General features: G+C 69.9%; 54 protein-coding genes, 1 tRNA gene, 1 pseudogene and 1 riboswitch (2 of these 57 cut by a window edge). Of the genes and pseudogenes, 27 read left to right on the forward strand and 29 right to left on the reverse strand.

The annotated features are described in order from the left end of the window. On the forward strand, positions 1 to 1,996 hold the 3' portion of the coding sequence (locus ACZ7L4_RS41060; protein WP_472110177.1) for an aminotransferase class III-fold pyridoxal phosphate-dependent enzyme. 974 nt of this gene lie to the left of the window's left edge; the window shows 1,996 of its 2,970 coding nt (coding positions 975–2,970); the start codon falls outside the window, past its left edge; its stop codon occupies positions 1,994 to 1,996. 20 nt (positions 1,997 to 2,016) lie between these two features. Next, complete coding sequence (locus ACZ7L4_RS41065) at positions 2,017 to 2,211, forward strand: hypothetical protein (RefSeq protein ID WP_472110178.1); 195 nt, start codon at positions 2,017 to 2,019, stop codon at positions 2,209 to 2,211. Between the two features lie 46 nt (positions 2,212 to 2,257). Here ACZ7L4_RS41065 and ACZ7L4_RS41070 read toward each other — a convergent pair whose 3' ends face one another. Both ACZ7L4_RS41070 and ACZ7L4_RS41075 read right to left on the reverse strand, forming a co-directional pair. Then, a complete protein-coding gene (locus ACZ7L4_RS41070) occupies positions 2,258 to 3,736 on the reverse strand; it encodes a DHA2 family efflux MFS transporter permease subunit (protein ID WP_472110179.1) in 1,479 nt (492 codons plus the stop codon). Between the two features lie 244 nt (positions 3,737 to 3,980). After that, positions 3,981 to 4,763, reverse strand: a complete 783-nt coding sequence (locus tag ACZ7L4_RS41075; RefSeq protein ID WP_472110180.1) for a MerR family transcriptional regulator — start codon at positions 4,761 to 4,763, stop codon at positions 3,981 to 3,983. Positions 4,764 to 4,869: 106 nt separating this feature from the next. Here ACZ7L4_RS41075 and ACZ7L4_RS41080 point away from each other — a divergent pair, with 106 nt between their 5' ends. Next, positions 4,870 to 5,994, forward strand: a complete 1,125-nt coding sequence (locus tag ACZ7L4_RS41080) for a serine hydrolase domain-containing protein (RefSeq protein ID WP_472110181.1) — start codon at positions 4,870 to 4,872, stop codon at positions 5,992 to 5,994. A gap of 47 nt (positions 5,995 to 6,041) precedes the next feature. On the opposite strand, the gene ACZ7L4_RS41085 is transcribed toward ACZ7L4_RS41080, so the two are convergent. Continuing rightward, a complete protein-coding gene (locus ACZ7L4_RS41085) occupies positions 6,042 to 6,377 on the reverse strand; it encodes a CBU_0592 family membrane protein (protein ID WP_472110182.1) in 336 nt (111 codons plus the stop codon). A gap of 72 nt (positions 6,378 to 6,449) precedes the next feature. Here ACZ7L4_RS41085 and ACZ7L4_RS41090 point away from each other — a divergent pair, with 72 nt between their 5' ends. The 3 genes from ACZ7L4_RS41090 (at position 6,450) to ACZ7L4_RS41100 (ending at position 8,475) form a co-directional block, all read left to right on the forward strand. After that, positions 6,450 to 7,358, forward strand: a complete 909-nt coding sequence (locus ACZ7L4_RS41090) for a LysR family transcriptional regulator (protein ID WP_472110183.1) — start codon at positions 6,450 to 6,452, stop codon at positions 7,356 to 7,358. A 286-nt stretch (positions 7,359 to 7,644) separates the two neighbouring features. Continuing rightward, entirely contained in the window at positions 7,645 to 8,022 is a 378-nt protein-coding gene (locus ACZ7L4_RS41095) for an RNHCP domain-containing protein (RefSeq protein ID WP_472110184.1), read from the forward strand. A 15-nt stretch (positions 8,023 to 8,037) separates the two neighbouring features. Continuing rightward, entirely contained in the window at positions 8,038 to 8,475 is a 438-nt protein-coding gene (locus tag ACZ7L4_RS41100) for an RNHCP domain-containing protein (protein WP_472110185.1), read from the forward strand. An 85-nt stretch (positions 8,476 to 8,560) separates the two neighbouring features. On the opposite strand, the gene ACZ7L4_RS41105 is transcribed toward ACZ7L4_RS41100, so the two are convergent. The 3 genes from ACZ7L4_RS41105 to ACZ7L4_RS41115 all read right to left on the reverse strand — a co-directional run bounded on the left by ACZ7L4_RS41105 (position 8,561) and on the right by ACZ7L4_RS41115 (position 10,008). After that, complete coding sequence (locus tag ACZ7L4_RS41105) at positions 8,561 to 8,782, reverse strand: hypothetical protein (RefSeq protein ID WP_472110186.1); 222 nt, start codon at positions 8,780 to 8,782, stop codon at positions 8,561 to 8,563. 141 nt (positions 8,783 to 8,923) lie between these two features. Beyond that, a complete protein-coding gene (locus ACZ7L4_RS41110) occupies positions 8,924 to 9,172 on the reverse strand; it encodes a hypothetical protein (RefSeq protein ID WP_472110187.1) in 249 nt (82 codons plus the stop codon). Positions 9,173 to 9,249: 77 nt separating this feature from the next. Then, positions 9,250 to 10,008 carry an SDR family NAD(P)-dependent oxidoreductase gene (locus ACZ7L4_RS41115; protein ID WP_472110188.1) on the reverse strand — a complete coding sequence of 253 codons (759 nt, stop codon included), beginning with the start codon at positions 10,006 to 10,008 and terminating at the stop codon, positions 9,250 to 9,252. Between the two features lie 148 nt (positions 10,009 to 10,156). On the opposite strand from ACZ7L4_RS41115, the gene ACZ7L4_RS41120 reads away from it, so the two are divergent. Further along, a complete protein-coding gene (locus tag ACZ7L4_RS41120; protein ID WP_472110189.1) occupies positions 10,157 to 10,804 on the forward strand; it encodes a TetR/AcrR family transcriptional regulator in 648 nt (215 codons plus the stop codon). Positions 10,805 to 10,824: 20 nt separating this feature from the next. Here ACZ7L4_RS41120 and ACZ7L4_RS41125 read toward each other — a convergent pair. Then, positions 10,825 to 11,114, reverse strand: a pseudogene (locus ACZ7L4_RS41125) (alkanesulfonate monooxygenase); the annotation flags it as partial. 189 nt (positions 11,115 to 11,303) lie between these two features. Further along, the gene (locus ACZ7L4_RS41130) at positions 11,304 to 12,185 is read right to left on the reverse strand and encodes a bifunctional 5,10-methylenetetrahydrofolate dehydrogenase/5,10-methenyltetrahydrofolate cyclohydrolase (protein ID WP_472110190.1); all 882 of its coding nucleotides are present in this window, start codon (positions 12,183 to 12,185) and stop codon (positions 11,304 to 11,306) included. Between the two features lie 21 nt (positions 12,186 to 12,206). Continuing rightward, positions 12,207 to 12,292: riboswitch (ZMP/ZTP riboswitch) on the reverse strand. Between the two features lie 100 nt (positions 12,293 to 12,392). On the opposite strand from ACZ7L4_RS41130, the gene ACZ7L4_RS41135 reads away from it, so the two are divergent. Together ACZ7L4_RS41135 and ACZ7L4_RS41140 are read left to right on the forward strand one after the other, a co-directional pair. Next, entirely contained in the window at positions 12,393 to 13,412 is a 1,020-nt protein-coding gene (locus ACZ7L4_RS41135; protein ID WP_472110191.1) for a zinc-binding dehydrogenase, read from the forward strand. A 26-nt stretch (positions 13,413 to 13,438) separates the two neighbouring features. Further along, on the forward strand, positions 13,439 to 13,816 hold the full coding sequence (locus ACZ7L4_RS41140; protein WP_472110192.1) for a MerR family transcriptional regulator: 378 nt from the start codon (positions 13,439 to 13,441) through the stop codon (positions 13,814 to 13,816). Between the two features lie 551 nt (positions 13,817 to 14,367). Here ACZ7L4_RS41140 and ACZ7L4_RS41145 read toward each other — a convergent pair. The 3 genes from ACZ7L4_RS41145 to ACZ7L4_RS41155 form a co-directional block, all read right to left on the reverse strand. Then, the gene (locus ACZ7L4_RS41145; protein WP_472110193.1) at positions 14,368 to 15,066 is read right to left on the reverse strand and encodes a nitroreductase; all 699 of its coding nucleotides are present in this window, start codon (positions 15,064 to 15,066) and stop codon (positions 14,368 to 14,370) included. Positions 15,067 to 15,173: 107 nt separating this feature from the next. Further along, positions 15,174 to 15,911, reverse strand: a complete 738-nt coding sequence (locus ACZ7L4_RS41150; RefSeq protein WP_472110194.1) for an NADPH-dependent F420 reductase — start codon at positions 15,909 to 15,911, stop codon at positions 15,174 to 15,176. A gap of 155 nt (positions 15,912 to 16,066) precedes the next feature. Beyond that, positions 16,067 to 16,663: a TetR/AcrR family transcriptional regulator gene (locus ACZ7L4_RS41155; RefSeq protein WP_472110195.1), complete on the reverse strand. Its 597-nt coding sequence runs from the start codon at positions 16,661 to 16,663 to the stop codon at positions 16,067 to 16,069. 136 nt (positions 16,664 to 16,799) lie between these two features. Here ACZ7L4_RS41155 and ACZ7L4_RS41160 point away from each other — a divergent pair, with 136 nt between their 5' ends. Beyond that, positions 16,800 to 16,940 (forward strand): alpha/beta fold hydrolase, encoded by a 141-nt coding sequence (locus ACZ7L4_RS41160; RefSeq protein WP_472110196.1) that lies wholly within the window; start codon positions 16,800 to 16,802, stop codon positions 16,938 to 16,940. Positions 16,941 to 17,020: 80 nt separating this feature from the next. Here ACZ7L4_RS41160 and ACZ7L4_RS41165 read toward each other — a convergent pair whose 3' ends face one another. After that, the gene (locus ACZ7L4_RS41165; protein WP_450814753.1) at positions 17,021 to 17,398 is read right to left on the reverse strand and encodes a nuclear transport factor 2 family protein; all 378 of its coding nucleotides are present in this window, start codon (positions 17,396 to 17,398) and stop codon (positions 17,021 to 17,023) included. A 90-nt stretch (positions 17,399 to 17,488) separates the two neighbouring features. Between ACZ7L4_RS41165 and ACZ7L4_RS41170 the strand changes: the two genes are divergently transcribed. From ACZ7L4_RS41170 to ACZ7L4_RS41210, 9 genes are all read left to right on the forward strand, one after another. After that, positions 17,489 to 18,058 (forward strand): Chromate resistance protein ChrB, encoded by a 570-nt coding sequence (locus tag ACZ7L4_RS41170; RefSeq protein ID WP_472110197.1) that lies wholly within the window; start codon positions 17,489 to 17,491, stop codon positions 18,056 to 18,058. Positions 18,059 to 18,096: 38 nt separating this feature from the next. After that, on the forward strand, positions 18,097 to 19,248 hold the full coding sequence (locus ACZ7L4_RS41175; RefSeq protein WP_472110267.1) for an MFS transporter: 1,152 nt from the start codon (positions 18,097 to 18,099) through the stop codon (positions 19,246 to 19,248). 2,605 nt (positions 19,249 to 21,853) lie between these two features. Further along, positions 21,854 to 22,162: a pilin gene (locus ACZ7L4_RS41180; protein ID WP_472110198.1), complete on the forward strand. Its 309-nt coding sequence runs from the start codon at positions 21,854 to 21,856 to the stop codon at positions 22,160 to 22,162. A 74-nt stretch (positions 22,163 to 22,236) separates the two neighbouring features. Continuing rightward, positions 22,237 to 24,141 (forward strand): hypothetical protein, encoded by a 1,905-nt coding sequence (locus ACZ7L4_RS41185; RefSeq protein ID WP_472110199.1) that lies wholly within the window; start codon positions 22,237 to 22,239, stop codon positions 24,139 to 24,141. After that, entirely contained in the window at positions 24,138 to 25,247 is a 1,110-nt protein-coding gene (locus ACZ7L4_RS41190) for a PrgI family protein (protein ID WP_472110200.1), read from the forward strand. The genes ACZ7L4_RS41185 and ACZ7L4_RS41190 overlap by 4 nt, the downstream gene beginning before the upstream one ends. Continuing rightward, the gene (locus tag ACZ7L4_RS41195; RefSeq protein ID WP_472110201.1) at positions 25,244 to 27,133 is read left to right on the forward strand and encodes a VirB4 family type IV secretion system protein; all 1,890 of its coding nucleotides are present in this window, start codon (positions 25,244 to 25,246) and stop codon (positions 27,131 to 27,133) included. The genes ACZ7L4_RS41190 and ACZ7L4_RS41195 overlap by 4 nt, the downstream gene beginning before the upstream one ends. Before the next feature lie 64 nt (positions 27,134 to 27,197). Further along, entirely contained in the window at positions 27,198 to 29,669 is a 2,472-nt protein-coding gene (locus tag ACZ7L4_RS41200) for a type IV secretory system conjugative DNA transfer family protein (RefSeq protein WP_472110202.1), read from the forward strand. 29 nt (positions 29,670 to 29,698) lie between these two features. Next, the gene (locus tag ACZ7L4_RS41205; RefSeq protein ID WP_472110203.1) at positions 29,699 to 30,772 is read left to right on the forward strand and encodes a replication-relaxation family protein; all 1,074 of its coding nucleotides are present in this window, start codon (positions 29,699 to 29,701) and stop codon (positions 30,770 to 30,772) included. Then, entirely contained in the window at positions 30,772 to 31,752 is a 981-nt protein-coding gene (locus ACZ7L4_RS41210) for a C40 family peptidase (RefSeq protein ID WP_472110204.1), read from the forward strand. The genes ACZ7L4_RS41205 and ACZ7L4_RS41210 overlap by 1 nt, the downstream gene beginning before the upstream one ends. Before the next feature lie 33 nt (positions 31,753 to 31,785). Here ACZ7L4_RS41210 and ACZ7L4_RS41215 read toward each other — a convergent pair whose 3' ends face one another. From ACZ7L4_RS41215 to ACZ7L4_RS41240, 6 genes are all read right to left on the reverse strand, one after another. Further along, on the reverse strand, positions 31,786 to 32,424 hold the full coding sequence (locus ACZ7L4_RS41215) for a hypothetical protein (protein ID WP_472110205.1): 639 nt from the start codon (positions 32,422 to 32,424) through the stop codon (positions 31,786 to 31,788). Positions 32,425 to 32,494: 70 nt separating this feature from the next. Next, positions 32,495 to 32,959 (reverse strand): hypothetical protein, encoded by a 465-nt coding sequence (locus ACZ7L4_RS41220; RefSeq protein WP_472110206.1) that lies wholly within the window; start codon positions 32,957 to 32,959, stop codon positions 32,495 to 32,497. Between the two features lie 92 nt (positions 32,960 to 33,051). Next, entirely contained in the window at positions 33,052 to 34,167 is a 1,116-nt protein-coding gene (locus tag ACZ7L4_RS41225) for a DUF932 domain-containing protein (protein WP_472110207.1), read from the reverse strand. A 33-nt stretch (positions 34,168 to 34,200) separates the two neighbouring features. After that, positions 34,201 to 34,274, reverse strand: a tRNA-Ile gene (locus tag ACZ7L4_RS41230). Positions 34,275 to 34,307: 33 nt separating this feature from the next. Beyond that, positions 34,308 to 34,553, reverse strand: coding sequence for a hypothetical protein (locus ACZ7L4_RS41235; RefSeq protein WP_472110208.1), 246 nt, complete (start codon positions 34,551 to 34,553; stop codon positions 34,308 to 34,310). A gap of 9 nt (positions 34,554 to 34,562) precedes the next feature. Then, positions 34,563 to 34,835 carry a hypothetical protein gene (locus tag ACZ7L4_RS41240; protein ID WP_472110209.1) on the reverse strand — a complete coding sequence of 91 codons (273 nt, stop codon included), beginning with the start codon at positions 34,833 to 34,835 and terminating at the stop codon, positions 34,563 to 34,565. A gap of 167 nt (positions 34,836 to 35,002) precedes the next feature. On the opposite strand from ACZ7L4_RS41240, the gene ACZ7L4_RS41245 reads away from it, so the two are divergent. Continuing rightward, entirely contained in the window at positions 35,003 to 35,236 is a 234-nt protein-coding gene (locus ACZ7L4_RS41245) for a hypothetical protein (RefSeq protein WP_472110210.1), read from the forward strand. 221 nt (positions 35,237 to 35,457) lie between these two features. Here ACZ7L4_RS41245 and ACZ7L4_RS41250 read toward each other — a convergent pair whose 3' ends face one another. Continuing rightward, the gene (locus tag ACZ7L4_RS41250) at positions 35,458 to 36,003 is read right to left on the reverse strand and encodes a flavoprotein (protein WP_472110211.1); all 546 of its coding nucleotides are present in this window, start codon (positions 36,001 to 36,003) and stop codon (positions 35,458 to 35,460) included. A gap of 134 nt (positions 36,004 to 36,137) precedes the next feature. Here ACZ7L4_RS41250 and ACZ7L4_RS41255 point away from each other — a divergent pair, with 134 nt between their 5' ends. The 6 genes from ACZ7L4_RS41255 to fxlM all read left to right on the forward strand — a co-directional run bounded on the left by ACZ7L4_RS41255 (position 36,138) and on the right by fxlM (position 44,800). After that, entirely contained in the window at positions 36,138 to 37,316 is a 1,179-nt protein-coding gene (locus ACZ7L4_RS41255) for a helix-turn-helix domain-containing protein (RefSeq protein WP_472110212.1), read from the forward strand. 83 nt (positions 37,317 to 37,399) lie between these two features. Continuing rightward, positions 37,400 to 37,870, forward strand: a complete 471-nt coding sequence (locus tag ACZ7L4_RS41260) for an ATP-binding protein (RefSeq protein WP_472110213.1) — start codon at positions 37,400 to 37,402, stop codon at positions 37,868 to 37,870. Between the two features lie 262 nt (positions 37,871 to 38,132). Next, on the forward strand, positions 38,133 to 38,279 hold the full coding sequence (gene fxlA / locus ACZ7L4_RS41265; protein WP_472110214.1) for an FxLD family lanthipeptide: 147 nt from the start codon (positions 38,133 to 38,135) through the stop codon (positions 38,277 to 38,279). Positions 38,280 to 38,367: 88 nt separating this feature from the next. Continuing rightward, positions 38,368 to 41,442 carry a lantibiotic dehydratase gene (locus ACZ7L4_RS41270; RefSeq protein ID WP_472110215.1) on the forward strand — a complete coding sequence of 1,025 codons (3,075 nt, stop codon included), beginning with the start codon at positions 38,368 to 38,370 and terminating at the stop codon, positions 41,440 to 41,442. Then, a complete protein-coding gene (locus ACZ7L4_RS41275; protein WP_472110216.1) occupies positions 41,439 to 42,701 on the forward strand; it encodes a lanthionine synthetase C family protein in 1,263 nt (420 codons plus the stop codon). Before ACZ7L4_RS41270 ends, ACZ7L4_RS41275 begins: the two co-directional genes overlap by 4 nt. Before the next feature lie 29 nt (positions 42,702 to 42,730). Continuing rightward, positions 42,731 to 44,800 (forward strand): methyltransferase, FxLD system, encoded by a 2,070-nt coding sequence (gene fxlM, locus ACZ7L4_RS41280; RefSeq protein ID WP_472110217.1) that lies wholly within the window; start codon positions 42,731 to 42,733, stop codon positions 44,798 to 44,800. Positions 44,801 to 44,931: 131 nt separating this feature from the next. On the opposite strand, the gene ACZ7L4_RS41285 is transcribed toward fxlM, so the two are convergent. Beyond that, on the reverse strand, positions 44,932 to 45,777 hold the full coding sequence (locus tag ACZ7L4_RS41285; protein ID WP_472110218.1) for a helix-turn-helix domain-containing protein: 846 nt from the start codon (positions 45,775 to 45,777) through the stop codon (positions 44,932 to 44,934). A 29-nt stretch (positions 45,778 to 45,806) separates the two neighbouring features. Here ACZ7L4_RS41285 and ACZ7L4_RS41290 point away from each other — a divergent pair, with 29 nt between their 5' ends. Next, a complete protein-coding gene (locus ACZ7L4_RS41290; RefSeq protein ID WP_472110219.1) occupies positions 45,807 to 46,247 on the forward strand; it encodes a nuclear transport factor 2 family protein in 441 nt (146 codons plus the stop codon). A 219-nt stretch (positions 46,248 to 46,466) separates the two neighbouring features. Here ACZ7L4_RS41290 and ACZ7L4_RS41295 read toward each other — a convergent pair whose 3' ends face one another. The 9 genes from ACZ7L4_RS41295 to ACZ7L4_RS41335 all read right to left on the reverse strand — a co-directional run. Further along, positions 46,467 to 47,603, reverse strand: a complete 1,137-nt coding sequence (locus ACZ7L4_RS41295; RefSeq protein WP_472110268.1) for a UDP-N-acetylglucosamine--N-acetylmuramyl-(pentapeptide) pyrophosphoryl-undecaprenol N-acetylglucosamine transferase — start codon at positions 47,601 to 47,603, stop codon at positions 46,467 to 46,469. A gap of 326 nt (positions 47,604 to 47,929) precedes the next feature. Then, positions 47,930 to 48,670 carry a hypothetical protein gene (locus tag ACZ7L4_RS41300; RefSeq protein ID WP_472110220.1) on the reverse strand — a complete coding sequence of 247 codons (741 nt, stop codon included), beginning with the start codon at positions 48,668 to 48,670 and terminating at the stop codon, positions 47,930 to 47,932. An 84-nt stretch (positions 48,671 to 48,754) separates the two neighbouring features. Next, entirely contained in the window at positions 48,755 to 49,981 is a 1,227-nt protein-coding gene (locus ACZ7L4_RS41305) for an MFS transporter (RefSeq protein ID WP_472110221.1), read from the reverse strand. A gap of 133 nt (positions 49,982 to 50,114) precedes the next feature. Continuing rightward, positions 50,115 to 50,999, reverse strand: coding sequence for an intradiol ring-cleavage dioxygenase (locus tag ACZ7L4_RS41310; RefSeq protein ID WP_472110222.1), 885 nt, complete (start codon positions 50,997 to 50,999; stop codon positions 50,115 to 50,117). Next, positions 50,996 to 52,066 carry a maleylacetate reductase gene (locus ACZ7L4_RS41315; RefSeq protein WP_472110223.1) on the reverse strand — a complete coding sequence of 357 codons (1,071 nt, stop codon included), beginning with the start codon at positions 52,064 to 52,066 and terminating at the stop codon, positions 50,996 to 50,998. Before ACZ7L4_RS41315 ends, ACZ7L4_RS41310 begins: the two co-directional genes overlap by 4 nt. Then, positions 52,066 to 52,467: a nuclear transport factor 2 family protein gene (locus ACZ7L4_RS41320; RefSeq protein ID WP_472110224.1), complete on the reverse strand. Its 402-nt coding sequence runs from the start codon at positions 52,465 to 52,467 to the stop codon at positions 52,066 to 52,068. Before ACZ7L4_RS41320 ends, ACZ7L4_RS41315 begins: the two co-directional genes overlap by 1 nt. A gap of 17 nt (positions 52,468 to 52,484) precedes the next feature. Beyond that, complete coding sequence (locus ACZ7L4_RS41325) at positions 52,485 to 53,351, reverse strand: NAD(P)-dependent oxidoreductase (RefSeq protein ID WP_472110225.1); 867 nt, start codon at positions 53,349 to 53,351, stop codon at positions 52,485 to 52,487. A gap of 207 nt (positions 53,352 to 53,558) precedes the next feature. Further along, entirely contained in the window at positions 53,559 to 55,271 is a 1,713-nt protein-coding gene (locus ACZ7L4_RS41330; RefSeq protein WP_472110226.1) for a CocE/NonD family hydrolase, read from the reverse strand. Positions 55,272 to 55,411: 140 nt separating this feature from the next. Then, on the reverse strand, positions 55,412 to 55,786 hold the end of the coding sequence (locus ACZ7L4_RS41335) for an APC family permease (protein ID WP_472110227.1). The gene runs 1,077 nt beyond the window's last position; 375 of the gene's 1,452 nt are visible here — the last part of the coding sequence; its start codon lies beyond the right edge, outside the window; its stop codon occupies positions 55,412 to 55,414.

Genomic DNA, 55,786 nt, shown 5'->3' on the forward strand with positions numbered 1-55,786 from the left:
GGCCGAGCGGGAGATCGTGGCCTGGCTGCGCTCGGCGGCCTGCGACCCGGCGCCCATGCTGCGCACCGACCCGGCCACCGCCCGGATCCACACCATCGACTGGACCGCGCACGGCCCCGCCGATCTGGACATCCGGCACGGCGCCGAGTCGGTGGGGGCGGCGATCGACGCGCACCGCGCCGCCCACGGCGGCACCCTCACCATCGGCCGGTACCGCGAGGACCGCGTGGTGTACCGCTCGGACGCGTTCGCCGGTGGCCCCGGCGGTGAGCGGCGCAGTGTGCACATGGCGCTCGACGTGTTCGACGTCGCGGGCGCGCCCGTCTTCGCCCCGTTCGACGGGACGGTGAAGGCCGTCGAGTTCCGCGGTGCGGACTATGACTACGGCGGTGTCGTCCTGCTCGAACACCGCACGGGCAGCGGCACACCGTTCTGGCTGCTGGTGGGCCACCTCGACCGGCACAGCGCGGAGCAGCTGCGCGCCGGTGACACCGTGCGGCGCGGAGACACCATCGGCCGCCTGGGCACGGCGGCGGAGAACGGCGGGTGGCCCCCGCACACCCACGTCCAGCTGTTCACCACGCTGCTCGGCCGCTCCACGGATCTGCCCGGCGCGGTCCGCCCGAGCGAGGCCGACGTGTGGGAGAGCATCTGCCCCAACCCGAACCTCGTACTGCGCGCAACGGGCGACACGGCCGCCGCCCCGGACCGGCGCGCCGACCAGATCGCCGCGCGCCGCACCGCGAACCTCTCCCCCACCCTGTCGCTGAGCTACGCGCAGCCGCTGCACATCACGGCGGGCGAGGGCGCCGAACTGATCGACGTGCACGGCAGGCGCTACCTCGACCTGGTCAACAACGTCTGCCACGTGGGCCACAGCCACCCGCACGTGGTCGGCGCGATCGCCGAGCAGGCGGCACGGCTCAACACCAACACCCGCTACCTGCACGCGAACATCACCGAGTACGCGCGCCGGCTCGCCGCCACCTTCCCCGACCCGCTGAACGTGGTGATGCTGACGAACTCGGGCAGCGAGGCCAACGACCTCGCGCTGCGCCTGGCCCGCACCGCCACAGGACGCGAGCACATCCTCACCCTCGACTGGGCCTACCACGGCAACCTCAGCTCGCTGGTCGAGATCAGCCCGTACAAGTTCAACCGCTCCGGCGGCACCGGTCCGGGCGAGCGGGTGCGGGTGTGCGACCTCCCCGACCCCTACCGCGGCGCCTTCGGTCCCGACGGACCGCGCTACGCCGAGCACCTCCGCACCCAGTGCGCCGACCTGTCCGCCGCGGGCACCGGCCCCGCCGCGTTCATCCACGAGTCGATCCCCGGCTGCGCCGGGCAGGTCGAGCTCGCCGACGGCTACCTTCCGGCCGCCTACGCCGAGGCCCGCGCGGCCGGCGCGCTGTGCATCGCGGACGAGGTGCAGTGCGGCTTCGGCCGGGTCGGCGAGCACATGTGGGCCTTCGAGCGGCACGGTGTGGTGCCCGACATCGTCACGCTGGGCAAGCCGATCGGCAACGGCCACCCCATCGCCGCGGTGGTCACCACGCCCGAGGTCGCCCGCAGGTTCCGGACCGGCATGGAGTACTTCAACACCTTCGGCGGCAACCCCGTGTCCTGCGCTGCCGCCCTCGCCGTGCTCGACGTGGTCGAGGACGAACGCCTGATGGCCAACGCCGAACGCGTCGGCGGCTACCTGCGCGGGCGACTGACCGCGATGGCGGAACACCACCCGGCGATCGGCGACGTACGCGGGCGGGGCCTGTTCCTCGGCGCGGACCTCGTCGTCGACAGCGCCACCAAGGAGCCGGACCGCGCGCTCGCGAAGCGGGTGGTGGAGGCTGCGAAGCGGGACGGCGTGCTGCTGTCCACCGACGGCCCCGGCGACAACGTCCTCAAGATCAAGCCGCCGCTGGTCCTGAGCCTGGAACAGGCCCACCGCGCCGCCGATGTCATCGAGCGCGCGCTCACGGAGGCGACAGCTCAATGAGCGGGCAGGGCGACCGCTCCATGAGCCGGCAGCTGGACACGCCTGACGAGAGCCGACAGGCGGCCGCGCCCGACGAGGGCTGTCGGCGCGGCCTCACGCCTCGTCAGATCCAGCTGATGGCCATCGGCGGCGCGATCGGCACGGGCCTCTTCTACGGGTCGAGCACGGTCAGGATTGCCGGGTATCGGCCGGCCCGGCACCGCGCTGCGCGGTGATCGTGCCGGGGGGGGGCCGGGCGCCGTATGCCCCGCCCCTCTTCGGCTACGCCGCCGACTCCGGCGCCGAGCGCGCGCTGCGGCCGAAGAACAGCGACGCCGCGAACGCCACCAGCCCGATGACGCCCGCCAGGACGAACGCCGCGCTCAGACCGCTCGCGTCGGGCGCGCCGGACGCGGCGTCGGACGCGCTCGACGCCACGGTGACGAAGACCGCCGTGCCGAAGGCGCCCGCGACCTGCTGCATCGTCGCGAGGATCGCGCTGCCGTGGGAGTGCAGGTGGTCCGGCAGCACGTTCAGGGAGGCCGTCATCAGCGGGGTCATCATCAGCCCGAGCCCGCCCATGAGCAGCAGGTGCATGCCGATGACCGCGACCAGCGAGGAGTCCGGGCCGAGCAGTGAGAACAGCCACAGCGAGGCCGCCAGCGCGCCCGCTCCCGGGATCACCAGCGGGCGGGCTCCGACGCGGTCGTAGAGCCGGCCCACCGGGCGGCCGAGGACGCCGAGGAGCAGGCCGCCGGGCAGGACGGCGAGGCCGCTGACGAAGGTGGTCGTCCCCATGACCGTCTGGAGGTAGAGCGGCAGCAGGATCGCGGCCGCGCCCAGCATGCACATGAACAGCAGCGCGGACAGCAACAGGGCCACGGAGAAGGTGGGGTTCGCCAGCGGGCGCAGGTCCAGCAGGGCGCGATCGCTGCGCTGCAGACGCAGTTGGCGCAGGACGAACACGGTGAGGGACGCCAGACCGGCGACGATCGGCATCCACGGCTCGACGGTGTGCTCCCCGCCGCCGGTCTCGCCGATGGAGGCGAGGCCGTAGAGGACGCCGCCGAAACCGATGGCGGAGAGCACCACCGACAGCACGTCCAGCGGCACCTTCCTTGTCTCGCTGTCCAGGCGCAGCCATATCGCGCCGATCACCAGCGCCACCAGGGCCAGCGGCAGGACGATCCAGAACATCCAGCGCCAGCCCAGCGAGGACAGCACCGCGCCGCCCACCGTCGGGCCGATGGCCGGGGCCACCGCGATGACGATCGTGATGGTGCCCATCATCGCTCCGCGACGCTCCGCGGGGACCAGCCGCATCACGGTCGTCATCAGCAACGGGATCATCACGGCGGTGCCGAACGCCTGCACCACACGGCCGGTGAGCAGCATGCCGAAGCCGGGCGCGAGGGCGCTGATCAGGGTGCCGGTGCTGAACGCCGTCAGCGAGGCCAGAAAGATCTGGCGCGCGGAGAAGCGCTCGAGCAGGAAGCCGGTGATCGGGATGACCACGGCCATGGTCAGCAGGAAGCCACTGGTCAGCCACTGCACGGTCGTCGTGGAGACCCCCAGGTCGACGGTGAGGTCGCGCAGGGCGACGCTCAGGATCGTCTCGTTGAGGATCATCACGAACGCGGACGCGACAAGGACCGCGATGAGGACACCGGCGCGCGCCGGTGTCCCGCCCGCGGGCGGGACGGCCGTACTGCCGTCCTCCCCGGGGGCGTCCACGTTCTCGACGTTGGTTGGCTGGCTCATGTGGGGCTGTACCTCGCAAGAGTCGGTCGTAGTCATCGGCCCGGCAGTCCGGGCCGCTCAGGGCGCTCACCGCAGGGCAGGAGAACGGCGCACACACACGCGGTGCGCACTTACTCCCCAACGGGCCATCACAGCGGGGCATTCCCGGTATGACGGCGATCCCAGCAGATCACGACATCGCCGCGGGTGTCGCGGGCATTAATGCGCCCCGTGGCCGGGGTCACGCAACCGATCGGCGCCGCGCCTATCCCTGCGGGAAGTCGACACCGGCGGCGCGCAACCGGGCCTCGACCAGCGCGTTCAGCCGGGCGATGGAGGGTGCGTCGTCCTCCCGGTGGCGGTTGACCAGGGCGTAGCGGGCCGCGTTGTCGGACCGGCCCTGCAGCCCGGTGCCCGCCGCCAGCAGTTCGCGGTCGGCCAGTACCTTCTCGGCGAGTTCTGCCGCCAGTTCGTCGAGCCGCGGGTCGTCGGGCTGCCAGGACCCCGCGTCCCAGGCCCGCTTGGTCAGCTCGACGTGCGCGGGATCGTCGAGGAGGTGCTCGAACCGGGTCAGGAAGGTGTCGAGCATCTCCGGGACAAGGGCCCGGGTGAGCACCAGCGCCTCCCGCTGTGTGCTCAAGTACTCGGCGGTGAAGCCGAGTTCGGCCATGCGGTCCAGGACCGCGCACGCCCGGTCGGGCAGCAGGGCCCTGTCACCGTGGGAAATCCGGTGCAGCGTGTCGCGGCGCGCGACGAGGTCTTCGATCTGGTCGGTGAGCCGGCGGTGGACGTCGTCCAAGGCGGCGGTGAACCGCTCGGGTTCCGCGTCGAGCAGGTCACCGATCTCGGCGAGCGGCACTCCGGCCCCGGCCAGGGTCCGCGCCTGGACGAGCCGGAGCAGTTCGGCCGAGCCGTAGCGCCGGTAGCCCGACGTGTCCCGCTCCGGTTCGGCGACCAGGCCGAGCCGGTGATAGTGCCGCACGGTCTTGATCGTGACGCCCGCGTACGCCGCCGCCTGACCGATGGTGAGCCCACCTCTGGCACGCATCCGTTCCCACTCCCCCCGTTGACGCTTGACCTTGACCTTAGGGCAGGGACCAGGCTCGCCGTACTGCCACTTCAGGCAGTGCCCCAGAGGAACCAAGGAGACAATCATGAGCCAGTCCCCGCACACCGCAGCCGACTTCGCCGCCGAATCGGACCGTCCGGAACTGCGCGGCGTCCTCCAGGAGATCGTCGATTCCGGCATCACGGGCATTCAGCTGCGGGTGCACGACGACCGGGGCGCGTGGGTCGCCACCGCCGGCGCCGCGGAGCTGGACGGCAGCGCCGAACCTCCGGCCGCCGGGCACGTCCGTATCGGCAGCAACACCAAGACGTTCACCGCGACGCTGGTGCTGCAACTGGTCGCCGAGGGCAAGGTCGACCTCGACGCGCCGGCCGTCGACCACCTCCCCGAGTTCGACCTCGACCGGCGGATCACGGTGCGCATGCTGCTGCAGCACACCAGCGGGGTGTTCAACCACACCGGCGAGTTCTCCGCGGACGGAACCGTGACCCCCGGGATCCCCTCGACCATCGCGGGCAAGGAATGGGTGGACAACCGCTTCCACACCTACCGCCCGCGCGACCTGGCCCGGCTGTCGCTGTCGAAGCCGCCGCGGTTCGAGCCGGGCGCAGGCTGGAGCTACTCCAACACCAACTACGTGCTGGCCAGACTGCTGGTCGAGAACGTCACCGGCCGCCCGATCGCCGAGGTGACCCAGGAGCGGATCGTGGACCCGCTCGGCCTGACGGGCACGGTGGTGCCGGGCACCTCGCAGGACATCCCCGAGCCGTACGCCCACGCTTACTACCGGTACGAGGACGCGGGCCAGCAGCACACGGTCGACGTCAGCCGGCAGAACCCGTCCTGGGTCGACGCGGGCGGCGACATGATCTCGACCGCCGAGGACCTGCACACCTTCATCTCCGCACTGGCCCGCGGTGAGCTGCTGCCCGCCCCGCTCCTCGCGGAGATGACGAAGCCGCACCCCGAAACCGGCTTCGGCCTCGGCCTGCGCATCCAGCAGACCGGCGGCTCCAACGGCTCCGGCGCCGACACCCTTCTGTTCCACAACGGCGGCCAGGGCGGACACGCGGCGCTGATGTACAGCACGGCCGACGGCAGCAAGACCCTGACCGCCGCGCTCAACTACGTGGACGACGCCGCGATGACCCTGGCGGTCCCGTTCATGAAGGCGCAGGACAGGCTCGTCGAGGCGGTGTTCGGCGGCTGAGCCGTGCAGGAGGACGGGGCCGGGCGCAGCAGGGAACGAGTGGGGCCTCAGCGCCTGGTGGCCCGGCTCCACGCCCGCCCGGCTCCTCGCCGCCGCGAGAAGCTTCCCGTCACGCGGCCGACGACGGTCCGGACGCCGCTCCGGGCCCCGACCAGCGCCTGTACGCCGATGAGGACCCAGACAAAGTTCGACGTCACCGAGGGCCACGCCCCACTGGCGGCGGCAGAGACGGCCAGAAGAGCGCCACCGAGCATGTTGATCAGCTGAAACATCGGGGCGTCCGGCTCGATGACCCGACGCGAGACCAACAGATAGGCGGCAGCCGTACTCAGGGCCCCTACCCAACCTGCTGCCGTCGCCGCGGAGGTCATGATTGCCTGCATGTCCCCCATGGTGGACACCCGCCACATACAGATCAATCGAAGTTCTCTACGCCGGGGGTTAAGCTGAATTGAATGGACGTGGACCCGCGGAAACTGGCCGTTCTGCTCGCCGTGCACCGGGCGGGCGGGATCCTCGCGGCGGCCGACGTACTGCACCTGACGCCCTCCGCCGTGTCGCAGCAGATCGCCCGCCTCGAATCCGAGGTCGGCACCCCTGTCCTCGACCGCCAGCCGCACGGCGCTGTGGTCACGGCCGCGGGCCGGGTGCTGACGGAGACGGCCGAACGCATCGAGTCGGAACTGACGGACGTGACACGGTCGTTGGCGGCCCTGCGCGAGGAGGTCTCCGGCACCGTGGTCATCGCCGCGTTCCAGACGGTGATCCGGGCCCTGCTCGTCCCGCTGGTGCACCAACTGCGCGCCGAATTCCCTGGGTTGGAACTGCAGATCCACGAAATGGACGGCGACAAGGCGCAACAGGAGCTGCGCGCCGGGACGGTGGACCTCCTGATCGTGGAGGCCGAGACGCCGATCGGCCGCAGGTCCGCGCGGGGCACCCGCGACGTGCCGATCCTCGAGGAGCCGTGGGTGGTCGTCACACCCGCCGGAACCCCGACGCCCACCACCCTGAACGACCTCGAACACCTCACCTGGCTCGGCGTGGACTCGGACGCCGCCGCCCACGGCGCCACCGAACACGTACGCCGGGGCATGAACCTCGCCCGTACCGCGCACAGCTACTACGACTACAACGCGGCGCTGGCGCTGGTGGCGGGAGGGCTGGGCGTCGCGGTGGTGCCGTCCCTGGCCGTGCTCGGCATGCCCGTTGAGGGGGTCAAGGCGGTGTCCGTTCCGGGGCTCGGCTATCGCCGCTTGATCGCCCGCCACCGCACGAGCCGCGCCGAGCCGCGCAAGGAGGTGGCGACGGTGCTGGACGGCATCATCAGGGCGGCCGCGGAACTGCCGTCGCCGACGGAGTGACGCACGCGCGGAAAAAATCGCTCGCCCACGCCCCACCGACCTGCCTACCCTTTCCCCGCTGCTTCCTTCCGCACGGCACCCTGCCCGTGCGGCCGAACGACCGGGCCTTGCGCCCACCGAGAAGGTGTCTTGATGACCCGGCCCGCGCCGAGCGCGCCTCACCGCGACGTACGACGTACACGTACTGCACGCAGTGCACCTACCGCACGTACCCACCGCGCATAGCCGTCGAGGCCGCTCGGCCTGCTCTTGCTGTCGATGACCAACTCCCCAGCAAGGAGCACAGGTGTCCGAGCACACCCCCAACCCAAACCCCAGCCCCACCCTCAAGATCAGTACGTTCGTCTGCGCCTGGTGCGGCCTGACCGTCACCCTGGCCGATCCGGACGGTCGCAGCCGCAACCACTGCCCTTCGTGTCTGCACTCGCGGCACGTCCTGGACCACGTTCAGGGCGGCCGCACCGAGTGCCACGGCCGGATGTCCCCGATCGCCATCGCCGTCCTGCGGACCGGCGACTGGATGATCGTCCACCGCTGCGTGCGGTGCGACGAGCTCACCTCGAACCCGGTGAGCCCGGACGACAACCAGCTGTTGCTGATGCGGATGGCGGTACGGCCACTGGCCCAACCGCCCTTCCCCCTCGAAGCGTTCGGAACGTTGTGAGTGGGGAGGCCCGGCATGCCACGCCGTAACCGCACGTCGTCCGACGCCCCCGCCTCCCGGCGGCGCCGTCAACGCGACAAGGACGTCCTCCACGCCCAGCGCGACGGCCACCGCACTCGCGACTTCCGCTGCGCGGGCTGTCGGCTGGACGTGTCCTTGGACGCCCCGGGCAGCGGCCACCGCAACCACTGCCCGAACTGCCTGACCAGCCTGCACGTGGACGCCCGCATCCCGGGCGACCGCGCGTCGGAGTGCCGGGGCCGGATGGAGGCGCTGACGGTGTCCTGCCGCCCGGACGGGGAGTGGCTGATCGTCCACGAGTGCCTCGCGTGCGGCGAACTCTCCACGAACCGCGTCGCGGGCGACGACAACGCCCTGGCCCTGATCCGCCTCGCGGTCCTGCCACTCCAGGCCACGGGCCAAGCGGCAAACCGCACGCTGCTGATGCTGTGAGGGGGTGGGCCGGCACGGACGATGCCCCGGGTCGGCCCACCCCTTGCGCCGCTCGGAGGCGAGACCTGTGGCCACCGGGACTTCGTCAACACCTCAGGCCGATGATGCCCCACCCGCGCCGTGCGGCCTCGGTGACCACCTCTCCCCATTCGGCGACGAGCGCGGCGAACGACGTGAAGTCGTTGAGTTGGCCTGTGGTCCCGGAGGTGTGCCGTTCGAAGGGTTCACGCAGGGAGGGCAGGCATGGCCCGGCCCGGGTCCAGAAGCGATGAACGGCCGCCACGTCCTCGGGAAGGAGCCAGAGCATGGCCGCTGGGCACCAGTGGTTCTCCCGTCCGGGGACGGCAGGTGTGAAGGAGGGGTCCGCGAACTCCCAGTTGTACTCGCCCCACATCAAGGGAGCACTGAACTGGTCCAGGGGCGCCCGGAGTTCGGGCTCGACGAACCGTCACATCTTGTCCCAGCGTTTCCCCGCCCAGAGATGCGGCTTGTACGAGGTGAGCGTGTCGTGGAACTCGTAGCGTGCGTACCAGGGGCTGCCCTCGGCGTCGGGCCAGGTCCACCCCTCCGGCCGGCCGGCGTCCCAGTCGTCGTCGCTCCCGAACGCTGCGGTCTCCACAAGGCTGGACCGCAGCTCGGCCGGCACCGCGTCGATGTACCCGCAGTCGACGATCAGGACTTCCAGGCACACGCCCATCCGGTGAGCGTAAGGCAGTACCTGGAGGACTCAGGCTTTTGGGATGCACTCGTTGCACACGGTGGGGCCGGGGGCCCCTACAGCAGGGCGCCGCCGGACACTTCGAGGCGTTGAGCGGTGACCCATCGCAGGTCCTCGGAGGCGAGCGCGGCGATGGCGTCGCCGATCTCCTGCGGTTCGCCGACGCGGCCGAGCGCGGTCTGCGCGCTCAGGCCCTCGCGCATCTGTGCGTCGTCCCGCATCGCGCCGCCGTTGAAGTCGGTGGCGGTCGGCCCCGGCGCGATGGCGTTGACGCGGATCTTGCGCGCCCCCAGCTCCGCGGCCAACGTCCGGCTGAGGGCCTCGACCGCCGCCTTGGAGGCCGAGTAGACCGAGGTGCCGGCACTGGTGTGGCGGCTGAGGGAGGAGGAGACGTTGATGATCCGACCCCCGTCGGCCAGTACGGGCGCAAGCGCCTGGATGAGGAAGAACGTTCCGCGCACGTTGGTGTCCATCATCGCGTCGTAGTCGTCGACCGTAACTGCTTCCAGCGCTCCGAACAGCCCGATCCCGGCGTTGTTGACCAAGACGTCCAGCCGCGTCGCCTCCCAGCGCTCCAGTTGCCCGGCCAGGCCGGAGACGAAGGCGGGAAACGAGGCCACGTCGCTGACGTCCAGCCGCAGTGCGGCAGCCGTGGCGCCGGTTTCCTGAACGTGCCTGACCGTCTCCTCGGCCTCCTTCGCATCGCCGCGGTAGGTGACGATGACGCGCAGCCCGTGCCGGGCCAGCGCCCGGGCCGCGGCCCGGCCAAGGCCGCGATTGCCGCCGGTCACCAGTGCGATCTTCCCTGGCTCCATGAGTGCTTCTCCTTGGGAAACGGAGCGACGCCGGCCAGGAGTGCTCCCGCCGAGCAGATGCGAGACGAGTGACTCGCCTCCCTTCCACGTAAACACCCACACAGTGGCGAGTCAAGTGACTCGCCTCGCCATGGGGCATACTGGGCCGATGACCGCAGGACTCTCCCCGCACCATCAACAACTCGCTCAGCGCAAGCGCGAGGCGATCACCGCAGCGGCCACGCAGCTGTTCCTGGAGCGGGGCTACGACGGGACCTCGCTGGCGAAAATCGCGCAGGAAGCCGCCGTCTCGAAGTCCACGCTGTTCAAGCAGTTCCCCACCAAGGCGGCGCTCTTCGAGGCCATCGTCACCGAGTACTGGAAGGGCGGGCCGGACCCGGCGGCTCCCGCGACACAGCCCGCCGACCTGCGTGCCGGCCTGAGCTCGATCGGCCGCCAGTACGCCGACCTGATCGGCCGGCCCGCGATGGCGGCCCTCTTCCGCATCGTCATCGCCGAACTTCCGCGCTTCCCGGAACTGGGACGCGCCCAGTTCGAGCTGGGCAAGCTGCCCTACTTCATCTCCGTCCAGCGCTACCTGGAGGACCAGCACACCGCGGGCACCGCGGTGGTACCCGATGCGGAGAGCGCCACCAACCAGTTCCTCGGCATGATCGCCAACTACGTCCTGTGGCCGCGCATGCTGGTCGCCGACTGGAGCCCCGCACCTGCCGACATCGGCCAGGCCGTCGACGAAGCGGTCACGACGATGCTCGCCCGTTACGGCCGCGGCCCCGACCACCCGCAGCACTCCTGACCCGCCAGGAGACCGGACGGTCACCGTCGTCCGCCCATCCCCAACGCAAGCAGCACTGTCTCCGCCACCCGGTAGACCTCCTCGAGGAGGGGGCCCAGAGAGGATGAAGGTAGCGACGCCCAGGTCCCTGAACTCCCGCAGGCGGCCGGCGCTTTGGGCCGTCGAGCCGACGACGGCCGCGCCGGGGCCCGAGCGGAACAGGCTCATGGCCGGCCATAGGCTCGCGGTGCGTCTCCAGCCCCCGTGCGCGGACGGGGACGCGGCCGCCGTGCTAGAGGTCCCGGCACTGCCAGCCGGTGCCGTCCTCGCCCCCCCCTTGAGGCCGACCCCGCAAGGTGCTGCTGGCGTGACCGCGCCCGGCCACGCGGACCCCGAGTCCTGCCCCCACTGCCGGCCTTCACCGAGCGCACCATCGTCGAACGCGACACCCTGCGCCCTCGATGTGCTGTTGCTGGCGACGGGAGGGCGAGTGTGGGCGCGATGTCCGACGGACAGACGCTCAGACCGCCTCCGGTGGATTCTGCTGGATTCCGAGCTGGTTCGCGGCGGCCTCCACGGTCTGCGCCAGCAGGACGGCGATGGTCATCGGTCCGACGCCGCCGGGCACCGGAGTGATCAACCGGGCGCGGGCGGAGGCGGTGTCGAAGTCCACGTCGCCGACGTTGCCCGGGTTGTATCCGGCATCCATCACCACCGCGCCGGGCTTGATGTCCTCGCCCCGGATCAGCCGCGGGCGTCCCACGGCCGCCACCACGACGTCTGCTTCGCGGACGATCGCCGACAGGTCCGCCGTGCGGGAGTGGCAGTACGTCACCGTGGCGTTCTTGGCCAGCAGGAGCATCCCGGCCGGCTTGCCGAGGATCGCGCTGCGCCCCACCACGACGGCGTGCTTGCCGGCGAGTTCGACGTCGTACGCCTCGAGCAGACGCATGATGCCGCCCGGGGTGCAGGACACGAAGCCCGGCAGCGCGAAGCTCATCGCGGCGAACGAATGCATCGTGACCCCGTCGACGTCCTTCTCCGGAGCGATGGCCTCGAACGCCGCTCGCTCGTCGATGTGCGGGCCGCACGGATGCTGGAGCAGGATGCCGTGCACGTCCGGATCGGCGGACAGGCGGGCGAGGGTGTCGACCAGTTCGGCGGTCGTGGTGGTGGCGGGCAGAGCGACGTGCCGGGACCGGATGCCCGCCTTCGCGCACCGGGCCTGCTTCATGCGGACGTACGTGACCGACGCCGGGTCCTCTCCCACGAGCACCGTCGCCAGACAGGGGCTGGTCCCCTCACGCCGCGAAATCTCAGCTGCCTGGGCGGCCGTCTCGTCGAGGATGCGTTTGGCGAGGCCGGTGCCGTCCATGAGCTGGGCCGTCCGAGTCACGGACATGGTTGCCTCCAGGCGTTGCTGACCACTCGCCCAGGCGCACGGCAACGACGTCTCGTCAGACCGCTCCCCGGTGGTGCTCCACCTCAGCGCCAGTCACGGCCCACACCGCACTGTAGTCGCAACCTCTGCGCCCTGCTTGCCCCTGACGCGCACGTCAAGAGTTAACGTCCGGGCCTGCCCAGCCGCTTCGGCTCTCGGAGGTTCCCCATGCCCGCACCGTCCACCGGCCGCGAAATCCGCCTCGCCGCCACTCCTGTCGGCCTGCCAGGACCGGAACACTTCACCATCGCCCACTCCCCCGTCCCACGTCCCAAGACGTGCCAACTCCTCGTCCGCAACCGGCACTTCCTGGTCTTCCCGGGACTGCGCACTCTCGTCTCCGCCGAAGCGAAGGACTTCCCGTTCCCGCCGCTGAAGCCCGGCGAGGCCCTGTTCGGCCCGGCACTGGGCGAGGTGGTGGCGACGGGGCCGGACGTCACCGACATACAGCCCGGCACCTTGGTCACACACATGCAGGGGTGGCGGGAGTACGCGGTGATCGGCGCGGATACCGTACGTGCCGTGCCGGACGGACACCCGGACCCGGTCGCCCTGCTGTCCACGGCATCGGCAGCATACGGAGCACTGACCCGGCTGGCCGAACTACGGCCCGGTGAGACGGTGTTGGTGACCGGCGCGGCCGGCGGAGTCGGGTCGCTCGCCGGGCAGATCGCACGGCTGCTGGGCGCCGCGCGAGTCGTCGGCACCACCCGCAGCCCGGCCAAGGCCGCACGGCTGCGGCAGGAACTCGGGTACGACACCGTGGTGGTGCCCGGCAACGACGGACTCCGTTCACTCGCCGAGGCCGCTCCCGACGGCTACGACGTGATCATCGACAACGTAGGCGGCGAACAGCTCACCGCCGCCGTGGAGTTGACACGACACGGTGCACGGGTCGCCGTGGTCGGTGCCCTGTCCGGACAGTTCGACCCCGCGCTGCCGGGCGGGAGTTCACCCACCGTGATCGACACATTCGCCCTGGTGAAGCGCTCGGTGTCACTGCTCGGCTATCAGAGCGTGGACCATCCCGGAGTGGAGGAAGAGTGGCGCGAACGGTTCGCCGACTGGCTGCGGACCGGGCAGATCGTCTTCCCGTACACGGTACTGCCGGGCATGGAACGCGCCCCTTCGGCGTTGCAGGAGCTACAGCAGGGCCGGCACTTCGGCACCCTGGTGGTGGAAGTCTGACCGGCACGCGGATGAGGGGGACCAGGATGCGGATCGGTGACGCGGCGGCAGCGGCCGGGACCACACCGCGCGCCCTGCGCTTCTACGAGGAGCGGAAGCTCCTGCCGCCACCGCGGCGCACCGCGTCGGGCCAACGGGCCTACACGGAACGAGACTTGGCCCGCATCCGCGTCGTGCGCCGACTGCTCTCGCTCGGCCTGACCGTGGCGGACGTCCGGGCGTGCGCCGACCGTATCGACCTACTGATCGCCGAGCCCGACCGCCGGTGCTCCGCGCCCGCACCGGGCGCCGCACAGGGCGTCGTGGACCAGCGGATCGCCGCGATCGACGCCGAGATCGCCAGGCTCACCGCGCTGCGCGAGAGCCTGGCGGGACAGATCGCGGCGCCCGAGCCGGCCGCGTAACAGAGCAGGAGGTACCTCATGCGGGGACCGGGAGGTGGGAATCCCCGCCGCGGCGACACACTCCGGGCCCCGATCAGCCGATCCCTGTTGGCGATCGGCCCGTTGGACGCGGCTGATCCGGTCAGCGGGGCATGCGCCGCCCCAAGTCCCCTGCCTTCTCACGGAGGCCCACAGCCCAGGCCGCGCCTTCCGTCGGGGTGGACATCCCGGCCACCATGGATACCTGAACATCCTCGAGCTGCGCTTCCTGAGCAGCTCCATGCTCCTCCAGTCCACTTCGATCGCGGCCCGTTCCGCCAGGACCAGCACTGTGGCAATATCCATCGGACCGATGCCCGACGGGAGTTCCAACTCCGCTTCGAAGACCGCTACCTGGCGCCGGAGCATACGGGACACTCCATTGGACGGGGTTTCGGCGTTGCCCGCGTAGCGCGGACCAGTGACTCAGGCGTTCGCCGATCGGGGCCTCGTAGCCCTTGTGGGGGGGGGCTGGTAGTACGTCACGCGAGCGCGCTCCGGGCACACGCATTGCTGACCAAGCGGCCCGCCCGTCAGCCCTGTTGGAGGACGCCGGGAGTGTCGTGCAGGGCCACGCTCTCCTGCAGCGGGACGCGGCCCACGTCGATGGTGTGCATCGGCGATGTCTCGTCGCCGGTGCCGAAGGAGATGCCGAACAGCAGCTTGTGGTCGTCGGGGATGCCGAGGGTCCGGCGGACGGTGTCGGCATAGACGCCGAGGATGGTCTGGGGGATGCCGCGGTAGCCGCGTGCGGTGAGCGAGAGCAGGAAGTTCTGGGCGTACATGCCGATGTCACCGGCCGTGCGCACCCCGTCGCCGAGCACCGGCATGAAGAGGAGGGCGACGTGGGGCGCCCCGTAGAACCTCAGATTCTCGCGGATGACCTCCTTCCTGCCCTCGTGGTCCGAGCGTGCGACGCCGCGGGCGCCGTAGACACTGGCCGCGTGCTGGTGCGACCGCTGCTGGTATACGCCGTCGCCGTAGCCGGTGGTGAAGTCGGGGGACGTCCGGTTCTCTTCGAACGCGGTGAGGAGTTCCTTGCTCAGGGCGTCGCGTGTCGCTCCGGAGACGATGTGGACGTGCCACGGCTGGGTGTTGCTGTTCGACGGTGCCGTCTGGGCGTCTTCGAGGACGCCGCGGATGTCCGTAGCGGGCAGTGGGGTGGGCAGGAACTGCCGGGAGGAGTGCCTGGCCCGTATGAGATCACTGAAGTCCAAGATGGCGGTGGGCAACGCGGGTCCTTTCGGGGAATGGTGTGTCCTGTCGTGGCGGCGTCGCCGGCGCGAGAGGGGGTGTGCCGTCCAGGCCTCACCTCGTCGGGTCGGCGTGTGCACAGGCGTCACCGATGGGCGGCGCGGTTCATCTCGACGATGTCGTCCACGGTGGGGTTGTCCGGGAGGCCGGCGCGGCGTTCGAGCAGGCTGTCGCGGACGGCCGCGTCCTTGACCCGGTCGGCCGCGGCCAGTGCGGCCGGCAGCTCGTCCAGGGTCAACTCCGTGCAGTAGGCAGGGCCGTTGGGCTGCTGGCGCCAGGAGTCGGCCAGGGTTCCGGAGTCGTAGGGGTCGAAGCCCGTGTCGTCCACCAGGCGCATGGCCACGCGCTTGGCTTCGGCGGAATCGCCGGCGACCGGGAGGGCGATGCGGCCCGGCGTGCCCGCCGGAACCCCCTTGGTGCGCTGGGTCTCGGCCAGGGCCGCGTTCCACGCCTTGACCACGGGACGGCCCAGGAGTTCGGCGGTGTACGCGCTCTCCGCCATGCCGTTGTCCACGGCCTCGATCGGATCGCCGAGGAGCCCCGGGTAGTAGTTGGACGTGTCGATGACGACCGTCTCGGCGGGCACGGAGGCGAACAGGTCGGCCAGCTGACCGGCCGCCCCGAAGGGAATGGCCAGGACGATCGCATCCTTGCCCTGGACGGCGTTCTCAAGAGCGACGGTACGGGCGCCCGCCTCCAGTACGTCGGGCGCGACGACCTCGCGGCCGCGGGCATCCGCCACCTCGACGTCGTGACCGGCAGCACTGAGCTTGCTGGCCAGGTTGCCGCCGATCGCACCGGCACCGATAACAGCTATTTGCATGATTTGTCCTTTGAAAGGGTGCACTGCACCAGGGCAGAGCGAAGCGATGAGCGTGTATTTGGGAGGGGTGCCGGACGGCACCCCTCATCCGGCCGGGGCGCCGTGGAGTTACGGCGTCGGCCTGACAGCGGGTTGGGCGGTAGGTCCGGGCAGGGCTACGCCGGAGCGTTCCCCTTGCGGTAGCCGCTGGCGATCAGCGCGCGGAGGCGGTCCAGCGACTCCTCGTCGGTGGCCCCGGCGCCCTTGAGCCAGGCGACCGACACGGCCGCGAGGAACAGGTCGTACCCCCGCACCGACTCCCGTACGGCGCCTGCGACTTGCGCCGCCCGCACGTACTCGTCGGTGGCCGTGATGACGGTGTCACACGGGATGGTGAGCGGGTTGTCCGGATCCTGCGCCCTGGCCGCGGTCATGAGCGGCTCCGGGAGCCCGCTGAAGGCACTGAAGTATTCCTCCAGCGCGCGCAGCCACTGCTCCAGCGCTTCCACGGCGTCCCCGAGCGTGGCGATGTCGGCCTGGCGGGCCACCAGCTCCTCGGACCGCGTCTGGAGAACGGCCGCCAGCAGCGCTTCCCGCGTGGGGAAGTGCCGGTACAGGGTGCCGGCGCCGACGCCCGCCTCCTTGGCCACCGCCTCCAGGGACGTACCGACGCCGTACGTGAGGAAGTGGCGCTGCGCGGCCTCCAGGAGGGCGGTGCGGTTGCGCTGGACGTCCGCGCGGGGTTTGCGCCCCTGCTTTTCACTGGTGCTCATACGCCCTCCTGCCCTGCGCTGTTCCTGCCGCCCCAAAAAAGTGGAGGCAGCCTCCGTACTCATTCGAGATTAAAACGGAGACAGCCTCCGGTCAAGTTCGCGAGGCGCATCACGGGAGAGCGACAATGACCGCCTGGTGCCCTCGACCCTCTCCGGGGACCTGCACCGCCGCATCGCGGGCAGCGAGTTGATCACCTACCCCGACGCCGGTCACGGCGGCATCTTCCAGCACCACCAGAGGTTCGCCCCGGTCGCGGTGGAGTTCCTCGATCGATGATTACTGGCACGCATCAAGGGGCGCGCTCTGGTCACGATCGCCCGGCTCGAGCAGAGCTCGCCAAGCGGCAGAAGGACGGTTCAGGAGGCGGACGGCTCGATCTCGCCCGCGAAGACGATGATCTGGTCGATGAGGCTCCGCCGCAGATGGACGACGTCCGTTCCCGCGAGGCGGGGGCCTCCGTCCGGGGTGGTGAAGACCCACTGGTACCGGGCCCACTCGCTGGGCATGTCCACCGCTGAGCAGCGCACCATCGTGCCGGTCCCGGCCGGGTGGCGCCGGATGTCGAGCACGAACCGTTCGACCGCGGCGATCCCTTCGCTGCGACCCAACGGCCCCCAGAAGACCACGTCCGAGGTCAGGGCCTGGGAGAGCAGGGAAGTCACATAGTTGTCGTCCGAGGTGTTGAACGCGGAGATGAACGTGTCGATCGCGGAGCGTGCCGTCTCTTCCTGCATGCCCCAGTAATACCAGCCGTTGCGCGTGCGTTCGCCCCGCGGGCCGCCGCCCGGACAGGCCGTGATGTAACACCTGCTACATTCCCAGTTGTGTCCAACGACAAATCCGATGGCCGCTGGCTCGTCCTCGTGATCAAACTGCCCGCCGCACCGTCCCGGCACCGCGTCGCGGTCTGGCGCGAGCTGCGCAAGATCGGGGCGCTGTCCCTCGGGCAGGGCGTGTGGGCGGTGCCGGATGTGCCGGTGTTCGCCGGCGGTGTCACGCGCGCCGTCGAACTGACCGAGCGAGCCGAGGGGCAGGCTGTGACGCTCGCCGCGGCCGGGCGGGACGCCGAGGACTCCGCCCGCTTCCAGGCCATGTTCACGCAGGCCCGCTCCGCGGACTGGGCCGAGTTCCTCGCCGACTGCGACAAGTTCGAGGCGGAGATCGCCAAAGAGATCCGCATCGCCAAGTTCACCCTGGCCGAACTGGAGGAAGAGGAGCAGTCGCTGGAGCGGTTGCGGCGCTGGCATCGGGACTTGACCGCGCGCGATGTCTTCGGCGCCCCCGAGTCCACCGACGCGGCGCGACGGCTCAAGGAGTGCGCCGCCGTGTGCGACGACTATGCCGAGCGCGTCTTCGCCGCCCTCCACGACACCGCACAGGACCCGACATCATGACGCGGACGGACCCCGTCGAAGCCCCCTCGGCGCACCAGATGTGGCCGCTGTACGCGGCCGGGTTCACCACCGCCTTCGGCGCACACGGGATCGCCGCCACACTCGGTGGCGACGCGGACGACGCCGTCACCTCGCTGCTCGTCCTGGGCGGACTGCTCGCGCTCTACGACGGCGCCGAGGTACTGCTCAAGCCGCTGTTCGGCACGCTGGCCGACCGGATCGGCGCCCGCCCCGTACTGCTCGGCGGACTCGTCGCGTTCGCCGCGGCCTCCGCCCTGTACGCCATCGCCGACAGCCCGGGCTGGCTGTGGGCGGCCCGGCTCGGCCAGGGCGCCGCCGCCTCCGCATTCTCCCCGTCTGCGTCCGCCTTGGTCGCCCGGCTCAACCCAACGGCCAAGCACGGACGCGCCTTTGGCTCGTACGGCTTCTACAAGTCCATCGGCTACACCCTGGGCCCGCTGCTGGGCGGGGTCCTCGTCTGGACCGGCGGCCTGCGCCTGCTGTTCGCGGTCCTCGCGGTGCTCGGTGCCGCCGTGGCCTTGTGGGCCCTCCTCGTCGTGCCCGCCGTACCGCCGCTGCCCAAGAACCGGCAGACGGTTCTCGACCTGGCGCGCCGACTGGCCGATCCCTCCTTCCTGGCCCCGACCGGCGCGCTCGCGGCCGCGACCGCCGCGCTGTCCGTCGGCGTCGGCTTCCTGCCGGTCTCCGGCACCGTCGCGGGCCTCGGCACCATCGCCACCGGTGCCGCCGTCTCACTGCTCGCAGCCTGCGCCGCGGTGGTCCAGCCGCGTACGGGCCGGGCCCTGGACGAAGGGCGCCTCACCACTCGTACGGGCATGGCCGCCGGCCTGCTCGCCACTGCTGCCGGACTCGCCTGCGCCACGCTGCCCGGCCTGGCGGGCATCCTCCTCGCCGCCGCCCTCATCGGCATCGGCACCGGCCTGATCACCCCGCTCGGCTTCGCGGCACTGTCCTCCGCGACTCCGCGGGAACGCCTGGGCCAGACCATGGGCGCCGCCGAACTCGGCCGCGAACTCGGCGACGCGGGCGGCCCGTTGCTGGTCGCGGTCATCGCTTCCGCGGCCACGCTCACGTACGGATTCGGGGCACTCGCCCTGATCACAGCGGCGGGCGGCGTGGTTGCACTCCTCAGGCGACAACAGCCCAGCAGGGCCGGAAAGTCCGCGTAGACACGGGCCCACCCAGCCTTCAGTGGGTCGGGCCAACCCAAGGGCCGAACCCACTTCGTGGAGCGGCTCTTGGACCGTGAAGCGAGATTCCCTGCAACCGCGCCCGTGAAGCGCTCGCCTGTCCGGCCACCTGGCCGTTGAACGGCGCTCCGTGGCTGATCCGACGCCTCGGCACTACCGCTCGCCCCACCGCGGAATGGGCCACGCAGGCTGCTCGAAGTATGGGGATGGACCTAACGGCGCCGAAGCCCCCGTCGCCCACCTGATCCGAGGTCGGGACTCGAAGTATCCGGCCCGCCTCGACAAATTCCTGAGTGCTACCGGCGGCGACATGAGGGTCGTCGGCACCACCGACCGCCAGACCGGCTTCAGCGGCACCCCCACGTCCCCCACGGCTCCGGCAAGATCAGCGGGAACCTGCGGCACCCACGCCGAATCCCGCGAGTCTTCTACACCGCCACTCTGTTGAGTATCCGCAAGTGCGCGGAATCCCGCCGGTTTTACGACCGCAAGCCCACCTAAGGCAAGCGCCACACCCAGGCGGTGCTCGCCCTGGCCTGTCGCCGGGTCAAGCCCCCTGGGCCCTCGTGCGCGACGCACGGTGCTACCCGCCCGCGCCGCTCATCGCTCTCGCTGCGAGGTATCGGGCGTCGGTGGCAGGGGGTGGCGGGGTGGCCCAGGGGCTGCTGGCGGGAGCTGGCTGGACTGGGGGCGGTTGGTAGCCGATAGGCGGCGTCGGGGGCAGGTACGTCGTGGCCGGGGGCGCGGGTTGCGGCTGATTTGGGTACGGCGGGGTGGGCAGCGAGTACTCGACCTCGTCGGCCCGTTTTCCGGCGATCGACCGGCGGCGGGCTGGTCGCCCTCTTCGCGCGGATGTGGGAACCATCCACACACGCACGGGCCAGTCGAGCTCGCGTTCAGTTTCGCCAGGAGCAGGCTGGCAGTTGCTTGACGCCGCCTGTGCCGTGCCGGAAGGCCATCGCCCCGAGGATCAGCCCGAGTGACACGACCACTGCGGCGACCAAGGCGCCCAAATTCCGTGACGCCGCCTGCCGGTGGTACCCCCGTCACCACGTGCACCACTCGCATACATGGCAAGAGCATGCCCGAGGGTGGCAGGGCAAAGCCGGACGGCAGGATGCCCAGCCCAAAAGACCGCATCTCACCGTCACAGTTCCCGTCGGCGACCTACCGAGCCATGAACGGACACTCGGCGCGCCCCACCACTGCCCAAGGCTTAACCGACAGCTCCCGCCTCGCCCACGACAGGCAATACCACACAAGGTGTTCGGAAAAGGAACGGCTAAGCGGCACTTAAGAGGCGACAAGCTCTGGACCTACTGGCGCACCCCAGCCGCTTGGAGGTCTACATCCCCATGCCTCCACATGATCTGCGCCGAGCACTGGCCCCTCTCCGTGCCAAGGCGCGCGGCGCTGCCGCGCTTTCCGCGACTTGTTCTTTTCTTGTCTGCTGCGTGACCAACTGCTCGTCCTCAGCCCTTTCTTGTGTGAAGGAGGTGTTGGTCGTGGCAGTTGAACGACGAGGCGTCATCGTTCCGGTGGTCGGGGACGGTCACAACGACCGCGTGCTCCCTCTGACCGCCATTCGAGCCGACTTCGGAGCGCCGTCGACAGAGCCCGAGAAATTCCGCTTGGATGGTCACTCGATCACGGGCCTACCCCCAACGACGCCCCACTGGTCGGGCTACGCCGCAATCCTGCTTCGCGACCATTGCCCGCGCCGAAGTCACGACGCCGTAAGGCCCAGCTGGTTCGCCGGTCCCGAAGGACCGGTACGGCCTGCCTCCTGGCGTGCACGTGGGTGGACCTTGGCCCGCCGCGCCGGACAGGTGGGCGATTCGCTGTCCGGACGAGCCGGGCGACCTCCAGAGCGAGGCGCTGTCGGACCCGGAGTTCTGGTCATGCCGGGCGCCACTACCCAGACTTCGTGCCCGTCCGGGCAGCGCGCGCTGCTGCCCTCAGTCGGGCCGAGGTGGACCTCAACGGATCGACGCGACTTGAGTCGGACCGGTTCTCGGTCCGGTCCGGGCAGACCGATCCCGGACGGTCGCTGCAGCTGTGTACAAGAAGTACGGCGCCGAGGCGAGCGTCGACCGGTGGCCTCTCCTCGCGAGGCGAACATTGCCATCGGATCGGCCAGTCCGCCCGCCGGGTGCCCTTGGCCCGCACCGCCTCCCGAGCGAAAGCCCCAGCGAGGCCGTGACGAAGGTGCGCTAGCCGGCGCCTCGCGTCCTGACCCTGTAGCCAGCCAGGCGAGGAGACGAAGTCGCAACCCCGCCGCCCAAATGCAGATCCTCATCGCGGGCCTTCGCCTCAGGAGGTGCAGCCCCATGTCTCATCCCTTGCGTGTCCGCCCGGTCTGCGGAGGTGCGCCGTGACCAAGAGTCTGTCGCAACTGACCTTCCACTCCCACCCGTTTGTAGAGAGTCCGGACTCGGTCCGGTCCGCTGCCACCCGGTCCCCCGCGGAGTCCGATGCAGTCCGACCCGATGCCAACGAGTCCGATGCGGTCCGATCCGAGTCCGACCGTCGCCGACGGCGGTCCGGACCGTGTTGCAGTATCCGGTTGTTGGTCACTGTGTCCGTGCTGTCGGTCGTCTGCGTGGCGTACGGCGCTTCGGCGTACGCAGCCGCCAGCCCCGACTCCTACTTGGCATTGGCCAAGTCCGTGAACGAGATTCTCGACAACATCCGAAACTGGATCATGGGCATTCTCGCCGGCCTCGCAACGGTGTTCTTGACCGTCGGTGGCGTCCGCTACGTCATGGCCGGAGGCGACCCGGGCGAGGTCGAAAAGGCCAAGACGGCCTTCAAGAGCGCCGGGTGGGGGTACGGCCTTGCCGCACTCGCCCCGCTCGTCGTGGAGATCCTCAAAGGAATCGTGGGCAACTGATGGCTGTCTCGGCTCAGTCCGCACGCCGTGTGCGCCGTTGCGGCGCCGGGCGGCGATGTCTACGCCCGACGATCGTGCTCGTGACCCTCGCCTTGGCGATCGTCGCTCCCCTGGCGCCCGCCCAGGCCGATCCGGGCAGCCCGAGCCCCACGCCTGCCTCCCGCCCGCCCATGGCGACTTCCACCCCCTCGCAGCCACGGAACCTGCTCGCCCCCGCACCGCCCAACCCCTCGCCCTCCTGCACCTCACCACGCTGCCCCCGTACGCCGCCGAACCCCGGAAAGCCGGAAACAACCGAGGAGCCAGCGCCGACTGGGCCCAGCAGCCAAGGGATCCGGGCGCCGGGCGGCGTCAGCGGATGGATCGCCAAGGGAATCACCAGCGCGCTCAACTCCTTCTTCCGCGGCATCGTCGACGCGGCCCTCAACCCGCTGCTCGACCTGCTCGGCAGGACACTGCTGACCACCCCGAGCCCCTCGTCCCTGCCACGCCTCGGCCAGCTCTGGGACAACTCCTGGCAGATCGCCATCGCCTGCTACGCGCTGCTGGTCACCGCGGCCGGCGTACTCGTCATGACCCACGAATCCGTGCAGACGCGCTATTCCCTGAAGGAGATCGCACCGCGCATCCCGCTGGGGTTCCTGGCTGCAGGCCTGTCGCTGTTCCTCGCGGGCAAGGCCGTCGATCTGGCCAACGCCCTCTCCACGGCGGTCATGGGGGACGGCGTGGACACGGGCACGGCCGGCGCCGCGCTGCAGGCCTTCGTCTTCGCCGGCCTCAACGCCAACACCGGCAGCGTCTTCTTCGTCCTGATCGGCTTCGTCATCGCCGGCACGTTGGTGGTGCTGCTGGTCGGCTACGTCGTCCGGCTCGCCCTCACCGTGATCCTCATCGCCGGGGCCCCGCTGGCTCTGATGTGCCACGCGCTGCCGCAGACCGAAGGCATTGCCCGCTGGTGGTGGAAGGCGTTCGGTGGGGTCCTCGCCATCCAGATCGTCCAGTCCCTCGCGTTGATCACCGGGCTGCGGCTCTTCCTCACGTCGGGTGGGTTCGTCGTGTTCGGGCAGGGTCGCAGCGGCCTGGTGGATCTCCTCGTCGCGTTGGCGCTGTTCTACATCCTGCTCAAGATTCCGTTCTGGGTGCTCGGATCGCTGCGGTTCAGTCATGGCCGCCGCTCGCTCGTCGGCGGTCTCGTCCGCGCCTACGTCACCTACCGGACCTTCGGGGCCCTGCGCGGCTTCACGGGCACGGCAACCGGTCGGGGCTCCGGCGGAGGGGCGGGGCCTTCTTCCTTCGCCGGCGGTTCGAATGGGCCACCCAACTCGCCAGCTCCATCCGGCACTTCTCCTGCAGCAGCTCTACGACGTGCCGGTGAGGCGGCTCGTCTTTCACGGCCGACACCGGGCAGCGCCGGTGGCCGAGGATCCCGACTTGCTCCCCGGCCCCCGTCGTTCGGTCCGCCACCGCCTGGCCCACCTGCCGGAGACGGTGCTCCGGCCCATCCCGATGGCGGCCCGCCCCTGCCCATGTTCCGCGGCCCCGGGGAACCCGACGCACCCAGCGTCCCTCCCGTTGCACCGCACACTCCATGGCCCCGCCCCGCAGGCCAGCCCGCCCTGCCCAGTTTCCGCGCTCCGAGCTCAACGCCCCGAGTGGCCCCGCCTGGTCAGCAAGCATCGGGAACACCCGGAGCCCACACCAGTACCTGGGCACGGCGCCCACTCCCGTGGCCGCCCGTCCAACCCACGGGGCATCCGATGCAGGCCAGCTGGCCTCCGGCACCCGCCACATTCCGTCCCCCGATCCCAGAGAGCACCAGCGCTGCGAGCCCGCTGCCACCACGTACCAATCCGCCACCACCCACAGCGTTCCGCGCTCCCCCGCCCCCACCCGGCCCAAGCCCAGCGCCCGCTCCCGCCAGCAACCGAGTACGGCGACGTCTTCCTCCCCAGCCCCCTCAGGGCGGTGAACCCCGATGAGCGCCCCCAACTCCGCCTCCCCGACCCGCTACTCCGTGCGCATCCCCGCGGACGTAGACCGCGAGGACACCGTCCTCGCGAACCTCACCGCCCGCCAGCTGTTGCTCCTGTCGGTCACCGGGGTTGTGCTCTACGGGCTGTGGACCATGTCCCGTCCATTCGTCCCGGTCGCCGTGTTCCTGGTCGTGGCCCTGCCCGTGGCCGGTGCCGTCGCCATCCTGGCGCTGGGCCAGCGCGACGGCGTATCGCTGGACCGGCTCCTCCTGGCCGCGATCCGGCAACACACAACACCGCGCCACCAAGTCGCCGCACCGGAGGGAATCCACCCACCACCCACCTGGCTCGCCCGATACGCCACCACCCCAGACGGCCAGAAGCCGTCGGACACACCTGCGGTGCCGCTCCAGTTGCCCGCCCGCGACGTCACCGATACCGGAGTCATCGACCTCGGCACGGACGGGCTCGCCGCGATCGGCGTGTGCGGCACGGTGAACTTCGCGCTGCGCACCGCAACCGAACAGGAGGCGCTGGTCGGCGCCTTCGGCCGCTATCTCCACTCCCTCACCGCTCCCGTACAGATCCTCGTTCGCGCCGAGCGCCTCGACCTGAGTGCGCAGGTCACCGAACTTCGCGAGTGCGCACCAGCTCTGCCACACCCAGCCCTGGAGGCGGCGGCACGCGAGCACGCCGACTATCTTGTCGCTCTCGCCGGTCGCGTCGACCTTCTCCGGCGCCAGGTGCTGCTCGTGCTGCGCGAGCCTTTGCTGTCCTACTCCGGGGGTTTGGCCGGAGGCGACAGCGCGGGGCCCCGTGTCCTCGCCGTCCGGGCGCGGCGCAGTCGTGCTCGGCGCCCATCGGTCACCGACGCGGCGCGGCGCGCGGCAGAGGCGCGACTGGCACGCCGGGTCACGGAGGCCGTGGAGCTACTGGGCCCCATCGGCATCACCGTCACACCACTCGACGCCGGCGAGGCCACAGCCGTTCTGGCAGCCGCCTGCAATCCGGACAGCTTCCTGCGCCCGTCCTCGATGCTCGCCGGCGCCGACGAGGTCATCACCGCGACCACCGGCCCGTACGAGGACCTCGACGGGAGGGAACCACCGTGAAGCGCTCCCGTGCGCGAGCAACAGCGGCAGGCGGCGCCGCCGCCTTCACCCCCGATGCCCTCACCGTCGCGCCCCGCCACCTGGAGGTCGGCGGCGACTGGACGGCGTCGTTCGCCATCACCGGGTTCCCGCGGGAAGTCCAACCCGGCTGGCTGCAGCCTCTGTTGACGTACCCGGGCCGCGTGGACGTGGCCCTGCACATCGAGCCGATCGACCCCGTCACCGCCGCGCAGCGGCTGCGCCGACAGCTGGCCAAGCTCGAGTCCGGCCGCCGCTACACGCAGGACAAGGGGCGCCTGCTCGACCCGCAAGTGGAGGCGGCCACCGAGGACGCCTACGACCTCAGCGCCCGGGTGGCCCGCGGAGAGGGAAAGCTCTACCGGCTCGGCCTGTACCTCACCGTGCACGCGGGCAGTCGCGACCAACTCACCGACGAGGTCGCCGCGGTGCGGTCGCTGGCGGCGAGCCTGCTCCTGGATGCGAAGCCGACGACGTACCGGAGTCTGCAGGGCTGGCTCACCTGCCTGCCCGTGGCCCTGGACCTGATCAAGATGCGCCGCACCTTCGACACCGCGGCGCTGTCGGCGGCCTTCCCGTTCACCAGCCCCGACCTGCCGCCGCCCGATCCGACCTCCGTCGCCGCGCCGAGCGGGGTGCTGTACGGCTACAACATCGGCAGCCAGGGCCTGGTCCACTGGGACCGGTTCGCCCTGGACAACCACAACGCGGTCGTGCTGGGCCGCTCCGGCGCCGGAAAGTCCTACCTGGTCAAGCTGGAGGCGCTGCGTTCGCTGTACCGCGGGATCGAGATCCATGTGATCGACCCGGAGGACGAGTACGCGCGGATGACACAAGCCGTCGGCGGTGCCTACGTGCATTTAGGCGCGGGCGACGTCCGCGTCAATCCGTTCGACCTGCCCCTGCGCGCACGCCCCGATGGCCGGCTCAGTGCACCCCGGGACGCCCTCGTGCGCCGGTCGCTGTTCGTGCACACCGTCCTGGCCGTGCTCCTGGGAGGGACACTGACCCCGGCCGATCGCGCCGTGCTCGATCGCGCCATCGCGGCCACCTATCAGCAGACCGGCATCACCGCCGATCCGCGTACCTGGACCCGGCCCGCCCCGCTGCTGGCCGATCTCGCCGCTGTGCTGCACCGGACGAAGGACCGGGCAGCCACCGACCTGGCGGACCGGCTGCATCCCTTCGTCCGGGGCGCGTTCTCGGAGCTGTTCGCGGGCCCGACCACCACCCGCCCCGAGGGGCACCTCGTCGCGTTCTCGCTGCGGGACCTCGCCGACGAGCTCAAGCCCATCGGCACCCTGCTGACCCTCGACACCGTGTGGCGGCAGGTGTCCGATCCCGCGTTGCGTCGGCCGCGCCTTGTCGTGGTCGACGAAGCGTGGATGCTCATGAAGGAGCCCGCGGGGGCCGAGTTCCTCTTCCGCATGGCCAAGGCGAGCCGCAAGCACTGGGCCGGGCTGACCGTGGCCACCCAGGACACCGCCGATGTCCTGTCCACCGACCTGGGCAAGGCCGTCGTCGCGAATGCAGCCACCCAGATCCTGCTGCGCCAGGCACCGCAGGCCATCGATGAGATCACCCGCGCCTTCAACCTCTCCGACGGCGAACGCCAGTTTCTGCTGACCGCCGATCGCGGGCAAGGCCTGCTGTCCGCCACCCAGCGCGTCGCCTTCCAGGCCGTGGCTTCCGCAACCGAGCACTACCTCGTGACCACCGACCCCGCCGAACTCACCGCGTACGAGGAACAGGACGTCCGATACCCGCACGCCGACACCAGCATGTCGATCGAACTCACCACTGATGAGGGCGACTTGACCAATCCCCCCATCGACGAAGAGGACTCGCTCGATCTCGGCCCTGCCTAAGCAGCGGTCATCCGGGCGGATCACGCCGCCTCCCCCAATTCACATCCACGAGGAGCTTTCCGCCATGTCACCGCCCAGCGCTTCCCCGCTCGAGGACTACCTCCGCGATCCACAAGGCGCCGTCCACGCCGTCCTCGACTTCATCGGACGCTGGGGCACGCAGTGGGGTCCGGCGGCAGGAACCATCACTGCCCTGGGTGCCGCCGGGGCGTTCGCCTCCCGCACGTGGTGGCGGCGCCGCCACCGGCGCTTGTTGACTGTTCGCGCCCGCGTGATCAGCATCCTCCCGCCGCCCACAGCCGACCCGGAGGGGGCAGCAGCGCTGTGGGCGAACCTCGCGGGCCTCCTCGGGACTTCCCGACGTCGGCGTCTCGCCGGCCGGGCGCCGCACGTGGCGTGGGAGTACGTCCTCGACCGGGAGACGGCGCGGCTCCAGTTGTGGGTGCCGGGCACGGTGCCGCCGGGGCTGCTCGAGCGTGCCGTCGAGGCCGCCTGGCCCGGCGCCCGCACCGCCACCCACCTTGCGCGTTCGCCCCTCCTGCGCACTGCGCCCAAGGACCGCAAGCTCATCCCCGCAGGCGGTGAGCTGCTGCTCGCCCGCGGCGACGCACTGCCACTCCGCTCCGACTTTCCGGCCGACCCCCTCCGCGCCCTCTTCGGCGCCGCGGCCGGTCTCGCCTCGAACGAGCAGGCAGTCGTCCAGATCCTGACCCGGCCGGCGACCAGGCGCAGGGCGCGGCAGACACACCGTGCGGCCCGGCACGTAGGAGCCGGACACTCGGCGCACCGCATCGGCCGCCTCCTCGATCTCTTGACGCCGGGACTGGGCCCCCGCTCTCACACCCGCGCCAGGAACCCCGACCGGCAGGCGGCACTGGAGACGTCCGCGCAGGACCGCGCGATCGTCACCAAACAACGAGGCCCCCTGTACGAGACCCTGCTCCGCTACGGCATCACTGCCACCATCCCCGCCACGGCCTCCCCCGCCGACCGGTCGCGCGCACGAGGTCGTCTGCGAGGCCGGGGCCACGCCATCGCGGGCGCATTCTCCGCGTTCACCGAGCACAATCACTTCCGCCGCCTGAGGCTGCGGCGCCCGCTGCCCCGCGTATCGGAACGGCGTCTGGACCGAGGTGACTTGCTCGGAGTCGCCGAACTGGCGGCGCTCGCCCACCTGCCGTGGGACCAGACGGTTCCCGGCCTGCAGCGGGCGGGCGCCCGCACCGTGGCCCCACCGCCCGGTGTTCCCGCGGCCGGAAGGGCCATCCGCCCGCTCGGTCGCACCGACACCGGCGCCCCGCGCCCGGTCGGCCTCTGGGTGCCGGACGCCCGCCACCACCTCCACGTCCTCGGAGCCACCGGGGCAGGCAAGTCCGAACTCCTCGCCCGCATGGCACTGGCCGACGCCGACGCCGGACGCGGCGTCGTAGTGATCGACCCCAAGGGCGACCTGGTCACCGACATCCTGGCGCGCCTGCCGGAGGAACTCGGCCCCAAGGTGGCGCTGTTCGACGCCGACAGCACCGACCGCCCACCCGTCCTCAACCCGCTCGAGGGCGAAGACGTCGCGCACACCGTCGACGACATCGTCTCCGTGTTCTCGCGCGTCTATGCCGCCTCCTGGGGGCCACGCACCGACGACATCCTCCGAGCCGGGCTGCTCACCCTGCGCATGCTGCCCGGCGTCCCGACTCTGACCGATCTGCCACGGCTGCTGTCCCTCACCCCGTTTCGACGCCGCGCCGTCGACCACGTCTCCGACGACCTCCTGCGCGGCTTCTGGTCCTGGTACGACGCCCTGTCCGAGGCCGGACGCGCGCACGTGGCGGCCCCGCTCATGAACAAGCTCCGGGCCTTCCTGCTGCGGCCGTTCGTCCGGGCAGCCATGGCCTCGGGGCCGTCCACCGTCGACATGGGCCAGGTCCTGGACGGTGGCATCTGCCTGGTCCGCATCGCCCGCGATTCCCTGGGCGCGGAGACCTCCCGGCTGATCGGTTCGCTGGTCGTCGCCAGGACCTGGCAGGCGGCCACCCGCCGGGCGCACCTCCCTCCGGCACGACGCCGGGACGCCTCCCTCTACATCGACGAGGCGCACACCTTCCTCAACTTGCCGTACGCCATGGAGGACCTGCTCGCCGAGGCCCGCGGCTACCGGCTCTCCCTCACCCTGGCCCACCAGTACCTGCGCCAGCTCCCCCGGGACCTGGCGGAGGGCATGAGCGCCAACGCCCGTACGAAGATCCTCTTCACCGCCTCCCCCGAGGACGCCCACCATCTGGCCCGCCACACCGAGCCCCGCCTGACGGAGCACGACCTGTCTCACCTCGGCGCGTTCCACATCGCTGTCCGACCAGTGGTGCACGGCGCCGAGCTGCCCGCCTTCACCGCGGTCACCGAGAAACTCCCGCCTCCGGTCCACGGGCGGGCAGACGCGATCCGCCGCGCCGCCCGCCGCAACGCCCCACCGGCCGAGACACCCCAGCCCCTCCCTCCCCCGCCCGGATCGAAATCCCAGGACCCCCGCCGTGCGCATTGATCCGCCCCACCCCCACGAAGGAGTACACCGTGAAAACCCCACCCATCCCGCAGCGCTCCCTGCGCGGGCACCGCCCTCACCGCCCCGCCCCACGCGCAGCCACCAGCGCCGAATACATCGCACGCCTCGCCGGCCACCTCACGGAACGCGACCAGTGGCTGGCCCGCATGCTCTACGAGCACAAAGTCCTGACCACCGGCCAGATCACCCAACTCGCCTGGCCGTCGGCCCGCAGCGCCAACCTGCGCCTGCTCCGCCTGTACCAGTGGCGCGTCGTGGACCGGTTCCAGCCTTTCGTCACCTACGGCTCCGCCCCGATGCACTACGTCCTCGACGTCGCCGGTGCCGCCGTCATCGCCCGCCAGGACGGCCTGGATCCTGGGCAGTTGGACTACCGCCGCGAGCGGGCACTGGGCCAGGCACATTCGCTGCGCCTGGCCCACACCGTCGCCACGAACACCTTCTTCACCACGCTCGTCCACCATTCCCGCCACGCGGACGGTGATGGTCGGCTGACCGCGTGGTGGTCGGAGGCACGCTGCCGTGGCTTCTTCGGCGACATCGTCCGCCCCGACGCGTACGGCCGGTGGCGCGAGCGCGGCGCCGAGTTCGAATGGTTCCTCGAATACGACTGGGGCACCGAGCGCCCCGCCGACCTCGTGGGCGACAAGCTCCCCGGCTACGCGCACCTCGCGGCAACGAGCGGAATCACCACTCCGATCTTGTTCTGGACCCCGACCGCACGCCGCGAGGAGCGCGTGCGCCGGGCCCTGGACATCGCCGCCGCGCTCCTGGAGGAACCGTCTCTGATCCCCGCGGCCACCACCTGCACCGAGCTCGTCCCCGGCGAGGAGTGCGCCGATCCCGCGGTACGCAGGTGGCTGCCGCTGGGCACCCCGACCACGGGCGTCGGCCGCCGCCTGTGCCTGACGGAACTCCACGCCGCCTGGTCCGACCTTCCTGGGCCCGCCCCTGCCACGACTGCCCGGCAAACCGAATCCGAGGACTCTGAGGACCTGGAAGCCATGCCCGCGCCTCCGCGCCCGCCATCACCGCAGCCGCCCAGCACACCCACCGGGCCCCGCCCACGCAAGGCGCCGTAATGCGCTCCGCGGGCGCTGTCCTGGGCTCGGCCGCGGCCGGCGTCGTCCTCATCGCCGCGGTCGCCGGAGCGGGCGCGGGCAGCCTGCTGGCGCCCTTCGGTGCCAGCGCGCCCGGCGTCCGCGCCCTGGCCGACATCCCGGCCCGCTACCTCGCGCTGTACGCGAACGCGGCGACCACCTGCCCAGGCCTGGACTGGTCGGTCCTGGCCGCCGTCGGCAAGATCGAATCCGACCACGGCCGCTCCCCGCTGCCCGGCGTCCGCAGCGGCGCCAACTCCGCGGGCGCGCGCGGCCCGATGCAGTTCCTGCTCCCCACCTTCACCGGCGTCGTCGCCCGGCACCCCGCCCTCCGGCAGGGCTCGAGGCCCCCGTCGCCGTACGACCCCGACGACGCGATCCCCGCCGCGGCCGCCTACCTGTGCGACTCCGGCGCCCGCCATGGAGCGGACATCACCCGAGCCCTGTGGACGTACAACCACAGCGACGCCTACGCTGCCCAAGTCCTCGCCCAGGCCGAGCAGTACCGCCACCGGTCCACGAACTCCGCGGCCGTGCGCGTGATCGCCTACGCCCAGGCCCAGCTCGGACTCCCCTACACCTGGGGCGGCAACGGCCCCGAGCACGGCGACGCCGGCTTCGACTGCTCGGGTCTGACCCGCGCCGCGTACGCGGCGGCAGGCATCGACCTGCCGCGCACGGCCCAGCAACAGTTCACGGCCGCCCGCCCCTTGCCCGCGCACGCACCCCCACAGCCGGGCGACCTCGCCTTCTACGGCACCGGCCGGGCGCACATCGCGCATGTCGGCCTCTACATCGGAGGCGGGCGAATGATCCACGCGCCGGGCCGCACCAAGCCGATCAGGATCGCCCCGTACCGGTATCCCGGCGACAACTACGTGGGAGCGGGACGGCCGATCCGTCCCGCTCCCACGCCACTCCTCAGAGAGGGTTCGCCCGGCGTCGCGGCAGCGCTTCGCTGAGCCGAGGCGCTGCCGCGTCTGCCTCCGGGCACGTCACCAGACGCGGAACCCTTCCCGGTGCTGGGCCCGTTGCAGATAGGCGATCCATTGCGTCCAGTAGTCGAGTTCCTCGGCGTCACCGCCGACGATCACCTTGACCTCTTCGGCGCTGTGGACGCGGTAGCTCTCCAGTGCCGCCGCGATCTCCTCGGGGGTGACCAGCCAGCCGTCGTTCGAGCAGAACTTGTGCAGCGCGATGCCGAAGGCCGGTTCGACGTGCCAGGACAGGTGCGCATGCAGTTGCTTCCAATAGGCCACCACCTCCGGGCGGGCCGGAAGGCCCGACCCGGGGGTCCGGTCGGCGAAGGCCTCGATCTCCTCACGGGTGACGCCCTCGGGCTCGTGCGGGAAGGGCGGCGCCGCGTAGCCGGAGACGATCATGCCGAGCTGTTCCATGACCTCGCAGTAGCGGGACATGCCCCAGATGTTGAGCCGGAAGTAGGAGGTGTCTGTTTCCATCAGCGCTTCGAAGGTGCGCTCCACTTCCTCCTGGGCAGCCGCGACATCGGCATGGTCGGGCGGCAGGTTGAGCGTGTCCCGTGCGCCGACCGCCGCATGGAAGGCCTTCTCGGCCGCGCGGACCTTGGCGGCCTCGTCGTCGGGCACGGTCTCGATGAACATGTCGTAGCCCATGGTGGGCTCCTTGAGTGGTTGGGTTGGGCGGGTGCCCGGCACGGCGGGCGGCCGTGGCCGGGCGGGGCGGCTACCAGACGCGGATGCCGCCGTGGTCGCGGGCCCTGGTGAGCAGGGCGAGCCAGTCGGGCCACCAGCGCAGTCCGTCGCGGGTGTAGGCCTGCGCCTCCGGGGAGGCAGCGGCCCACCACCCGAGCGCCGCGGTGATCTCGTCGGGCGTGACGAGCCAGCCGCCGTGGCTGAGCTTGTAGCAGGGAATCCCGGCCGGATGGTCTGCCTGCCCGTCGAAGAGGGCGCCGACCGCGTCGGCGAACTGTTCGAGTTCGGGCGGGGTCTCGGCGGAGTCCGTGGCCAGGAATTCCGTCACGCGCGCGGCGGTGGTGCCGTGGTCCTCCGGGTGCGGCTCGCGGGGCGGGCTGCGGTGCTCGATCATGCCGAGCGCGTCCATGACCTGCAGCATCATGGCCAGCCGGGTGCATTCCACCCGCAGTGGTGCGTCCTGTTCCGCGTCCTCAACATCCAGTTCGAAACACATGGTTGACCTCGCTGTTGTTCAGGGTTCAGTGATCAGGGAGGCCGCGCCCCGGTCATCGGGACTCTGGGGCGGGGCGCGGCCGGTCGGTGGGCTCACACCGTCCGCAGGCGCATCAGACGCTCGTGGGCCCGGGATTTGGTGTCGTCGTCGGTGCCTTCCAGCAGCGCCGTGGCGCGGGCGATCTCCTGCGTCATGGTCTTGCCGGGGCGGCGCGGGGCGACGTGATCGAGGTAATCGGTCAGCGTCCGCTCGGCCGCGTAGGCGGTACGTCCGATCTGCTGGGCCTCGATGGCGAACATGTCGGCGAGCAAGTCCCGGCGCCGTTCGTCGGCGCGCACGGTGCGCGCACTCGCATCGTCCTTCTGGGGCCACAGTTCGCCGACGAGCCGGTCGAATGCGTCGATCGCGAAGTTCGTTCGCGCGAGCGCCGTTTCCTCGGCCGCCCACTGCTCGTAGTACGCGATGGACAGCTTGAGGGTGCGCCGGGCTTCCTTGATCCGGCCGGTAGCGGACTTGGTGTGCCGGACGGTCCACCGGGTGTACGCGTCACGTACGGCGAACCGCTCGGTGTTGCCGCACACCGGCCGCCACGGCGTAACGACGGCGGTGAACGGGGAGCGCCCGTCATGGGAGTTGATCACAGCGACGAACGGGGTGATCTCGTCGTTGATGCCGTCGGCGTCGATGACGATGCTGCGCGGCAACCGGATCGAGACGAACACCTTGCGTCCGTCGCGCAGGGCTCCAGCGGACTCCCAGATCACGCCGAAGTCGTTGACGAGTTCCTGGAGGAACTCGAATCCGGACCGGTTCTGGATCGGTGCGTACTGTGCGCCGACCACGCCGAGCGCGGCACCCGTGTCGTCGCGGACCGTGTGGAACTTGCCGTCGTGCTCGCGCAGTTCATCGCGCCAGCGGTAGACCGCAGGAACTCGCTCCACCTGGAAGTCGATCCCGGCGAGGCCGAGCACGGCGTCGATGTCGGTGATCCCGCCGGGGATGACGTTGCCGAGCCCGTGCCATGCCGGTGTGCTGGCGTACAGGGCGGCGGTGCCGAGCGAGGTGTCGAGACCGTCCTTGCCGATGACCTCGCCCCGGTCGTACCCGACGGTGGCCGCATACGTGCCGTCGTCGCGGCGGACGGCTCCGGTCTCCGCGATGCGGGCGGAGCGCTCCGCGTGGAACCTCTCGTTGACGTCAGTGGACATTGCTCCTCCTCCATGGTCACGAGATGAGAGGAGTGGACCCGACCGGGATCGAACCGGCGCTGACGTTCGGTTATAAGCCGACCGCTCTACCACTGAGCTACGGGCCCTGTTGTGCGTGAGGTGTTTGATGGCTCCGGCCGTCAGTCGCAGGCGGCCGAGCGGGTGATCGACTCGCGGCGCGCATGGCGCGGGCCGGAACGCTCACCCCAGGGATCGACGAGCGCGAACCGTGCAGCGGGGAGGCCGAGTTGGTCGGCAAGCGCGCACTCGCGGCACTGACACGGGAGCGCGAGCCACAGACCGTGATGGCTCTTGATCGAACCGTGGTAGATCACGAGGTCACCGGGCTCGATCATGTCGAGCGACCGGAACAGCGAATCGGACATGGCGCCCCCTCAGGCAGCCAGAACCGGAAGAGTTGCGGTGCGCGGGTAGGTCTCCCACGCGGTGACGAGCACGTGCGCCTCACTCGGCCGGTACGCGGCTATACGGCGGAAGTGGCCGTGGATCAGGAGGAAGCCGCAGGACGGCTCGCGCTGGTAGATCGTTCGGTAGGTCTCGGCGGCCATGCGGCCGAACGGGGAGGCGTAGGGCCAGTCGGCCGGGAGGCCGCGCGCGGCGAGGAAGTCGGCGACAGTTATCCGCTGTAGCGAAATCTTGAATTCCATAACCATTCCTCCTGGCCAGGAACATTTTCTGTACCCCCATAATCTCGCCGCCACCCATGCTGGTCAAGCGCATGGGCCATGATTTTTGGGGGTACAAAAACAGGGCGTGATCCGCGCAGGAAGGAGGCGCCTGTTAGATTTTCGGCAGCCCAGGAAAGGAGCGCGACATGGCACGTTTGGGCCGCCCTGCCACCGGCGTCACGCCGAAGCGCAACGTCCGCGTGCCCGACGCGCTCTGGGCCGCAGCAATCAAGGAGGCCGCCGCAGCAGGCACGTCGGTTACGCAGTGGATCAACGAGGACCTACAGAAGCGGGTCAACGCGGCGCAGCGAAAGCGCACCCACCAGAAACAAGAGGACGATGCCAGCGGAGAAGGAACACCCGCGGGCACCGCAGATTGAGCAACCGTCTGCCGATCCACCCAACGACCGCAGGTACGGCCACGGCCTTCATGGAATCGGCTAGTTACTACGTAACGGCATTGAGTTGCAGGAGCCCAAGGAAGGGCTTTTCCGCCGCCGACCTGCGGACTTTGCGCTTTTCGGGTCTACCTCTCTAGAGGGAAGACGGAAAGGAAGGTGGATCCGTACCAGCATCCATCCCATTTTTCTCTGTCTGCGCCTCACTTCTTTTCGTGGCGAATCTCCTTGGCGGCAGCGAGAGCGTCAGCCCATGGATAGGCCTTCGGCGCCCCGGAGCCCGCCGGGTTCGGCTGGAATCCGGACTCGCCGTACAGCACGGTGACTCCTTGATCGCGAAGATCCGCGATGCTGCGATCAAGTTGGCGATGCTGGGCGTACGCCGCATTCACGCAGGGCATGGCCACGGTGGGGATCCGCTTGCCGATGGCCTCGGCCACCACACCCACCACGAACGAGGACGTGATGCCGAGCGCCCACGAGTTGATGCTGTTGAACGTCGCCGGGGCGAAAAGAATGACTTCGGCCTTTGGCCATGCATCGGCTTCCCCCGGAAGTTTGTATTCGCTGCGTACGGGATGCCCGGTCAAAGCCGCCAAACCGTCGAGACTTTCACCGAGCCAACGGGCAGCCGTCGGCGTCAATCCCACGCACACGTCCCACCCATCGGCCTGCGCCGCCTCGACGGTTTCGGCGATGTCGAAGACCGGCGGAGCAGCTGACGCGAAGAGATACAAGACTGAGGTCATGCCCTCATCCCACCCTGGGCGATTGACCGCATGCAACCGCCCGCGCCACTCTCCGACGAACGAAGCGAACGGCGGTCCGCCAACTGCGCCAGCGGGTACCGTTCCAGATGGTGAGCCAGGAACGGAGTTCCCCTATGTCCACAGACGACCACGCCGGATCCCGGATCGCCGAGCAGCGGAAGCTCGCCGGCCTCACGCAGCGCGGTCTCGCAATGAAGATTCCGTACTCGTACAGCCTGTTGCACCAGGTCGAAGCCGGTCACAAGCCGGCGAGTCCCGACCTCATCGCGGCTGTCGCGCGAGCATTGCACATCGGTGTCACCGCATTGACGGGACAGCCGTACATGACCGAGCTCCAGCAGGACCGTCTCGCCGAGTTGATCCGCCCCATCCGTGAAGCTCTCGACCTGTACGACCTGGGAGCCGACCCTCAGCTGGTCTCCCGGCAGCCTGCCGAACTCATCGCTGACGCCGATCGGTTGTGCCGACATGTGCGTGCCACTCAGCTCAACTCCGCCGCTGAGCAACTGCCCGGCCTGATCGCTGAACTCACCACCACGGTCCACCATGACGGCACGACCGAACTGTGGCGCGCTCTGGCCTCGTCTTACCGGACGGCTCACGACATTGCCGTGAAGCTCGGCTTCTACGACCTGTCGACGATTGCCTTGGACCGCATGGACTGGGCCTCACAGCGCGCGTCCGACCCAGTGCTGGCGGCAGTACGCCAGTACATGCGCGGCTTGGTCTACTTTCGCGAAGGGGAGCACACGATCGGTCTTCGCCTCATCGCAGCGGGGCACAACGTGCTTGGTCAGGCGCAGGAGAGTGTCGAGTCACTCGCGGTGGCCGGACAACTGCACCTGGGCGCCACGGTGATCGCGGCACGGGCCCGCGCTGTCGGCACCGTGGATGAGCATCTGGGGCAGGCACGCTCGATCGCGCAACGGATCGGGGATGCATCCGAGGTGCACTGGCTGTCCTTCGGCCCGGCCAATGTAGACGTGCACGAAGTCTCAGCTCTCGGTGAGCTGCGCGAGCACGGCCTCGCCCTGGAGCGTGCGAGGCAGGTCGAGTTGCCTACGAAATGGGCAACCTCGCGCAAGGCTCACTTCCTCATCGACAAGGCGCGCGCCGAAATGGAGACCGGCCGCTCCGACTCTGCACTGGAGTCGCTGGTGAAAGCTCGCAAAGTGGCACCCCAGCAGACTCGGTATCACCCCACCGCCCGCGAGACCATCCAAGGCCTCGTACGCCAGCAGCGCAGGACGCCAGACACCCTCGGATACATGGCCGCATGGCTGGGCCTCTGAGTGTCACCGAAGAGTGACAGTTCCTACCGCCGTCGTTCGCGAATCTGGTTCCACGACCAGATCAACGACGGCAGGGGCTTCTCGTGGGCACGCAGCAACCGACCGATCGCCGGCCCTGTGGCAGCGCGGCGGACAGCACCCAGCTTGAGTTCGCCCCCGTCGTACGGGAGTGGTCGATGGACTACGCCATGGTCCACGGGTGCGTCCCCTTGGCACGCCATCACGTCCAAAGAGAGTTGACGACCTGGCAGTGGGCGGGTGATCAGCACGACGCCACGGTCATCGTGTCCGAACTCGTCACCAACGCCATCAACCACGCCCAAGTGCTCGGACACACGGTCTTCCTCCGGCTGGCTCTACTCAAGGACGACTCACTCCTCATAGAGGTCACCGACCCGGTCCGATCGTTCCAGAACTTCGGCGACAGCACCGAGGCGTCTCCCCAGAACGAGCGTGGCCGCGGCCTGCGCGTAGTCCGTGCGCTGGGCGGAGCCCTGTCGTGGTTTCCGCACGACACGAGAGGCAAGACCGTCCGCGCACACCTCAAGTCCTGAGAGGGCATCCTCACCCAGACGCTTGCCGCCGCAATCCAGCATGTGGGCGCCGACCCGCAGCGGCCTGAGGCCGCCGTGCTGACACCTCATACCGGTCTGCCCGGCCCGGGTGCTCCCCCGCGGCCGGCCCGGGCAGGCCCATCAACTCCTGGTCGCATGGACCACTGAGCGTGCGACCAGGGTGGTCCGCCACCACAGCCGGAACAGATCCGCGCGGTGGGACGGGCCGTCAGTAGCACCCCTACGAGCAGAAGGACCTGCCATGAACACCAGCAGCACAATCGGACCGCAGACCGAACCTGTCGACCTCGCCCTGGACGTCAGGATCGTCACCGCCGGGCCCGTCGCGGCGGCGTTGCTGTCCAGCACTGACGACGGCTGCGACACCGACAAGAACGGCGACTGCTGACTCGATCTCTGGGGGTGTCTGCGGCGGGAGTTCACCCCGCGGGCACCCCTGCACCACGAAGGACGGGCTGTGCAGAAGGAGGCAAGGGATGAAGTCGGGTGAGCGGATGGCGTACTACCGACCGACCGGGTCCACGACGCTGCGAGCGAGCGTCCACTCCGACGAGACGGGACTGCCGCCCTGGCCCGCACCGGATGCCGACGCCGAACGGTGGCGAGACTGGTTGGCCGAGGCGTGGGCGAACCGGCCGTTGGCCGAGGCCGTCGCGGTTGCCAGTCCCGTCCTCGCTGAGCTGATCGACGCCGCCCTGGCCGGACGGCCGACCGACGCTGTACAAACTCGTCGGATGGCCCTGGCGCTGGCCCGGTACTGGGTGCGGATGCGCGGCCGGGCCACCCCCTTCGGCACTTTCGCCGGGGTGAGCAGTGCCCGCTTCGGTGCGCACCTGTCGACACGGTGGACCGAGGACCACCAGATCCACACCCGGGCCGACGCCCTATGGCTCACCCACGTGATCGCACGCCTCGAAGCATCTAGTGAACTGCGACGCCGACTGCCGGTCGTGATGAACGACCAGACCGTCGTACGCGGTGATCGCCTGGTCGTGACCTGGGCACCTCATGGCAGCATCAACGGTTCCCAGAACGAAGTGTCTGTGCGACTGATCCCCGTCGTACGAACCGTCATGAGCCTGGCCCGCTCCCCGGTTCGGTGCAGCGACCTGACCGGCAAGCTCTCGACCGAGCACCCCCAAGTCCATGTCGAAGCTCTGGAGACGGTGGTGGGGGAACTGATTGCCCGGGGCGTTCTGATCACCAGTCTGCAGGCGCCCTCGACCGCCACCGACCCGCTCGCGCACCTCCTGGACCGGCTGCGGGAGGCAGACGCGTCCGATCTCCCCGAGACACGCACTCTGGTTAACGAACTAGTGGCCATTCACGCACAGTTGCAGGAGCCCGACCATGCGGCGCCGTGGGTCGGAGGGCGCGGTAGGCGCGCCGTCACCGCGCGGATGCGCGGGCTTTCCACCGCCACGAACCAGCCCGTGACAGTTGACTTGCGGCTCGGTTGCGACGTCGTGCTGCCCCAGACTGTGGCGGACGAGGCAGCCGCGGCGGCTGGGGCCCTCATCCGGCTGAGCCCAGCGCCCATGGGCAACGCATCGTGGCGCGAGTACCACGGTCGGTTCCTCAGCCAGTACGGTCCCGGCACACCGGTCCCGGTCGATCAACTCATCGACTCCGTCCAGGGGCTCGGCTTCCCCCGCCACTTCACCCCGGCGCAACCCGGCACCCGACAGCTGACGCCGCGCGACGAGGCACTGCTCGCCCTGGCCCAGCAGGCCGCGTTGGACAGTGCTCACGAGGTCGTCCTCGATGACGAGGGGATTGATGCGCTCAGTGATGGGAAAGGCCAGCGGCCCGTATCGCCCGTTGCTCTGTGGGTCGACGTCCGCGCCGCCACCTCGGCTGCACTCGAAGACGGTGACTTCACCCTGGCGGTGTGCGGATTCGGGCGGCTGGCCGGCAGCACCGGACGATTCCTCCACCTACTCGACGGACCCGCCCGCCGGCAGGTCAGCGAGTTGTACAACGAACTGCCTGCCAGCGTAGACGGAGCAATCGCCGCGCAGTTGTCGTTCCCACCCCTCCAGGTGCAACAGCAGAACGTCCAGCGCGTCCCGCCCGTCCTCACCGACGTGATCACCCTCGCCGAGTACGGCGAGCCGGTGGCCCACCGAATCCCGGTGGGGGACCTCGCAATCGCCGCCGACAGGACGCGGCTGTATGTGGTGTCGCTGGCCAGGCGGCGAGTGGTGGAGCCGATGCTCCTCCACTCCGGTGCCCGGCACACGATGCCGCCCCTGGCGCGTCTGCTGTTCGAGATTCCGCGCTCCGGGCATCCCCAGGTCACCGGATTTGGCTGGGGCGCCGCGACCCGACTGCCCTTCCTTCCCCGCGTACGCTACGGCCGCAGCATCCTCGCCCCCGCCCAGTGGCGCCTCGACCCGGCCGAACTTCCCGGCCGGGAGGCACCCTGTCGCGACTGGCGCTCAGCGCTGGAATCCGTCCGCGCACGGTGTCGTCTGCCCGCCGGCATCGCCGTCGGCTCCGGAGACCGGAAACTGCGGCTGAATCTGGACGAACCCATGGACCTGGCCCTATTGCGTGCCCACCTGGATGCGGCCCCCACCTCAGTCACCATGGCCGAGGCACCCACGGCCGCCGACCACGGCTGGTTTGACGGCCGAGCTCACGAAGTCGTCGTCTCGCTCGCCGCGACCGACCCGCCCACCAAGCCCCCCGCATTTCTGCGGGGTCCGGCACGCCTGCCGCTACCCGCGATCGAGCCGAGGAAGGGCGTGGTGTACGCCAAGCTGTACGGCCACCCGGAACTCTTCGACTCGCTGTTGACCGAGCACGTCCCTCTCCTGCTTGCCCAGTGGGACGAGCCACCGCAGTGGTGGTTCGTCCGCTACCGCCGCCCGGCCCCACACCTGCGACTCCGCGTACGCGATACAGACAGTGCACTGGCCGCAGGCCGGGTGGCGGCCTGGGCGGAAGGCTTGAGAGAGCACGGTCTGCTCGGCGAGGTCAGTTTCGACACCTACCGGCCGGAAACCGGGAGGTACGGGAGTGGGTCGGCAATGGACGCGGCCGAGGCACTGTTCGCCGCCGACTCCGCCGCCGTCCTCTCCCAGCTCACGACTCTGATCACCACCGGCGGCCTGCATCCCCAAGCCCTGACCGCCGCGAGCCTCGTCAATCTGGCCGACGCGATGACGGGCAGCAGGACGGCGGGGATGCGCTGGCTCATCGACCATCCCAACCTCGCTACCCACGCGCCTATGAGCGACCGTGAGATCCGCCGGCAGACCCTGCAGATCGCAGACGGTCATACGCTGCACCACCTCCCCGGCGGCGAGGCGATCGCCGCAGCGTGGGAGGCACGATTCCGGGCCGCCACCTGGTATGCCGCCAGCCTCACCTCCGGGAGCACCCGGCTGACGCCCAGCTCCGTTCTCACCGCTGTGCTGCACATGCACCACGTTCGGGCGCTCGGAATCGATGCAGCAGCAGAAGGGATGACGTTCAAGCTCGCCCGGTCCGTCGCACTGGCGAGTGCCGCCCGCCAGAACGCCGGGGAAGGGGAAGACAAATGATCGCGCTGGGCGCTGGCCGACGAGCCGCCGCTGCGGCCATCGCCGACGAACTCGCCACCACCCTGATCACGCCCCCACCGATAGAAGACCGCGACGACTTCAGCCCGGCCAGCCCTCGCTGGCGCGATCAGTCGCTGTCCAAGGGGGCCGCGGGCGTCGCCGTCCTGCACGGCGTGCGCGCCCAGCACGGCATCGGTGACGCGAAGCCGGTGCACTCGTGGTTGACCCGTGCCACGCGCGACGACCTGAGTGCCGGCCCCGGCGCCGGACTGTGGTTCGGTACCCCGGCCCTCGCCTTCGCCCTCCACACCGCCGCCCCAGGCACCTACCCCGATGCCATGGCCAACCTCGACCTCGGCGTTGCCCGCCTCGTGAACTCCCGACTCACGTCCGCACATGCCCGCATCGATGCCGGCCAGCGGCCGTCGCAGTACGAGTTCGACCTCACCCGCGGGCTGTCCGGCCTCGGCGCCTATCTCCTCCAACGCGCCCCCAACAGCGACCTCGTCGGCCAGGTCCTGGCCTATCTGGTACGGCTCACCGAGCCGGTTCGAGCCGACGACGAAATGGGGTCCGATGCTCCGGGCTGGTGGACGTACGGCAGTTCCGCCCATGGCCGCGCCCCCTCGTACGCTGCCGGGGAGGCCAACTTCGGTATGGCCCACGGTTGTTGCGGACCGCTCGCGCTCTTGGCTCTGGCCATGCGACAGGGAGCGGTCGTCGACGGGCAGACAACCGCGATCGAGCGCATGTGCAGGTGGCTGGAGGAGTGGCGGCAGGAGGCTCCGGCGGGGCCGTGGTGGCCCGAGCGGATCACGTTCAACGACCTCCGCACCGGTCGACCGTCACAAGAAGCGCCACTTCGTCCCTCCTGGTGTTACGGCACCCCCGGAATCGCCCGGGCCCAGCAGCTGGCTGCCCTGGCTCTCGGGGATACCTCTCGCCAGAAGGCGGCCGAAGACGCTCTCGCCCGGTGCCTGGCCGACCCCACTCAGCTCGCCCGCATCGTCGATCCGGCCCTGTGCCACGGCTGGGCCGGACTCATCGCGACCACCGCGTTCGCCGCCGCCGACGCGACCACCCCCACTCTGGCTGCCCGCCTCCCGCGGCTGCTCGACACACTCCTCACCCACGCCCGCGAGAGCCTGCCCGGCGCCCTCCCCGGCCTGATCGAAGGCAGCTCCGGCATCGCCCTGACCCTGCACACCCTGGCCGCCGGAACACCCGCTGGCTGGTCAGCCTGCCTTCTTCTCAACTGAAGCCGCCCAAGCAGATCGGATCCACGACGATGAACGAACACGAGACCCGCTGGTGGCAGGTCAACTTGAGGTGCGACACCTGGCAGGCCGCCGAACAAATGGCCGTCCACCACCTGGGGCCACTACTGACCGCCGCCGAAGAGAAGGGGTACATCACCGCCTGGTGGTTCATCCGAAAACGCGAAACCTGGAGGCTGCGTGTCCTGCCCTCCGAAAGCGGCGACGCGACCGGCTTCCTCAGCCAGATGACCAGCACGCTCACCGCACGCGCTGTGATCCGGTACGCCAACGGCGACATCTACGAGGCAGAGACCCACCGTTTCGGCGGACCGGAAGCGATGAAGGCCGCCCACGACCTCTTCCACGCCGACAGCCGCTGCATCCTGGCCCACGTCTCCCACGAGGGCTCTGACCACCGGCGTGAGCTCGGCGTGCGCCTCGCCACCCGGATGATGCTCGCCGCCGGACAGGACCTCTACGAACAGGGCGATATCTGGGCTCAGGTCGCCGAACACCGCAGGGGTGCAGAACCGAATCCGTCCCCGCCGACCTGCGCCGCGGTGCAGAGGCTCATCACCGCCCAAGGCGATACCGACGACAGCCCCCTCGCCCGGCTTCCGGAGTGGCCGGCCGCCTTCGAAGACCTCGGCCGCACTCTTGCCGACCTCGCCCGCCACGGACAGCTCACCCGTGGACTGCGGGCCGTACTCACCGACCACCTGCTGTTCGCCTTCAACCGGTTCGGCATCTCCGCGGCCCACCAGAATGTGCTGGCCACCGCAGCAATCCGTGTGATCTTCCACCGGGGGTCCATTCCCGAGACAGCACCACCAAGCAGCCAGTACGGCACCGCGAGCCCAACTACAGTCAGGTCAGCGACCATGCATTCCACCGACACCCCGGCCGTCGACCCGCAGGAACTGCGCGAGGCTCTCATCTCCAAGATCGACAGCATCGGCACGTTCCGCACCGAAGCCGTGAAGTCCGCCTTCCGCACCGTGCCCCGGCACCTCTTCCTGCCCGGCGTGGACCTGGCGGCGGCGTACGCGCCCAAACCGGTGGTGACCAAACGCGCCGCAGACGGCGCCGCCGTCTCCTCTGCTTCCAGCCCCAACATCGTCGCCAAGATGCTCGAACAGCTAGACGTCCACGCCGGCCACCGAGTCCTGGAGATCGGCGCGGCGACCGGCATCAACGCCGCCCTCCTCGCGGAACTGACCGGGCCGGGTGGCTCGGTCATGACCATCGAGCTCGACGAGGACCTCGCCAACGGCGCACGCACCGGTCTGGCCGCCGCCGGATACAACCGCGTCGAGGTGATGTGTGGCGACGGAGCCCTCGGAGCCCCCAGCCACGGAACGTTCGACAGGATCATCGTCACCGCTGGCGCCTGGGACATCTCCACCGCTTGGTGGCAACAGCTCGCCATCGGCGGCCGCATCGTCGTCCCGCTCCGACTGCACGGCAGCGGCCTGACCCGGTCGCTCGCCTTCGATCACACCGAGGACGGCCTGATGCACTCCACCAACGCCGTCGTGTGCGGGTTCGTACCCATGCGCGGCGCTGCCGAGATGAGAGAGATCCACGTCCGTCTCGCCGACGACGTCATCTTGAAGATCGACGCCGCCGATCAGCCTGACCAGGCCGCTCTGGCCCAGGCCATCACCCACCCCGCCCGCCATCAATGGACCGGCCTCCACGTCCGCCACGACGAACCCGCCGCCCACCTTGACCTCTGGCTCGCCACCGCCGGATCCGGCCTGTACTTCGGCAAACTGTCCGTCGGTTCCGGCGCCCGCGACATCTGCCTGGCGGACCCGGCAGTGCGCTGGTCCGGTGCTGCCTTGTACAACGGCGGTACGTTCGCCTATCTGTCCGCCCGCCCCATCGACGATGCCACCGACGAGCTGGGGATCATCGTTCACGGCCCGGACGCAGACAAGCTCAGTGGCCAGGTAAACGATCTCCTGCACCGCTGGAACCAGCAGCGGCCTGCGCAGCCCGTCATCACCGCATACCCGTCCTCCACCGGAGAAGGTCGTCTCGAAGCTGGCGCCCGCGTCACCCGCCCGGACACTGTCCTGACCATCGCCTGGTGAACGAACGCAGGTATGCACGACTGTTGATCCTCTGACTCGGACGAATGCCTGGGCGCCCGGTGCTCCGCGACCGGACGCTCTACGAGCAGACCCTGACTGCGGCTTTACTCCGTCATTGGGAAATGTCAGAACTAGCGATCTGTGGTGTTCCGTGGCGGGTGGACTCCAGTGCGGAACTGCCGCATGCGCGGCGGGGGATTGATCCCGTCCGGCTCCTCGAAGTACGCGGCGCTCTCTGCGTCCGCGGGGTAGTACGACTCGATTGCGACCTCGTCCAGTGTGATGTCCATGGGAGTACCGAACGTGGTGATGGTCGAGAACAGTCGTACCTCTCGTCCCTGGAGACGAAGGATCATCGGGATCACAACATCGGATTCGACGGATCGGCTCGATGGGTTTGCGGAGTTGGGCTCCAGCAGTTCCTCATAGAGCGCCGTGAGTTCGGTGTCGGGAGCGATGGTGAGCTGACGCATGATTCGGGAGCGGAACACGGCACGGACGTCGGCCAGGTTGACGACCAGGGGAGCGAAGCCGCGTGGGTCCAGGCCCAGCCACACCAAGTTGATCGGCGGCCGTAGCAGGTCGGGGTCGACGTGCGCGAAGAACGGTTCGACCGCGCGGTTGGCCATGACGATGTTCCACCGGCGATCGAAGGCCAACGCCGGGTACGGCTCATGTGCGCGCAGGACCCTCTCGACTGCGTCCCTGGCCGCTGACAGCGCGTCGTCATGGAGTGGCCGCTCAGGGTGTCGGGGTGCGAAGCCGGCCGCGAGCAGCAGCCGGTGGCGGTCACGCAACGGAACGCCGAGCTGGTCCGCGAGCCGGAGGACCATGTCGGCGCTCGGGTTGGACTTGCCTGTCTCGACCAGGCTGACGTGACGAGCCGAGACGTCGGCGGCGATCGCAAGATCGAGTTGGCTGAGGCGTCGGCGATGCCGCCACTGCCGCAAGAGTTCCCCGACGGTATGCACGGTCATCGACAGTACTCATCGTGGAGCTGTGCGCCATGAAATCCGAGTTCATCGACAACCGTTGCGGCTATGGAAACACTGCGTTCATGACCACTGACAACAAGAGCATCGTCGGGCAGGCGCTGGCGGGACTGATCGAGACGGGCAGTGTCGACGCGCTCGAACCGTTGCTGAGCGATGGCTTCGTCCATCACCGGCCGGACTCGACCGCCTCGACCAAGGCGGAATGGCTTGCCGCCGTACGCGCGGCACTCGTGCCGCTCGCCGATATGAGGGTCGAGGTCCATCACCTGCTGGCCGACGGTGACCACGTCGTGATGCATTCGCGGCGACAACTGCACGATGCCGGGCCGGAGATCGCGGTCGTCGACATCTGGCGGATCGAGGACGGGCTGATCGCCGAGGGCTGGGAGATCATCGAGCCGGTGTCCCAGGCGGCCGCCAATCTGGTGTGGTGGGAGCGCGGTGAGCGCTGACCGGTCATACCGAGTGTGGGGAAGCGCTGCCCTGAACGGCACGCCGTTGATGACTCGGCGGTGATCCGCCCACTGCCCACCCGGGGCGCCGTTTCCCGGCAGCAGCGACTCGATCTGCTGCCACTGCGCGTCAGTCAGTTCATGGCGTCGCACCATACGACCCGCATGCCCAGCACCCGCACTCATCCACCCACCCCAGCAAGAGCCATCAGAAACGGCTTAGCTGTCCACCACCGACAGCACGACGTCGACGAGCCGCTCGGCGGCATCGGGGCGGCCGTGCGCGCGAGCGCGTGCGGCCATCTCGCTGCGCTGTCCCTCATCGGCCAGCAGCGGGGACACTGCCTCCTGCAACCGCTGCGGAGTCACGTCGCCGACCAGCGCGACGGCGGCACCAGCGTCCTCCAAGTGCCGCGCATTGTGGGCCTGTTCATTCCCGGCCGACGTGGCGAGCGGGACGAGGACGGCGGCCTTGCCGAGTGCGGTGAGCTCCGCGATCGTTCCGGCTCCGCTGCGGGAGAGCACGACGTCGGCCAGGGCGAGTACATCTGGCAGCTCGGAGCCTACGTAGGCGGTCAGGTGGTGGCGTGCGGCCAGTTCCGCGGGCAGCTCGGTGGCCGCTTCGCGTAGTCCTTCGAGATGGTCGGGGCCGCACTGGTGGATGACGTTGGCCCGCTCCAACAGCCAGGGCAGTACGGAGCTCACCAGTTCGTTGATCTGCTGTGAGCCCTGCGCCCCGCCGGTGACGTAGACGGTGGGCAGGCGGCGGTCGAAGCCGGTCAGGTTCAGCGCGTTGATGGCCTTGTCCGGCTGACCGGACAGGACTTCGGGGCGTACCGGGTTGCCCGTCACCACGGCCCGGGTGCGGACGGCTTCCGGCAACAGCGGCAGCGTGGACTCCGAGGACACGGCAACCCGGCTTGCGGCGCCGGCCAGCGTCTTGTTGGCCAGGCCGAGACGGACCGTCTGCTCGTGGACGACCAGCGGGACGCGGCACAACCGGGTCGCCGCGACGCCCACGGGCACGGCCACGTACCCACCGGTCGCGAGCACCACGTCCGGCCGGAAGGCGTTGATCGCCTTGCGGGCCTGCAGCACGCCGAGCGGAACCCGGCCCATGTCGGCGACGTTCGCCGGGGACGCCAATTTGATCGGGTTCTTCGAACGGCGGATCTTGCCCACGGCGACCGACGTGAACGCGATGCCCTCGCTGGCCGCCACTCGTGCCTCCAGGCTCTCCTCCTTACCCACCCAGAGGACGTCCAGGCCGCGGCCCGCGGCAGCCAGGCGAGCCTGAAGGGTGCGCACAGCAGTCAGGGCCGGGTACGTGTGCCCGCCGGTTCCGCCGCCCGTCACGATCAAGCGGAGTGGGGGGTGAACGCTGCTCACAGAGGTGGCTCCAGTCGCTGTCGAACCTTGCTCGGAATCGTGCCGGATCCGCACCCGGCCAAGTCCGAGCCTCCCACAGCCGCATGACCGCCCGACGACCCAGCCGTCTGATCGGTGCGCCTGTTCGGGGAATGTCACCCCCGATGCGCCGGCGGCCCGGGACCGCTGGTTGACGACGAGATGCAACGAGGCACTCGAAGGCCTCGGGTTCTGCAAGTTCTGGCCATTGCACGCCGGTTACGCCGGCCCCCGGACAGGTGTCTGTAGGCGTGTTCGTGAACGCGGCACGCCGTTCAGCTGAGGTGACCGAATGCGAACTCAATCCAGTTGGAGAACTCGCACGCAAGGTGCCAACGGTGTTCCGCGATCATGCGCGGAGCGATCCAGCGCGGAAACTCGACGCAGACGCGCGCGTGAAATCCGCCCGGCTGGTCCTCGAATTGATGGCGGACACCACCGATGGGCAGAGCCGACTCTGTGACGGCGACGCCTGCTGTTTGGACGGCAAACCTGGTGTCCCTTGGCGTGACCAGGGAGCCGGTGTCCTCGTAGTCGACGAAGAAGCGGCTGGCGAGCGGGCTTCCTCCCGTGGTCTCGATGACTTCTTGTCGGCCGTGGTCGTCGGTCTGGATGAGGAAGTGGTCGGGGTTGGCGGCGACCATGCTGCGTGTGTAGTTCTGGCGCTGCGTGTCGTCGAACCACTGGACGAAGTCCGCCGCGCTGCCGACTCCGGTTACATACAGGTCGCACTCACTCGTGGCCCGGCGGCCTTTGGACAACCGGGCTGTGGCTCGCGAGGTGGCGCCCGCGAGGCGGAGGTCACGCCCAAGGCGCTGTCTGATCTCATCCGGCCTCAGGGAGAGCTTGCCGTCGGCAAAGGCCAGGCGTTGCTGAGACAGAGCGCCCGTGGGCACGCTGAGTCCGATCTTCGCTGCGGCCTTGGGTAGGCGTTTCGCCTCCCAGGCCAGGACTGCGTCCCTGGAGACCGCGCGTCCGTTGACAACTGATCGAATGGAGATCTGGGAACTCGCCATCACATGGTCCTTCAGTGGTGCCCCGGCTTCGCAGGGGGGACTTGGGGCTACTTGGGCTCAGGGGCAACTGACAACGGCTTGCCATCAGGAGCCGGGTTGGGCTGCCGCGGTCGTGCGGTATTCGGTGTCGGTTTCCACAATGTTCCTGCTGGTAGGTGGCAGTAGCAGGGCGACTCCAGCAGCGAAGGTGAAGAAGGCCGCGCACACCATGAGTCCGCCGCTGAATCCGATCGAGCCTGCCAGCCCGGCGAGACCGAAGGGCGCGAGGGCGGATATGCCGCGGCCGACGTTGAAGCAGAAACCGGCTCCGGTGGCGCGGGCTCTGGTGGGGAACAGCTCGCCGAGGTAGGACCCGAACAGGCCGAAGAAGGCGGTGAATGCGCCGAACAGGGGGCCGAGCCACAGGAGGGCCGCCTGGTGGGTGGTGAGGGCGTAGACCGGCAGTGTGAGGGACACGCCCAGAAGGGTCAGGATGATCGTCCGGCGTCGGCCGGCGTGATCCGCGAGCATGCCGAAGCCGTTGTAACCGACGAACATGCCCAGGTTGAGGATGGTCACGAACAGGGACACCGATGACGACGGCAGGTCACGTTCGTCGGTGAGGTAGGTGGGCAGCCAGGTCGTCGCACCCCAGTATCCGGTCAGGGCGAGGGCAGCCATGAGCGTGCCCAGCAGGGTGGTGCGGCGCAGCGGTCCGGTCAGTACGTCGCGTACCGACACGGTGTCGCCCGTGATGGCGGACTTCTGGGTGGCCCAGGCAGGGGATTCACGGAAGCAGAACAAGACGACGAGCAGAGGCACCACCACCGCGGTCCCGGCGATGAGGAACATCAGCCGCCAGTTCGGAAGCAGAGGGCCGGAAATGGCGGCGGCGAGTGCTCCACCTGCGGGGAAGGCGCTGATCACGAAGGCGGCAGCGCGGCCGCGGCTCTCGGCGGGCCAGGTTTCGACGACGTAGGCGGATACGACGCTCCACACGGCGCCGAGCCCGATGCCGGCGAGGAAGCGCAGGAGGAGGAAGACCTCGAAATTGGGTACGCCGGTGAGGGCTGCGGTGAAGATGCCGAACGTGGCCAGTGAGGCGATGAGTGCCTTCTTGCGGCCGAAGTTGTCCGCCACGTAGCCGCCGGCGACGCTGCTGACTCCGATGCCGAGCAGCGTGGCGGTGGCCAACAGGCCCGCCTGGGTGGCCGAGAGGTCCATGTCCTGTCGGATGTCGGGGAGAGCCAGGGACAGGAGCACGATCTCCAGGGCGTCGAAGAGATAGGCCAGGAAACAGCCGCCGAGCACGATCCAGCGAGTACGTCGCATCGTTGCACCTCCGGGCGTGCTGACGGCGTGTGCGGGCAGCACTGACCCACGTGTGGTCTGAAAGGGGGTTTGTCCTGGTGGAACGGTTCGGGGCCGGTGCCGGGGCATCGGCCCCGCGCAGGCGCTTGGGTGTTCAGGCTGCCTGGTCCGGGGCAAGAACCAGGTCGAAGGCCATGCTTGTCCATGGGCCCTGCGGCCGGGTTCCGTCGGGCGCGGTTCCGCCGGTGTGACGCTCGGCCTCGACGACGAGGCTGTCCTTCACACCGAACACGGCGTCACTGGCGAGGTAGGGGTCGCCTGCCACGAAGATGTGCGTGATCAGCGTGCGATGCCCCGGTGCGGCGGTTTTGAAGTGCAGGTGTGCCGGGCGCATCGGCCCGCGGCCGGCGGCGGTGAGCAGGTCACCGACGGGACCGTCGTGCGGGATCGGGTACGGCGTCGGCAGCACGGTCCAGAACCGGTACGTGCCGTCGGGGCCGGTGTGCAGCCAGCCGCGTCCAGCGGAGCGGTCCCCCGCGTACTGGACGTCGTAGAAGCCGTCCTCGTCGGCTCCCCACACGTCCAGGCGCACTCCGGCGAGCGGGCTGCCGTCCGCGGAGCGCACCTGGCCCGACACGTAGCAGGGGGTGCCTGCCGCGCCGTGCGCGAGGTCGCCGCCGAGCGGGATCTCGGGTGCTCCGTCGACGAAGAACGGTCCGAAGACGGTGGCCTCGGTCGCGCCGGGGACGGCCGGCTCGTTGATGGCCACGGCCAGCATGGACAGTCCCAGGACGTCGGACAGGAGGATGAACTCCTGGCGCTTGTCGTCGGTGATGTGTCCGGCGCGGGTGAGGAACTCGATCGCCGTCTCCCACTCCCGCTCGGTGAGGCGGACGTCGCGGGCGAACGCGTGCAGGTGGCGGACCAGGCTCTGCATGACTTCGCGCAACCGCGGGTCGGTGGTGCGGTCGAAGCTGGCGAGGACCTCGTCGGTGACCGCTTGCTCGCGCTCGGCGGCCACCGTGGGTTCGGCGGTCATGCGGCCCACCTCGCCGGGTCGGTGCCCGCCCACGCCGCGTGCAGCAGTTCACGCAGGCCGTCCTCGGTCACAGCACGCGGGTTGTCCGCGGGCGCGATCGCGAGGATGTCGCCGAGAACGGTGTCGATGTCGCTCTCGCGCAGGCCGAGTTCACGCAGGCCGGCCGGCACGCCGAGCTTCGCGCCCAGTTCGTGCAGCGCGGCGGCCGGATCGGTCCGGCAGAGCGCGGCGGCGATACGTTCCGCGGCCTCGGGGGCGTGCGCGGCGTTGAAGGCCAGCACGTGCGGGAGCACGATCGCGTGCGTCTGGGCATGGGGCAGGTCGAACGCTCCGCCCAGGGCGTGGCAGATCTTGTGGTGCAGACCCGATCCCGCGACGGCGAACGCCGAGCCGGCGAGGTAGGCGCCCAGCAGCAGCTCGGCGCGGGCGGCGCCGTCGGCCGGGTCTGCGGCGATGGCGGGCAGGCCGGCCGCGAGGTGGCGGATGCCGTCCTCGGCGACGGCGCTGGAGACCGGGTTGCGCCGGGGTGCCCAGAATGCCTCGACGCAGTGGGCCGTGGCGTTGAGGCCGCTGGCCACCGACAGGCCGGCGGGCAGTGTCAGCGTGAGGTCGGGGTCGTAGACGACGGTGCGCGGCAGGACGCGCGGATCCGTTCCGGTGGTCTTGCGGGCGCCCTCCGTCAGTCCCCACACGGGGGTGACCTCGGAGCCCGCGTAGGTGGTGGGGACGGCGACGATCGGCAGCCCGGTGGTCAGGGCGACGGCCTTGGCGGTGCCGGTGGTCGAGCCGCCGCCCACGCACAGCACCAGGTCCGCGCCGGCCGCCGCCGCGCGGGCGCGCTCGGCGACCTCGACGGGCACGTGCGGGCGCACCCCGGTGAACTCGGCCGCGATCCGGTCGGCGAACGGGGCGCACAGTTCGCGTGCCAGAGCGATCTCGGAGTCGGCTGCCACGAGCAGGATCCGCTGAGCTCCGAAGGCGTCGACCTCGGCCGCCAGGGCGCTGCGTGCGGTGCCGGGGCCGAACACGATCCGCCCGGGCAGGGCGTCGTAGGTGAAGGTGTGCATCACGCCTCCTGGGGCAGGACGGTGGGCTGGTAGGCGAGCAGCAGCCAGCGGTCGCTCTCGCGGACCCACACGGCCAGGCACCGGTTGGCCAGTGTCTTGCGCACACCGCCCGCGGTGAGGTCGGCGTGCATCTCCCCCACCACCACGGCGGTGTCACCGATGACGGTGATCCGGTCCACCGGGTGTTCAATGCGGTGGTACACGTAGAAGCCCGCCCGGAGCTTGTCCAGGTACGACTCCAGCGTGTCCACCACTGCGTTGGAGTGGGTGTAGGCGAGTTCGGGGTGCGCGAGCGCGGCGAAGGCTTCGAGGTCTCCCGCGATCACTGCCTTGTACCGGGCATCCTCCAGGGAGCGGATCGTCTCCTCGGCGCCGGCGGTGGGTGAATCGCTTGCAGTCATGGAACTCTTTCTCTCTGTCATGAGTCGTGCACGTCGCGCGTCGGTGAACTCGCGCGCATCCGCAGGGCGGTGAGGACCTGGGCCATGTCCTGTCGGCCGAGTCCGACCGACGTCGCGTCGTCCAGGACGGCGTAGGACGCCTCGCACGCCGGCAGGCTCAACTGCTGTGTGCGGGCCAGGTCGAGAGCCAGTCCGAGGTCCTTGCGGATCAGCGACACCGGGGCGGCCACACCGGCCGACTCCGGCGCGAGGAACGCCTCCCGCTTGTAGCCGACATACGGGGCACCGGCCGCGCTGTTGCGCAGCACGTCGTAGAAGGTGTTGAGGTCGAGTCCGCCTGCCTCGGCAATGAGCAGACCCTCCGCAACCCCCTGGCTCAGGGCGGCGAGGACGGCGTTGACCGCGAGCTTCGCCGCGGAACCGGCGCCTGCGGGCCCGCAGTGGGACTGCGCCGCCGACATGGCGGCGAGGACGGGGCGGATCCGTTCGAACTGCTCCGGACTGGCCCCGACCATCGTGGTCAGCGCCGCGGCCTCGGCCATCGACACGCTTCCGGACACTGGTGCGTCGACGACCTCCACCGGTGCGGTGTCGGCCAACTCGCGTACGAGTTCGGGTCCGACGGTGCCCATCACCACATGGAGATGGGCACGGTCGGCGCTCGCCAGGCCCTTCATGACGAATTCCCGGGTTGTGAGACCGTCCGGCAGCATGCTGACGGTCATCGGCGCCTCGGCCAGGTCGGCCGCCGTGCCGACGCGTGTGACGCCCTCGGGCGCCCGGTCCGCCCCCGGGTCGTACCCCAGGACGGTGTGTCCGGCCTGCGCCAGGTGGGAGGCCATCGGCCGGCCCATCCGTCCCAGGCCGGCGAATCCGATCAGCACGGCATTTCCTCCACTGCGTTGTTCGTCCGGCGTCGTCCGGCTGTTTGAGAGGCCGCGGTGTCGATTCCGGACCAGGTCCGGCCCGCCGGCTGGGCGGGCCCCAGACCCTGGTGTTAACTAATATTGAACACTGTTACGAGCGTGTGTCAATCATTAGCGAACACCTCGCGAGGTGGGCCTGCTCGCTCTCCGTGCCCGCCCTTCGGGCTAGGCCCCTGCAGAGGCCGGGATGACCGGCAGGAGGAGCCGGGACGGGGTGTCGGGCCCGGTGTGGACCGTGGTGCGGCCGCCGTAGACCGACGCGGGACGGTCCTCGGGGTGGTTGTGCAGGAAGGGTCCCGAGCCGCGGGCCACCCACGCGCCGGTGGGGTCGTCCGGTGTGGGGCGCTCGAAGTCGCGCCCGCCGATCTGGAGGGCCAGGCGATAGCCGGCGGGCAGCACGATGCAGGTGGGCCAGATCTCCACCTGCAGTTCGTAGACCTCTCCGGGCGTCAGAGGCTGTGACTCGTCGTGTGCGTGATACGGCCGGTACGGCAGGCTCTTCCGGGGGTCAAGTTTGCGGTGCGAGGCCCGCAGCCAGCCCTGGGCCAGTGGCGTCGCCGGGTCGATCGTGCCGGGGAAGTGGACTTCCCTCCCGTCCGGTGCGAAGGCCTGGAGCGTGAGGAAGAGGTCGGCGTCGCTGGTGCTGGAGGAGACGTACAGGGTCGCCGCCAGCGGCCCGGTCAGCTCGGTCTCCGTCTCCAGCGGCGCGCTCAGGAAGGTCACGGGTTCGCCGAGGGCCTCGAAGGCCACCTGTGAGCGCGTCTGCGCAGGCTCGGGGCGAAGCGTCAGGTCGGCGTCCAGGTAGGCGTCCGTCCAGGCGGTGCGCGCCAGGGGCCACTCCTGCTCGCCCCGCGCCTCGACATCGGTCGTGAACGGGCGCCGCAGCCGCAGGAGTACGGGCGGCTGCTGGTCCCAGCCGTTGTCCTCGCCCTTGAGGAAGTGGTCCAGGAACCGCTTTTGCAGGTCCATGCCTTCGGCGAGGTAGAACCACTCTTCGTGGCGCCCGGGGTGCAGCTCGAGCCACTTCTGCGCTGAGGCGGCCTGGGTGAACGCCTCGAAGTTCCCACGAGGGTGCAGGCCGTGGCCGGCGAGGCTGGCGGCGCTCAGGAACGGCACCGTCACGCGCGGCCAGTCCGCGGAACGGGCCCTGTACGTCGCATCGTCGAGCGGGCGCGCAAGTACCGCCTGGAGCGGATCGGCACGGTTGGCGGCCAGTTCCTCCTCGGAGAGCTGCTCCGGGCCGGTCGCGGACTCCCCCAGCCAGGGGTCGGTGGGGCCCTTCGGGTTGCCGTGCTGGACCGCCACCACTTGCCGCGGAAACCAGGCCTGTTGAAAGGTGTTGCTCAGGATGCCGCCGTGGCGCGCCTTGTCGCGGTAGGCGTCCGCGGCTCCCTCCCAGGGGACCATCGCGGCCAGGTGCGGCGGTTGCAGGCCGGCGACCAGCCACTGGGTGATCGCGTAGTAGGAGATGCCGTTCAGGCCGACCTTGCCGGTGCTCCAGGCCTGGGTCCCGGCCCATTCGATTGCCTCGTAGAAGTCGCGGGTCTCGCGCGGCGATTGCGGGTCCAGGTAGCCAGGGCTTCGGCCGGCGCCGCGCGAGTCGACGCGTACGACGGCGTATCCCCAGCCTGTCCAGATCTCGGGGTCGACGGTCTCCCAGGTCAGATGGGAGCGAGTGGAGCCGGCCAGCAGGTCCGGGTGGGTCTTGGTGAGCCACTGCCATTGGGTGGCGTAGGCATCCTGGAAGCGGACTCCCTTGCCGTAGGGGCCCATCGTCATGATGACGGGGACCTGGTCGACGCCCTCCGGACGGAAGACATCGGCCCGCAGGACGATGCCGTCGTCCGCCTCGATGGGCACGTCACGTTCGATGATCATGGATAGCTCCGGTGTCTGCGTGCTTCAGCGAGGGCAGTGGGTCGAAGGTGACGGGCATTCGATCGGCGGCACGGTCATCGCTTCCTGTGATGGTCGCCGGTCCTCGCGGCGACAGCAGGGCGCGCTACGTCCGTGGCCGCTCATGTGACGACGTTGCCGCTGTTCGGTTGGCTGCCTCGTTGCTTGAGGTGCCGACGTCGCAGTCCGCCGTAGGTGGCGCAGACGACGAGGAGCAGGGGCATCCCATTCACCCAGGCGGCATCGCTCTCGGTGACCTCCGGGTAGTGCACGACGATCAAGGATCCGGCGGTCAAGAACCCCGCGACGGCGAGGGTCGGGGCGATGCGGGTCGCGTAGAGGGAGCCGGTGATCCTGCCGCGCAGGGAGGCCGCGACGACGCTGACGGAGCTGCTGCCCATCTTGACGATCATCGACAGGGAGTTGTAGCCGGCGATGGCCGGCAGCAGGCCGACCATGGGGTCCGCGCCTGCCACCACGAACGGGGCGAGGAAGGC

The sequence above is a fragment of the Streptomyces sp. NPDC107575 genome, assembly GCF_055657265.1.

Coding starts and splice junctions, on each gene's coding strand:
- ACZ7L4_RS41215 (WP_472110205.1), bottom strand. CDS start 32,424: ATGGGCTACGACATGTTCATCGAGACCGTGCCCGACGACGAGGCCGCC.
- ACZ7L4_RS41165 (WP_450814753.1), bottom strand. CDS start 17,398: ATGCAGGAAGAGACGGCACGCTCCGCGATCGACACGTTCATCTCCGCG.
- ACZ7L4_RS41210 (WP_472110204.1), top strand. CDS start 30,772: ATGCGCTCCGCGGGCGCTGTCCTGGGCTCGGCCGCGGCCGGCGTCGTC.
- ACZ7L4_RS41155 (WP_472110195.1), bottom strand. CDS start 16,663: ATGAGCACCAGTGAAAAGCAGGGGCGCAAACCCCGCGCGGACGTCCAG.
- ACZ7L4_RS41140 (WP_472110192.1), top strand. CDS start 13,439: ATGCGGATCGGTGACGCGGCGGCAGCGGCCGGGACCACACCGCGCGCC.
- ACZ7L4_RS41085 (WP_472110182.1), bottom strand. CDS start 6,377: ATGCAGGCAATCATGACCTCCGCGGCGACGGCAGCAGGTTGGGTAGGG.
- ACZ7L4_RS41080 (WP_472110181.1), top strand. CDS start 4,870: ATGAGCCAGTCCCCGCACACCGCAGCCGACTTCGCCGCCGAATCGGAC.
- ACZ7L4_RS41300 (WP_472110220.1), bottom strand. CDS start 48,670: ATGGCGAGTTCCCAGATCTCCATTCGATCAGTTGTCAACGGACGCGCG.
- ACZ7L4_RS41235 (WP_472110208.1), bottom strand. CDS start 34,553: ATGTCCGATTCGCTGTTCCGGTCGCTCGACATGATCGAGCCCGGTGAC.
- fxlA (WP_472110214.1), top strand. CDS start 38,133: ATGAACACCAGCAGCACAATCGGACCGCAGACCGAACCTGTCGACCTC.
- ACZ7L4_RS41190 (WP_472110200.1), top strand. CDS start 24,138: ATGAGCGCCCCCAACTCCGCCTCCCCGACCCGCTACTCCGTGCGCATC.
- ACZ7L4_RS41130 (WP_472110190.1), bottom strand. CDS start 12,185: ATGTCCGTGACTCGGACGGCCCAGCTCATGGACGGCACCGGCCTCGCC.
- ACZ7L4_RS41110 (WP_472110187.1), bottom strand. CDS start 9,172: ATGGGCGTGTGCCTGGAAGTCCTGATCGTCGACTGCGGGTACATCGAC.
- ACZ7L4_RS41070 (WP_472110179.1), bottom strand. CDS start 3,736: ATGAGCCAGCCAACCAACGTCGAGAACGTGGACGCCCCCGGGGAGGAC.
- fxlM (WP_472110217.1), top strand. CDS start 42,731: ATGAACGAACACGAGACCCGCTGGTGGCAGGTCAACTTGAGGTGCGAC.
- ACZ7L4_RS41075 (WP_472110180.1), bottom strand. CDS start 4,763: ATGCGTGCCAGAGGTGGGCTCACCATCGGTCAGGCGGCGGCGTACGCG.
- ACZ7L4_RS41225 (WP_472110207.1), bottom strand. CDS start 34,167: ATGTCCACTGACGTCAACGAGAGGTTCCACGCGGAGCGCTCCGCCCGC.
- ACZ7L4_RS41240 (WP_472110209.1), bottom strand. CDS start 34,835: ATGGAATTCAAGATTTCGCTACAGCGGATAACTGTCGCCGACTTCCTC.
- ACZ7L4_RS41320 (WP_472110224.1), bottom strand. CDS start 52,467: ATGACTGCAAGCGATTCACCCACCGCCGGCGCCGAGGAGACGATCCGC.
- ACZ7L4_RS41275 (WP_472110216.1), top strand. CDS start 41,439: ATGATCGCGCTGGGCGCTGGCCGACGAGCCGCCGCTGCGGCCATCGCC.
- ACZ7L4_RS41315 (WP_472110223.1), bottom strand. CDS start 52,066: ATGCACACCTTCACCTACGACGCCCTGCCCGGGCGGATCGTGTTCGGC.
- ACZ7L4_RS41120 (WP_472110189.1), top strand. CDS start 10,157: ATGACCGCAGGACTCTCCCCGCACCATCAACAACTCGCTCAGCGCAAG.
- ACZ7L4_RS41135 (WP_472110191.1), top strand. CDS start 12,393: ATGCCCGCACCGTCCACCGGCCGCGAAATCCGCCTCGCCGCCACTCCT.
- ACZ7L4_RS41150 (WP_472110194.1), bottom strand. CDS start 15,911: ATGCAAATAGCTGTTATCGGTGCCGGTGCGATCGGCGGCAACCTGGCC.
- ACZ7L4_RS41090 (WP_472110183.1), top strand. CDS start 6,450: ATGGACGTGGACCCGCGGAAACTGGCCGTTCTGCTCGCCGTGCACCGG.
- ACZ7L4_RS41310 (WP_472110222.1), bottom strand. CDS start 50,999: ATGACCGCCGAACCCACGGTGGCCGCCGAGCGCGAGCAAGCGGTCACC.
- ACZ7L4_RS41305 (WP_472110221.1), bottom strand. CDS start 49,981: ATGCGACGTACTCGCTGGATCGTGCTCGGCGGCTGTTTCCTGGCCTAT.
- ACZ7L4_RS41270 (WP_472110215.1), top strand. CDS start 38,368: ATGAAGTCGGGTGAGCGGATGGCGTACTACCGACCGACCGGGTCCACG.
- ACZ7L4_RS41220 (WP_472110206.1), bottom strand. CDS start 32,959: ATGTGTTTCGAACTGGATGTTGAGGACGCGGAACAGGACGCACCACTG.
- ACZ7L4_RS41200 (WP_472110202.1), top strand. CDS start 27,198: ATGTCACCGCCCAGCGCTTCCCCGCTCGAGGACTACCTCCGCGATCCA.
- ACZ7L4_RS41250 (WP_472110211.1), bottom strand. CDS start 36,003: ATGACCTCAGTCTTGTATCTCTTCGCGTCAGCTGCTCCGCCGGTCTTC.
- ACZ7L4_RS41175 (WP_472110267.1), top strand. CDS start 18,097: ATGTGGCCGCTGTACGCGGCCGGGTTCACCACCGCCTTCGGCGCACAC.
- ACZ7L4_RS41105 (WP_472110186.1), bottom strand. CDS start 8,782: ATGCTCTGGCTCCTTCCCGAGGACGTGGCGGCCGTTCATCGCTTCTGG.
- ACZ7L4_RS41290 (WP_472110219.1), top strand. CDS start 45,807: ATGAAATCCGAGTTCATCGACAACCGTTGCGGCTATGGAAACACTGCG.
- ACZ7L4_RS41255 (WP_472110212.1), top strand. CDS start 36,138: ATGTCCACAGACGACCACGCCGGATCCCGGATCGCCGAGCAGCGGAAG.
- ACZ7L4_RS41285 (WP_472110218.1), bottom strand. CDS start 45,777: ATGACCGTGCATACCGTCGGGGAACTCTTGCGGCAGTGGCGGCATCGC.
- ACZ7L4_RS41245 (WP_472110210.1), top strand. CDS start 35,003: ATGGCACGTTTGGGCCGCCCTGCCACCGGCGTCACGCCGAAGCGCAAC.
- ACZ7L4_RS41065 (WP_472110178.1), top strand. CDS start 2,017: ATGAGCCGGCAGCTGGACACGCCTGACGAGAGCCGACAGGCGGCCGCG.
- ACZ7L4_RS41330 (WP_472110226.1), bottom strand. CDS start 55,271: ATGATCATCGAACGTGACGTGCCCATCGAGGCGGACGACGGCATCGTC.
- ACZ7L4_RS41115 (WP_472110188.1), bottom strand. CDS start 10,008: ATGGAGCCAGGGAAGATCGCACTGGTGACCGGCGGCAATCGCGGCCTT.
- ACZ7L4_RS41100 (WP_472110185.1), top strand. CDS start 8,038: ATGCCACGCCGTAACCGCACGTCGTCCGACGCCCCCGCCTCCCGGCGG.